We start from the raw sequence: 55266 nt of genomic DNA on the forward strand, positions 1-55266 counted from the left end.
TTGCGACCGGTCTTGCCCATGGTCTCCTCCTAATAAAGCTGACCATCAAGTCTCCCATACTCAGTCGACGCCTGGCACCCGGGACAGGAACCGCTCGCGATCGACCACGACGCGGCGCACCTGACCACTGGCGACCAGGACGCCGTTCTGGTCTCGGGCAGCCACTTCGAAGATCACCATGCGCCCGTCGCGGTGCGAGACCGAGGCGGTCGTCGTGATCGTGGCGCCGACTGCGCTGGCCACGAGGTGTTGCAGCTCGACGCGGGTGCCGACGCTGGTCTGGGTCTCCTCGAGGTCGAGGGCGGCACAGGTGGCCTCCTCGAGCCAGGCCAGGGCGACGGGGGTGCCGAGCACCTCCAGGTCGCCACTGCCCACGGCGCGCGCGGTGTGCTCCGGTCCGACGGTGTGGGTGATCTGGGCTTCGCTCATCGGACGACCCTATCGGCGTGACCGTCGTCGGTGGGCGCGAGACCGGCGACGCTCAGACGCCCATCGTGGTGCGCGGGTACAGCGCGTTGACGTCCGTCGCGACGTTGACGAGGTAGGGCACGCCCGAGGCGAAGGCACGGTCCAGGGCCGGTCCGATCTCCTTCGGGTCGGTCACGAACTCGCCGCCCGCGCCCAAGGCCTGGGCCACCTGGTCGTACCGCGTGTTGGGCGCCAGGTCCGCTGCCACGTCGTAGCCGTAGAGCATCTGCATCGGGGGCTTCTCCAGGCCCCATGCCGAGTTGTTGCCCACGACGATCACGACGGGCAGGTTGTGGCGGACCAGGGTGTCGATGTCGATGATCGACATGCCGGCGGCGCCGTCGCCCATCAACAGCACGATCTGGCTGGACGGGCGGGCGATGCGTGCGGCCATCGCGGCGCCGAGGCCGGCACCGAGGCAGCCGTACGGGCCGGGATCGAGCCAGCCGCCGGGCCGCTGGGGCTCGACGAACTTGCCCGCGAAGGAGACGAAGTCCCCACCGTCGCCGATGACGACCGCGTCGTCGGCCAGCCGCGGCAGCAGCTCGCCGTAGATGCGCGCCGGGTGGATCGGGTCGGCCTCGGCCGTCAGCAGGGCGGAGTCGCGCTCGATCGCGGCGGCCACGATGTCCTGCAGCTCGGCCAGCCACGGCGACCAGTCGGGCTTGGAGACGCCCGCCTGCAGGCCGGCCAGCAGGCCGTCGAACACCAGGCTGAGGTCTCCGGCGACCGAGGCGCCCAACGCCGCATGCGCCGAGACCTGGTCGGGGGAGTCGGCCACGTGAACCGTCACGGCCGGCGCGGCGCCGTCCTTGCCGCCGAAGCGGCCGAAGCCCAGGCGGAAGTCCAAGGGGGTTCCGACGACCACCACGAGGTCCGCCGTGCCGAGCGCCCGGGAGCGGGCCCGCGTCACGAGGTTGCCGTGCCCGCCGGGCACGATGCCGCGACCCATGCCGTTCGCGATGGCGGGGATGCCGGTCTCCTCGACAAAGCGCAGGGCGGCCTCCTCGGCGTGGTCGGACCACACGTCGGTACCCAGGATCACGACGGGGCGCTGGGCGCCGGCGAGCAGACCCACGACCTTCGAGATGGCCTCGGGGTCCGGCTCCAGTCGGGTGGTGCCGGGCCCGGCGGAGGTGTGCTGCACGGCCCCGGAGTTGAAGAACTCGTCCATGGGGATGTCCACGAACGTGGGGCCGCGGTGCGACGAGCCGGCCAGCGTGAACGCCTCGTCGACGACGGGCGCGATGTCGGCCAGCGTCGAGGCGGTCGTCGCGTACTTCGTGATCGTCTCGAAGATCGGCGGATGGTCCAGTTCCTGCAGGGTGCCGGTGCCCCAGGTCGATGCGGCCGCGCGGCCGCCGACCACGACGAGCGGGGACCCGGAGAAGAACGCCTGGGCCACCGGGCTGACGCCGTTGGTGACACCGGGACCGGCCGTCAGGACGGCGAGGCCGGGGGTGCGGGTCAGCTTGCCGATGGCCTCGGCCGCGAAGACGGCGGAGGGCTCGTGGCGGACGTCGATGATCGGCATCGGCTGCTCGGACTTCACCGCGGCGTCGTACATCGGGAAGATGTGGGCGCCCGAGAGGGTGAACATCGCCTCGGCGCCGTGAGCCCGCGCCACGTCGAGCGCGTGGTGGCCACCGTGGGGTCCGGTCGGCTCCGGGAAGGCGGCTTCTGGGGTGTGATCGTCGGTCATGTGACGCAGGTTACCCGCGAGTCGCTTCCGGGGGAGCCCGAGTCCCGGAACGGGCGCGCCCTAGGCTCGGGACGTGCCCTCCTTCGAAGACATCGCCGACGCGCAGACCGCGCTGACGAGCGCGCAGATCGACCGACTGCAGCTGCTCGTGACCGATTGGCAGATCGTCGCCGACCTGTCGTTCAGCGACCTCGTGCTCTGGGTCGACGACGCCGAGGCCAAGGGCATGTGGGCCGCGGCGCAGATCCGCCCCACGACGGGCCCGACGACCCTGTTGGAGGACGTCGTCGGCACGTTCCTGCCACGGGACGCCACCGAGCTGAAGGACGAGACGGCAGCCGACGGGACCGCGATCCGCCAGTCCGCCGTGCCGGTCATGTGGGCCGGCCGGCGCATCGGCGTGATCCAGAAGCGTCGCCCTGCCACCGACCAGCGGCCGGCGGGCGCCCTGGAGTCGGCGTACCGCCGCACCAGCGACGAGCTGTTCGAGATGATCCAGCGCGGCGAGTTCCCGCTGCCGGGGGTGCCGTCCGAACTGGCCGACTCCCTGCGCGTCGGCGACGGCTTCGTGCGGACGGACGTGGACGGCCGGGTCGCCTTCGCCAGCCCCAATGCGTTGTCGGCCTACCGGCGACTGGGCCACGTCGGCGACCTGCAGGGCGCCGACCTGATCGAGCTGAGCACCGCGCTGATCGGCGCGGACGCCGACCGCCCCTTCGCGGCCCTGTTCGGCTCCGGCGAGACCGAGGCCGAGATCGAGAGCGCGGGCGCCTCGATGCTGCTGCGGATCATGCCGCTGCGCAGCGGGGGGAAGGCGACCGGCTCACTGATCCTGCTGCGTGACGTGACCGAGCTGCGGCTGCGCGAGCGCGAGCTGGTCAGCAAGGACGCGACGATCCGCGAGATCCACCACCGCGTGAAGAACAACCTGCAGACGGTGGCGGCCCTGTTGCGGCTGCAGAGCCGGCGGATGGAGATCCCCGCGGCGCGCGAGGCGCTGCAGGAGGCCGAGCGCCGCGTCGGCTCCATCGCTCTCGTCCACGAGACGCTGAGCCAGTCGTTCGACGAGTCGGTCGAGTTCGACGCGATCGCGGACACCCTGCTGCGGACCGTGCTGGACGTCGGGGGAGGGGTGGTCAAGGCCGAGCGCGTCGGTTCCTTCGGCCTGGTGTCGGCCGAGATCGCGACGCCGTTGGCGATGGCGCTGACCGAGCTCGTGCAGAACGCCGCCGAGCATGCCTTCGGGCCCGAGGGTGGCCGGGTGACCTTGGCCGTGAACCGGATCCGGGGTCGGATCCGGATGCGGGTCAGCGACGACGGCCGAGGCCTGCCCGAGGACTTCGATCCGACACTGAGCCTGGGCCTGTCGATCGTGTCGACGTTGGTGCGGGGGGAGCTGAAGGGCGAGCTGGACTACGAGTCGTCGCCGACGGGCGGAACGACGGTGACGATCGCGATCGGGCTGTCGTGAATCAGGCCGTGCGGATGCGGGCGCGGGCGTTGCGACGCTTGAGCGCGCGGCGCTCGTCCTCGCTGAGTCCGCCCCAGACGCCGTGGTCCTGACCGGACTCGAGCGCCCACTGCAGGCACTGTTCGCGCACGTCACAACGACGGCACACCATCTTCGCTTCCTCCACCTGGAGGATCGCCGGGCCCGTGTTGCCGATCGGGAAGAACAGCTCGGGATCTTCGTCCAGGCAGGCCGAACGATGACGCCAATCCATACCGATGACTCCTTAGGGGCCGAGAAAGTGGGGGAACGTGCGCACTGCGGCGCACCACTCACTTCAGTCTCCCAAGGTTTCATTCACATAACAACACTTGGCCACAGGCGATTCTGTCGCAAATCTCACATGTGGCGATCGTTCGAAATGCTTGAAATCTCACCCCGGTAGCCTGAGTGCGTGCGCCTTTCTTCCCCGTACCCACTGGTCATCGCCGCGACCGTCGTCGGCCTCCAGGCCTGCGTCTTCATCGTTCTCGCCGTCCTGGACCTCGGTGGTCTGGTCGAAGGACGGGTCGGCGTGGGGATCGGCATCGGCGTGATGTTGCTGCTGGTGGGCGTGGGGTTGGCGGCGGCAGCCGTGGGGCTGTTGCGGAGCGCACCGGTCTCGCGGGGGCCGGTGGTCGTGGCCCAGTTGATCGGTCTGGGGCTGGCCTGGTCGTTGCGCAACCCGGACCCCAACACGGGGGACAACCGGGCGGTCGCGCTCGCCATCGCCGCCTCGGCCGTGGTGGTGCTCGGATGCCTCGCCACCGGGTCGGCCCGCAAGGCGCTGGGCGACGACCCGTCGCAGTGACCCGTGTGCGAGACTGGACGCTGGGGCACACCCCGTCCTCACCCGCGGCCTCAGACCGCACCACGGCAGCCGGATCGGCGCCGTCGGCACCCGTAGTCCACGCCGCGCGAGGAACCATGTCCACCCAACTCGATCCGATCGAATCCGACCTGCTCATGACGCTGACCGACCACGACGATCCTGTTTTCGCCCTGCACCGCGGCGGCAAGATGGAAGTCGCCTCGACGGTTCCCGTGGCCAATGCCGAGGACCTGTCGCTGGCGTACACGCCGGGCGTCGCCCGCGTGTGTGAGGCGATCGCCGCCGACAAGGAGGTCGCCCACCAGTACACGTGGGTCGGCAACACCGTCGCCGTGATCACCGACGGCACCGCCGTGCTCGGCCTGGGCGACATCGGCCCCGCGGCCGCCATGCCCGTCATGGAGGGCAAGGCCATCTTGTTCAAGCAGTTCGGTGGCGTCGACGCGATCCCGATCGCCCTCGACACCACGGACACCGATGAGATCGTCGAGACGATCGTGCGTCTCGCGCCGACGTTCGGCGGCGTCAACCTGGAGGACATCTCCAGCCCGCGCTGCTTCGAGATCGAGCGCCGACTGATCGAGCGGCTCGAGATCCCCGTCTTCCACGACGACCAGCACGGCACCGCCGTCGTCGTCCTGGCCGGCCTCTACAACGCCCTGCGCCTGACCGAGCGCGAGCCCGACGAGGTCAAGGTCGTCATCTCCGGCGCCGGCGCCGCGGGCGTCGCGATCACCAAGATCCTGCGCTCGGCCGGCGTCCGCAAGATCAGCGTCGTCGACCGCACGGGCGTCATCACCCCCGAGCGTGAGGACCTCAACGAGGTCAAGCAGTGGCTGGCCGAGGAGACTGCCGGCTGGGCGCGTCCCGGCTCGGTCTCCGATGCGCTGAACGGCGCCGACGTCTTCATCGGTGTCTCCGGCGGCACGATCCCGGAGGAGGCCGTCGCGGCCATGGCTCCGGACGCGATCATCTTCGCGCTGGCGAACCCGAACCCCGAGGTCCACCCCGACGTCGCGAACCGCCATGCCCGCATCGTGGCCACCGGCCGCTCGGACTTCCCGAACCAGCTCAACAACGTGCTGGTCTTCCCGGGCATCTTCCGCGGCGCGCTCGACGTCCGGGCGACGATGATCTCGGAGTCGATGAAGCTGGCCGCGGCCCGCGCGATCGCAGACCTGGTCGACGACGAGGAGCTGAGCGAGACGCACATCATCCCGTCGCCGTTCGATCCTCGCGTCTCGCAGGCGGTCGCTCGCGCGGTGACGGACACCGCGCGCCGCGACGGCCTCGCCCGTCGCCCTTACTGACGCTCGTCGCCCCTCCCGGGCGCGCAGCGGGCGACCCGGTTAGGGTCGCAGGCGTAGTTGCTCGTCACGACGTCACGACCCAGGAGATCGCCAGTGTTCGCTGTCTACGCCGCCTCGATGGACCCCAAGAACCCGATGGACGGACTCGTCGTCGGCGAACGGCCCGAACCCGAGGTGCCGGACGGCTGGACCACGGTGACGGTGAAGGCCGCCTCCATCAACCACCACGACGTCTGGAGCCTGCGCGGCGTCGGGCTGCGTGAGGAGTCGCTGCCGATGATCCTGGGCTGCGACGCGGCGGGATACGACGAGGACGGCAACGAGGTCCTCGTCCACGCCGTCATCAGCTCGCCCGACTGGGTCGGCGACGAGACGCTCGACCCCCGCCGCTCGCTGCTGTCGGAGCGTTTCCAGGGCACCTTCGCCGACAAGGTCGCCGTCCCGAAGCGCAACATCGTCGCCAAGCCCGAGCGGCTCTCGTTCGCCGAGGCCGCCTGCCTGCCCACGGCGTGGCTCACGGCCTACCGGATGCTGTTCACGCAGGCCGACCTGAACCCCGGCGACGCGGTGCTCGTCCAGGGCGCGGGCGGCGGCGTCGCCACCGCCGCGATCACCCTGGCGCGCGCCGCGGGCTTCCGCGTGTTCGCCACCAGCCGCGACGAGCAGAAGCGTCAGCGGGCCCTCGAGATCGGTGCGCACGAGGTCTTCGACTCCGGTGAGCGCCTGCCGGTCAAGGTCGACGCCGTCATCGAGACGGTCGGCGCGGCCACCTGGTCGCACTCCATCAAGTCGATGCGCCCCGGCGGCACGCTGGTCATCGCCGGCGCCACGTCCGGTGATGCGCCGTCGCACGCCGAGTTGACCCGGATCTTCTTCCAGCAGATGCGCGTCCACGGCTCGACGATGGGCACGCGCGACGAACTGCGCCGCCTGGCTGAGTTCATGGCCGTCACGGGCACCAAGCCCCTCATCGACGCCGAGATCCCCATGGAGCAGGCCGCCGACGGCCTGCAGCGCGTCCTCGACGGCGACGTCTTCGGCAAGATCGTCCTCACCCGCTGAGCTCAGTCGAGCAGGTGTCGCAGGAACCGGTCGGGTCGGTCGAGGAACGTGCGCCAGTGGTGCACGACCTCGAGATCCTCCCAGGCGGTCTCGCGCCAGCCCCACGCCCCGACCTCGAGGATGCGCGCGCCGGGCAGTGAGGCCAGGACGGGGGAGTGCGTCGCGCACAGGACCTGGGCCCGGTCGCGGGTGATCTGGTCGAGGGTCGCCATGAGGGCGAGCGTGTTGGAGAACGACAGGGCGGCCTCCGGCTCGTCCAGGCAGTAGAACCCTGCCGCGTCGAAGCGGTGCTGCAGCAGCGCCACGAAGGACTCGCCGTGGCTCATCGCGTGGAAGTCGGGCTCGTGGGGACTGCCGCCGGGATGGTCCGCGAGGTAGGAGTACCAGCCGTGCATCGTCTCGGCGCGCAGGAAGAACCCCCACCTGCCACTGCCGACCCCGCGTTGGATCGTCAGGTGCTGCCACAGGGACGACTCGGTCTCGCGGGTCTGGTGGCGACCGAAGGCCGAGCCGCCCTCGGGCGACAATCCGTAGGCGACGGCGATCGCCTCGACGAGCGTGGACTTGCCGGACCCGTTCTCGCCGACCAGGAACGTGACCCCGGGGCCGAGGTCGAGGCCGTCACGCACCAACTGGCGCACGGCGGGAATCGAGGCGGACCAGTCGTCCGGCTCGGTGCCGGTGACCCGCACGACGGGCGGCTGGTCGAAGTCCACGGCAGCACCGTAGCGGCCATGACCGACGTCGCGCCCGCAGGGACGACGAAGGCCGCGCCCCTCGCGGGGCGCGGCCTTCGAGCGTGTCTGGTGTCGACCTAGTCCTCGTCGTCGTCGAGGCGGGCCAGCCACGTGGCCAGCCGCTCGACGGGAACCTCGAACTCGGGGTTCAGGTCGACGAAGATCGAGAACTGCTCGGCCAGCCAGGAGAAGGAGACCTCCTCCTCACCCCGGCGGGCCGCCAGCTCCTCGATGCCTCGATCGGTGAAGTACACGGCTCAGGCGAACGCGCGGTTCATCAGGTCCTTGAACTCGGCGACGTGCACCGAGTGCGAGCCCACCGACGGCGCGCCGGACTCCGGACGGGTGACCCGCGACATCGGCAGACCCAGCTCGTCGCGCAGGTACAGCGCGACGTGCGGCCACGGGCCCTGGTTCTCGGGCTCGTCCTGGACCCAGATGATCTGCTTCGCGTTCGGGTACTTCGCGATCTCGGCCTTGAGCTCCTCCAGCGGACGCGGGTAGAGCTGCTCGAGTCGAGCGATCGCCGTGCGGGGGCTGTCGCCCTCGCGCTGCTTGCGCTCGGTCATCAGGTCCCAGGTGATCTTGCCCGAGCACAAGATGACGCGCTCGACCTTCTGGGGATCGACCTGGTCGTCACCGATCACCGGGCGGAACGTGCCCTGGGTGAAGTCCTCGGGCTGGCTGGCGGCCAGCTTGTTGCGCAGCATCGACTTCGGGGTGAAGACGATGAGCGGACGGTGCTGGGCCTGCAGGTTCTGACGACGCAGCAGGTGGAAGTACGACGCGGAGGTCGAGGGCTGCGCGATCGTCATCTCGTCGTTGGCGGCGAGCGTCAGGAAGCGCTCGATGCGGCCTGACGAGTGATCCGGCCCTTGGCCCTCGTAGCCGTGCGGCAGCAGCAGCACGACGCCGGACTTCTGACCCCACTTGGTCTCGCCCGAGCTGATGTACTCGTCGATGACCGACTGGGCGCCGTTGACGAAGTCGCCGAACTGGGCCTCCCACATCGTCAGCGCCTCGGGACGGGCCACGGAGTAGCCGTACTCGAAGCCGAGCGCGGCGTACTCGCTCAGCAGCGAGTCGTAGACGTAGAACGACGCCTGGTCCTCGCCCACGTGCTGCAGCGGGGTCCACTCGTCGCCGTTCTGGCGATCGATGATCGTCGCGAAGCGCGTCGTGAACGTGCCGCGGCGCGAGTCCTGACCGACGAGGCGGACGGGCCGGCCGTCGAGCAGCAACGAGCCCATCGCGATGATCTCGCCCGTGCCCCAGTCGATGGGGCCGGCCGTGATCGACGCGGCGCGACGCTGCAGCTGCGGCAGCACCTTCGGGTGCACCGTGAAGCCGTCGGGCACGTTCGTGTACGCGTCGGCGATCGCCTTGAGCGTGTCCGGCGTGACCGCGGTGACGAGGTCGTCGTCGTACGGCTTCTCCGGGTAGTCCGGCGTCCGCGTGTAACCCGAGTCGTCCTGGGCCTGCTTGACCTTGGCCAGGTTCTGCTCGAGGAGCTTCTGGTACTCCTTGAGCGCCTCCTCGGCCTCCTCGAGCGTGATGTCGCCACGACCGACGAGAGCCTCGGTGTACAGCTTGCGCACCGACTTCTTCTTCTCGATCGTGTCGTACATCAGCGGCTGCGTGAAGCTGGGGTCGTCGCCCTCGTTGTGACCGCGGCGGCGGTAGCAGACGAGGTCGATCACGACGTCCTTGTGGAACGTGCGGCGGTACTCGTAGGCCAGCTGGGCCGCGCGGATGCACGCCTCGGGGTCGTCGCCGTTGACGTGGAAGATCGGCGCCTGGATCATCCGGGCGACGTCGGTGCTGTACGTCGACGAGCGCGACGAGGACGGGCTGGTGGTGAAGCCGACCTGGTTGTTGACGATGACGTGGACCGTGCCGCCGGTGCGGTAGCCGCGCAGCTGGGACAGGTTCAGCGTCTCGGCGACGACACCCTGGCCGGCGAACGCCGCGTCACCGTGGACGAGCACCGGCAGGACCGGGAACTCCTCGCCACGGTTCAGCACGTCCTGCTTCGCACGGGCGATGCCCTCCAGGACCGGGTCGACGACCTCGAGGTGCGACGGGTTCGCCGCGACCGAGACCTTGACCTTGTCGCCGTGGACCGAGGTGTACTCGCCGTCGACGCCCAGGTGGTACTTGACGTCGCCGGAGCCCTGGACGGTGCGCGGGTCGATGTTGCCCTCGAACTCGCGGAACACCTGCGCGGGGTCCTTGCCGGCGATGTTGACCAGCACGTTGAGGCGGCCACGGTGGGCCATGCCGATGCAGACCTCTTCGAGGCCGTCGGCGGCCGCGCCCTCGCAGATCTCGTCGAGCAGCGGGATGACGGTCTCGCCACCCTCGAGGCTGAAGCGCTTCTGGCCGACGAACTTCGTCTGCAGGAACGTCTCGAAGGCCTCGGCCTGGTTGAGCTTCTGCAGGATGCGCAGCTGCTCCTCGCGGGGCTCCTTGACGTGCGGGCGCTCGAGGCGCTCCTGGAACCAGGCGCGCTCCTCGGGCTCCTGGATGTGCATGTACTCCACGGCCATCGTGCGCACGTACGAGTCACGCAGGATGCCCAGGATCTCGCGCAGCTTCATGAAGCGCTTGCCCGAGGCCTTGCCGAACGAGCCGACCGGGAACTCGCGGTCGAGGTCCCACAGCGTGAGGCCGTGCGACGCGATGTCGAGGTCGGGGTGCGTGCGCTGGCGGTACTCGAGCGGGTTGGTGTCGGCCATGAGGTGGCCGCGGACCCGGTACGCGTGGATCAGCTCGAGGACGCGCGCCTGGCGGTCGACGTCGTCGTCGTGGCGGACCGAGATGTCCTTGGCCCAGCGGATGGGCTCGTAGGGGATCCGCAGCGACCGGAAGATGTCGTCGTAGAAGCCCTCGGCGCCCAGCAGCAGCTGGTGGACGCGACGCAGGAACTCGCCCGACGTGGCGCCCTGGATGACTCGGTGGTCGTACGTCGAGGTGAGCGTCATCATCTTCGAGACGGCCATCTGCGCGATGGTGTCCTCGGAGGTGCCCTGGAACTCGGCGGGGTACTCCATGGAGCCGACGCCCACGATGAGGCCCTGACCGGCCATGAGGCGCGGCACCGAGTGGTTGGTGCCGATGCCACCGGGGTTGGTCAGGCTGACGGTCGTGCCCTGGAAGTCACTGACCTCGAGCTTGTTGTCGCGCGCCTTGCGCACGATCGTCTCGTAGCCGCGCCAGAACTGGGCGAAGTCCATCTGGTCGGCGCCCTTGATGTTGGGCACCATGAGCGAGCGCGAGCCGTCGGCCTTCTGCACGTCGACGGCCAGGCCGAAGTTGACCTGCTCGGGGTTGAGCTGGACCGGCTTGCCCTTCTCGTTGTACTCGAAGCCGGTGTTCATCTCGGGCATCGCCTTGAGCGCCTGGACGACCGCGAAGCCGATCAGGTGCGTGAACGAGACCTTGCCGCCGCGGGCGCGGGCGAGGTGGTTGTTGATGACGACGCGCTGGTCGAACAGCAGCTTCACCGGCACCGAGCGGACGCTGGTGGCCGTGGGCACCGTGAGGCTGGCGTCCATGTTGGTCGCCGTGCGGGCGGCCGCGCCCTTGAGCACGACCTTCTCGACCTCGCCGGGGCCCGAGGGCTGGGCGGGAGCCTGCTCCTTGGCCGCCGTCTTCTTCGGCTGCGACTTGGCGGCCGGCTTCGGCGTGGAGGGAGCCTCGGCAGGTGCCGGTGGGTTCTTGTCGTCGGCGGCGTGCTCGGCCGGCGAGGCCGCCGGGGTGGCCGGCTTCTCGGCCTGCTTGGCCGAGGGCTCGCGTGCCGGCTCGCCGGTCTTCGTCTCGGACGACTCGTTCGTGCCCTTCTGGGCGGACGAGGAGCCGTTCGACGAGCGGGCGCCGTTCGACTCGCCGTCGGAGCCGTATCCTCCCTTGCGGAAGAACTCGGCCCACTCATCGCCGACCGAGGACGGGTCTGCGGTGAACTGGTCGTACATCTCTTCGACGAGCCATTCATTGGCTCCGAAGTCGGGGTGCGGAGCGTCGGTCGTCGACGCGGGGGAGGACTCGGCCACGGCCTGAATCGCCTCTTCCGGGGAAAGTTGCTCGCGTGCTGGCGCACGGGTGGTGGACTCATCACAGGGTAACGCGCGCGCATAGTCGCACGCAGTCAGGTGGTGCAACCCGTCGATGAGCGGCTCGGGACGTCCGCCCGACGGTCTCAGACGGCCTCGAGAGTGGCGTCCAACGTCATCTCGTCGACGCCGTCGAGGGCCTTGCTGACGGGGCAGGTCTCCTTCGCTTCCTGGGCGACCTGCGCGAACTTCTCGGCGTCGATCCCCTCGGCCTCGGCGCGCACGGTCAGCGCGATGCGATTGATCCGGAACCCGCCGTCGGGGTCGGGCGCGAGCGACACGTCGGCCGACGTCTCGACGGAGCGGACGGTCGCGCCGGCCCGGCCCAGCAGGGCGGTCAGCTGCATGGTGAAGCAGGACGAGTGGGCCGCGGCGATGAGCTCCTCGGGGTTCGTCGCGCCGCCTCCGTCCTCGGAGGAGCGCTTGGGGAACGACATCTCGAACGTTCCGAGCCCCGACGAGGTCAGCTCGACCTGTCCGGAGCCGTCCTCGAATCCGCCGTCCCAGGCGGTGCGTGCGGTACGAGTGGGCATGAGACCTCCTGCGTTGATGGTGGTTCCCTCACGACGCTAACCACGAATCGCGACGTCCGCACGGCGCGTCCGTGGACAGCGCCGCGGTCCGCTCCTAGGTTCGAGCCGTGGAGGTCACTGAGGTCGCCGACGGGATCTGGTTCGCCCGCACCGAGGTCGTCAACTGGGTGGTGCTCGTCGAGGGGGACCGCGCGGCGTTGATCGACTGCGGCTACCCGGGCCAGGCGGCTCTCGTGGAGGAGTCCGTCCGGCGGGCCGGCTCGACCATGGACCGGGTCGAGGCGCTCGTCCTGACCCACAACCACGTCGACCACACCGGCTCGATGCCCGCCCTCGCCGCGCGAGGCGTGCGGGTCCTGGCCGGCGCCGACGAGCTGCCCATGTTGCGCGGCGAGCGCATCGAGAGCGCCACGACGCGCGACGTGCTGGTGCGGGCCTGGCGCCCGCGGGTCCTGCGCTGGGCGCTCACCATCGCGCGGCTGGGCGGCTCACAGCATCCGCGGATCGACCGCCCCGAGGCGGTGCGCCCGGGGGAGCCGCTCCACGTCGCCCGCTCGCCGGTCCCGATCTCCCTGCCGGGTCACACCTCGGGACACACGGCGTTCCACTTCCCGGCCCAGAGCGTGGTCGTGACCGGCGATGCCCTGGTCACGGGTCACTCGCTCAGCTCAGTCGAGGGACCGCAGGCCATCGACGGGTTCTTCCATCACGACACCGCGCAACTGCGTGCCACGCTCCCGGAGCTGGCCCGTCTCGACGCCGACGTGGTCCTGCCCGGGCACGGACCGGTCGCGCACCTGCCCATCGCTCGTGCGGTCGCCGAGGCGCTGGACGCCTGATGGAGACGATCGACGAGTACGTCGTCCGGACACTCCCCGCGCTCGAGCCGCGGCCCGGGGCGGAGCGGGCGAGGGACCCGCAGACGCTGCAGGACCTGTTCGCCGCGCAGGTGCAGAGCCGTCACCTCGACTTCGCGGCCCGCTGGTTGCAGGCCCGGGGTGCGGGGTTCTACACGATCGGCTCGGCCGGCCACGAGAGCAACGCGGCCCTGGGGCTGCTGTCGGAGGTCACCGATCCCGCGCTGCTGCACTACCGCTCGGGCGGTCTGTACGCGGCGCGGTCGGCCAGGGCGGGGCGCGAGGACGGGATCCGCGCGATCTTGCTGAGCCTGGTCAGCGCCCGCAGCGATCCCATGTCCGGTGGCCGGCACAAGGTGTTCGGTCATCCCGGGCTCAGCATCATCCCGCAGACGTCGACGATCGCCTCGCACCTGCCGCGCTCGGTCGGGCTCGGGCTGGGGCTGGGCTTCGCGCCCGCCCTGGGGCGGCACACCGCCTGGCCCGAGGACGCGATCGTGCTGTGCAGCTTCGGCGACGCCTCGGCGAACCACTCCACCGCGGTGGGTGCCCTCAACGCCGCGGCCTACCTCGCCCACCGAGGGTTGCAGTGTCCGGTGCTGTTCGTGTGCGAGGACAACCGCATCGGCATCAGCACGGCATCCCCGCGCGGCTGGCCCGGAGCGATGCTGGACCGGCTGCCGGGGATCGAGTACCGGACGGCCGACGGAGACGATCCGATCGGCCTGCTGGAGCACACGCGCCAGGCCCTGGACGCCGTGCGGTCGAGCCGCCGGCCGGGCGTCCTGCACCTGAGCACCGTGCGGTTCTCGGGGCACGCGGGCTCCGACGCCGAGATCTCCTACCGCACCCGTCGCCAGATCGAGGCCGACTACGCCCAGGACCCGCTCGTCGCGACCGCGCAGGTGCTGGTCGACGCGGGGGCGTTGACCGGTGCCGAGGCACTCGCGACGTACGAGGCGATGCGTGACCGGGTGATGGAGCAGGCCGAGGAGGTGCTCGGGGAGGCGCACCTGGAGTCCGGCTCGGCGGTGATGGTGCCCCTGGCGACGCCGGCCGTGGCGCCGGTGCCGGGGCGCGAGACCGAGGGCCCCCGGCGCACCCTGGCGCAAGCCATCAACGCGACGCTGGCCGAGCTGCTGGAGGAGCACTCCGACACGCTCGTCTTCGGGGAGGACGTGGCGGTCAAGGGTGGCGTGTACGGCGTGACGCGCGGGCTGCGCAAGCGCTACGGCGGCCAGCGCGTGTTCGACACCCTGCTGGACGAGCAGACGATCCTGGGCACCGCGCTCGGCACCGCGCTGGCCGGCTTCCTGCCGATCCCCGAGATCCAGTACCTGGCGTACCTGCACAACGCCGAGGACCAGTTGCGCGGCGAGGCGGCGTCGCTGGCGTTCTTCTCGGCCGGGCAGTACCGCAACGGGATGGTCGTCCGCATCGCCGGACTGGCCTACCAGCGCGGCTTCGGCGGCCACTTCCACAACGACAACTCGGTCGCCGTGCTGCGCGACGTCCCCGGGCTCGTGCTGGCCGTCCCCAGCCACCCCTCGGACGCGCCGGGCCTGCTGCGGGCCTGTCACGAGCTGGCGCGCCAGGGGACGGTGTGCGTGTTCCTCGAGCCGATCGCGCGGTACCACTCGCGCGACCTGCACGAGGACGGCGACGGCCTGTGGACCGCCGCACCCGAGACGGACGCCGTGATCCCGCCGGGGCAGGTCGGCGTCTACGGCGACGGCCGCGACGCTGTCCTCGTGACCTTCGGCAACGGCACTTGGCTGAGCCTGCGCGCGGCCGATCAGCTGCGCGCCCGGGGCGTCGCCGTCACGGTCGTCGACCTGCGGTGGTTGGCCCCCTTGCCGGTCGAGGCCCTCGTGGACGTGTGTCGCGGGTTCGACCGCGTGCTCGTGGTGGACGAGACCCGGCGTTCCGCGGGGGTGGGGGAGGGTGTCGTCAGCGCGCTCGTCGACGCCCGGCAGCCCGGGCGGATCGCGCGGGTCGCCAGTGCCGACAGCTTCATCCCGCTCGGGCCCGCAGCCGAGACGGTGCTGCTCGGCGAGGAGGAGATCGTCGAGGCGGCTCTGGACCTCGTGCGGTCGCCGCTGCGCTGACGCGCTCGGCGTCAGGCGGGCTTGGTCGCGCGGACGATCGCCCCGTGCATGCCCGGGACGGCCTCGTGGGTGAACTCGACCTCGGCGTCCACGAAGCCGGCCGCCGTCAGGGCCTCCAGGTACTCCGAGCGCGAGAGGGCACCGGCGATGCAGCCGACGTGCGAGCCACGCTCGGCGCGCTCGGCAACGCTGAGGTGGTCCTCGGCGACGACGTCGGACACGCCGACGCGGCCGCCGGGGGTCAGCACGCGGAACATCTCGGCCATGACCTGCGGCTTGTCGACCGACAGGTTGATCACGCAGTTGGAGATGACGACGTCGACCGAGCCGTCCGGCAGCGGGACGTCCTCGATCGTGCCGCGCAGGAACTCGACGTTGCGCGCCCCGGCCTTCTCGGCGTTCGCCCGCGCCAGGTCGAGCATCTCGTCGGTCATGTCGACGCCGTACGCGAAGCCGGTCTCGCCGACGCGCCGGGCCGAGAGCAGGACGTCGATCCCGCCGCCGGAGCCGAGGTCGAGGACCCGCTCGCCGGGGTGCAGGGCGGCCACGGCGGTGGGATTGCCGCAGCCCAGGCTCGCGGCGAGCGCCTCGGCCGGCACGTCGCCGGCGGCCTGCGGGTCGTACAGATCGGCACCGAAGCGGGCGTCGCCGACGGTCGGGGCGCTGCTGTCGCCGGAGCAACAGTCGCCCGCCCCGGCGTCGGCGAGGTCCAGGATCGACGCGTTGGTCGCGCCGGAGCCGGCGCTGACCGCCGCTGCGGCGTAGCGCTGCCGGACCTGCTCGACCAGTTCCTCGTTCGTGCTCATCGTTCCTCCATATTGACGTTCGTCGATGGGTCGACTCTGACGCATGCATCGATCGATGTCAATGTGTGTGGCAGGCTGGGGCCATGGCCTCCCCGCTGCCGATCGTCGACACCTGCTGCTCACCGCTGACCGGCGGTGCCCTCGACGACGAGGCCGCCTCGGCCCTGGCCGCGAAGTTCAAGGCCCTCGGGGATCCCACGCGGGTGCGTCTGCTGTCGATGATCGCGGCCGCCGAGGGCGCCGAGGCGTGCATCTGCGATCTCACCGAGCCCATCGGCCTGAGCCAGCCGACGGTGTCGCACCACATGAAGCTCCTGGTCGAGGCGGGCCTCGTGACCCGCGAGCAGCGCGGCCGCTGGGCGTACTACCGCGTGGTGGAGGCGGAGCTGACCTCCCTGGCCGACGCGCTGCGGCCCGGCGACCGAGGCGCGGTGTGACCGTCTACCTCGCCTGGACCGCCGAGGAGCCCGAGGGCCTGGACGGCCCGTGGCAGGAGGCCCGGGCGATCGCGCCGGGGCTCTTCCTGTTCGAGAGCTCCGAGACGCTCTCGGTCGTCTATCACGCCTTGAAGTGGTCGCTGCCGGACGAGGCGGCCCTCATCGTCAGTCCGGTCGACTCCACCCCGAAGTCACGGGGCATGGCTCCGGGCACGACGACGTGGCTGCGTGAGCGCACCGACCCGGCCGGCGTCAGGTCGTGAGGTCGAGGTCCTTGAACCAGGACTCCGTCACGTACTCGGTCTCCCACCCCAGCGACCGGTAGAGCTCGTCGGCCTTGGTCGGCGAGTCGGCGTCGACCTCGAGGTCGACACGGTCCCGGCCGTGGTGCGCGGCGTCGGCGATCACCGTGGCCAGCAGCGACTTCGCCACGCCGCGCCCGCGCGCGGCCCGGTTGACCCCGATGTACTCGACGTACGTGCCCTGGGTGCCGCCCTCGGGTGCCGCCTTGGACGAGCACACGACGGTGCCGGCCGGGACGTGCGCGCCCTCGTCGGTCTCGACGTAGGCCAGCCACCAGTGGTCCCAGCTGTGGCCCGGGTCCTCGCGCAGCCGCTGGACGAACTCCGAGAAGCTCTCGCGGTAGGAGTTGAAGTGGTCCTGGAACGAGGTCTCGAGCATCTGGTGCACGATCTGCAGGTCGGACGCGACCGGCATGCCGTTCTCGTGGCGCTCGACCGGCCGGACCGTGACGCCCGCGCGAGGGGTCAGTGAGGCCTCGTCCGCGGTGACCGGGCGGGTCATGTGCAGCCAGGTCCGCCGCTTGGCGTAGCCGGCCTGCGTGAGCCAGCCGGCCTGCCGCGCGTCGTCGGCGAACGGACTCTCGTCCAGCCGGGTCGCGTCGACGCCGCGGAACCGGGCCATGCCCACGGCGGCGGACTCGGCCCAGGCGTAGAACGCGGCGGCGATCGCGTCGATCTCCGGGACGTCACGGTCGAAGTAGCCCCAGATCAGCGCGCGGCCGGCGGCACGGTCGTGCACCGTGATCCAGGCCCGGGGGACGTCGTCCGGACCCACGGCGACGAGCTGGCGCCGGGTCCACGACGCCTGGCCGGCGACCTCCGACTCGATCCCCGCCGGGTCGACGTGGGCCTCGCCCGTGCCTTGCAGCTCATCGAGTCGTCTGAGCTCCACGAGCGCGTCGATGTCGGCATAACCGGGGACGCGGGCACGCCACGGGGTCGGCAGTTCGGGAAGGTCCAGGGTGCTGTCGTTCGTGTCGGGCATCGGAACCATTGTGGTGGACGGGACGCCGAGTGGCGCGCCCATGGGTCGATCGCACCTCCGCGGCTCCGGTTCGCGGTCGCGCTGAGCCGTGGCAGCCGGCCGTGTCCTGCTGTTAACTGGCGGCATGCGCATGCGGCCCGTCGCATGTCTCGCCCTCGGGACGGCGGCGGCACTGCTGTACTCCAACTTCCTGATCGACTGGGTCCTGCGCGGATTCACCGGCATGGACATCGTCGTGAGCTATCTCGAGACCCCCGGTGAGCCCTTCTCGACGCTGCTGCGGGTGACGAGCGTGCTGTGCGGCGTGCTCGTCCTGCTGCTCCTGCCCGCGGTGCGCCGGGCCTTCCCGCCGGGGCGGCCGAACCAGGTGCTCGTGGTCTCGTGCGCCGTGTTCGCCGCCGGTGCCGCACTGGCCGCCGCCATCCCGATGCCGTGCGGGCTGGGCGAGGGGTGTCTGACGGATCTGGATCGGCTGGAGGCGGACCTCCACGATGCGGCCAGCACGCTGTCCGAGACCGCGCTCTTCATCGGCGTGGCCGCAGTCTGGTGGCAGACACGCACGACCGGTCCGGCCTGGTTGGCCCGCGTCGCGTGGTGGCTCTTCTGGATCGCCGGCGTGCTCGCGACGGCGGTCTTCGGGTACTTCGGCCTGCTCACCGACGAGCAGGCGCTGACGGCGTACGTCCAGCGCGTCCACATTCTCGGTGTCAGTATCTGGTTAGTGACCCTGGGGGTCGTGGCGGCACGCTCCGCGGCGTCGATCGGGAGGGGACCCGGCGATGAGTGAACACGACGAGGAGGCGCCTGACGAGCTCGTCGAGCGCCGGACGCCCTCGCAGGACCGGTGGCCCGACGTCTTCGCCGCGGCGGGATTCGCCTTCGCGAGCTTCGTGCTCGTCATCACGGTGGTTCCGCCGTGGTACCGCCACTTCGCCCGCAGCAATGACGTCGTCTCGCTCCTCGTGGCCCCCGTCGTCCCGGGCCTGGTCTACACGGCACTGCTCTTCGTCATCGCCGTGGCGCTGCGGCGGCGGCTCCGCGCGGCCCTCGTGGTCGTCGTGCTGTGGTGGTTCGTCGTGCCGTCGATCGGGCGGCTCTGGGCCGTGGCGAACGGGGAGCATCGCGTCCTGAACCTCCTCGGGCTGCTGGTGAGCGCCGTCCTGGTGACGCTGGCCTGGCGCGTCCGCGACCAGTTCGTCGCGCGGTGGGTGCCCGCCAACGTGGTCCGCGCGGTGCTGGTCTTCTTCGGCGGGGGGCTGGTGATGATGCTCGTCTGCTCGGGCCTGGTGCGGGTGTACGGCACCGCCGACGAGCTCGCCGAGGCCGCGGCCTTCGTCCAGGCGTCGATGTTCGCCGACCTCGGCCGGACGGGGATCGACCTGGCGACCGGGGTGAGGGCGCCGGCCTGGGTGCGGCTGGTCATCGGCCTGCTCGGCGCGCTCACGGTGCTGGGGGCGGCGCACATGCTCTTCCGCCCGCCCGGGGAGGGCCGGCGGCTCTCGGCCCGCGACGAGGCCGTGGTGCGGGGCATGCTGCGCGACCACGGCCAGGAGGACTCGCTCGGCTACTTCGCGACGCGGCGCGACAAGGCGGTCGTGTGGGACACCGGCGATCCGGCCACGGCGCGGGCCGGGGTGTCCTTCCGCGCGGTCGGCTCGGTGTCCCTGGCCAGCGGCAACCCGGTGGGGGATCCCGAGCGCTGGGCCGAGGCGATCGACGCGTGGCGGACGTGGTCGCGTGGCGAAGGGCTCTCGCTCGCGGTCATGGGCGCGGGCCGGCGAGGCGCCGAGGCCTACGCCGACGCGGGACTGACCATGCTCGACATCGGCGACGAGGCCGTCGTCGACATGGCCGAGTTCTCGCTCAACGCGCCCGGGATGAAGGACGTCCGTCGATCGGTCCACCGGCTGCAGCGCCGGGGGTACACCGCCGAGGTCCTCCGTCACTCGGCGCTCGATCAGGAGGACTTCGCCGCGCTGGCCGACGCGGCCGAGCACTGGAGGGGCGACGGGGGCGACGAACGGGGGTTCTCCATGGCGCTGGGCCGGCTGGGCGATCCGCTCGACGGCGACTGCGTCCTGGTCCGCGCCTGCGACGAGACCGGTCGGCTGCGCGGGTTCCTGAGCTTCGTCCCCTGGGGCAGGACCGGACTGTCCCTCGACCTGATGCGACGCGACCCGGCGGCTGCCAACGGTCTCGTGGAGTTCCTGGTCGCCTCGCTCGCGGCCCAGGCTCCGCGCCTGGGGGTCGGCCCGGTCTCGCTGAACTTCGCCATGTTCCGCGAGGCGTTCGAGCGAGGGGCGGAGGTCGGCGCCGGCCCGGTGGCCCGGGTGTGGCGCCAAGGGCTGCTGCTCGCCAGCAGGACGTGGCAGCTCGAGTCGCTCTACCGCTCGAACGCGAAGTACCTGCCCCGCTGGCAATCGCGGTACATGGGGTACGAGTACACCTCCGACCTGCCGCGCGTCGGGATGGCCGCGGGCAGCGCGGAGGGGTTCTTGACGGTGCCGTCGATCAGCCTCCTGCGCCGGCGGGGTCGGTACGAGGAGGGCCTGTCCACGGGGCAGGACGACTACGCGGCGCAGGTCCTGGCCCTGGTGCCGCCCGCCCCCGACCCCGTCGCCGAGGCGCTGGCCATCGACCGGCTGCCCGAGCAGATGCGCGTGCGGCGGCTCAAGCTCGACCGGTTGCGCGCGGCGGGGATCGATCCCTACCCGGTCACGGCTCCACGGACCCACACGCTCGCCGACGTCCGCGCCGAGGCGGGGGAGCCGGCACCGGACACCGAGACCGGAACGGTCGTGTCCGTGGTGGGCCGGGTGGTCCTGAAACGCGACATGGGCGGCCTGGCGTTCGCGACGCTGCGCGACGGCAGCGGCGACTTGCAGGTGATGGTCGACGTGCAGCACCTCGGGGAGGACGGCGTCCGCTTCTGGGAGCACGAGGTGGACCTGGGCGACCAGGTCGGCGTGACCGGAGAGGTCGTCACGACGCGCAAGGGCGAGCTCAGTGTCCGGGCGACCTCGGTCATGATGACCAGCAAGTCGCTGCGCCCACTGCCCGACAAGCACCTCGGCCTGACCGATCCGGAGGCCCGGGTCCGGCGTCGGTACGTCGACCTGATCGTCCGGCCGGACGCCCGCACGGTGGCCTACCAGCGGGCGACGGTGGTGCGCAGCATCCGCGACTCCTTGCACGCGCGCGGGTTCACCGAGGTCGAGACGCCGATCCTGCAGACCGTCCACGGCGGGGCGAACGCCCGCCCGTTCGAGACGCACATCAACGCCTACGACCTCGACCTCTACCTGCGGATCGCGACCGAGCTGCACCTCAAGCGACTGCTCGTCGGCGGGATGGAGCAGGTCTTCGAGGTGGGTCGTCAGTTCCGCAACGAGGGCGCGGACCACAAGCACAACCCGGAGTTCACGTCGCTCGAGGTCTACGCGACCTACGGTGACTACGAGAGCATGCGGCTGCTGACGCAGGCCTTGGTCCAGGAGGCGGCCACGGCCGTCCACGGCGCCCCCGTCGCCCGTCGTCGCGACCGCGACGGCACGGTCGTCGAGTACGACCTGTCGGGGGACTGGCCCGTCAAGACGATGTGCGAGGCGGTCTCGGAGGCGCTCGGCGAGGAGATCACGGCGGACACGCCGCTCGCCGATCTCCTGCGCCACGCCGAGAAGATCGGCGCCGAGCTGGGTGAGAGTCCCAGTTGGGGAGCCGCGCTCGAGGGCATCTACGAGCCGATGTGCGAGGAGCGGACGACGACGCCGGTGTTCTACACCGACTTCCCCAAGGACAACGCTCCGCTCACCCGCGCCCACCGGAGGGACCCGCGGCTCGCCGAGAAGTGGGACCTGGTGATCTTCGGGGCCGAGCAGGGGACCGCCTACTCGGAGCTGACCGACCCGGTGGACCAACGCGAGCGGCTGGTCGCCCAATCCCTGCTCGCCGCGGCCGGGGACGCCGAGGCGATGCAGGTGGACGAGGACTTCCTGGCGGCCCTGGAGTACGGCATGCCGCCGGCGGGCGGCATGGGCCTGGGGATCGACCGTCTCGTCATGAACCTGACGGGACTGAGCATCCGCGACACGATCCTGTTTCCGCTCGTGAAGCCCGAGCGCGGGCCGTGACGCGGCCCCCGTTCGCTCAGGCGGGGATGGTCTCGCGACGTGCAGCGCGTCGCGTCCCCATGGCGTGCAGGACGCCGCCGGCGACGATCCACCCCGTGAGGGTGAGCGTCGCGCCGAGGCTGCCGGCTCCGTCGAAGTAGGCGGTCGAGCGGACCAGCGCTCCGGCCGCGCCGGGCGGCAGCAGCTGGCCCAGGTCGCCCAGTCCCGAGGGGAGCCAGGCACCCGTGGTCGCGATGCCCGCGAGGGGGTTGCCGAGGAACATCATCGAGGCCGCGCCGATCGTGAAGCCCTTGGCGCCCAGCGCCTGCTGGAGTCCCGCGAGCGGGATGGCGAGGGCGGCGATGCCCAGGGCCATGGAGCCGGCCACGGGCCAGAAGGAGTCGGTGATGCTGCCGAACCAGAAGCGCAGGACGGCGGCCACGATGACCCCGCCGATCACCGCGAACGACGTGAGTCCGGCGAGCTTCCAGCGGTCGCTGTTCTTGAAGATGCTGCGGAACGCGACCACCGGGACGATGCCGCCGAAGACCAGCGGGAAGGCGAGACCGCCGATGCCGATCCCGGTCGGGTCGTCCTCGGGCAGGGGAACGACGTCGGAGACGCTGACGGGCAGGGCCATGGCCCGGCCGACGCCCTGGGCGGTCGCGGTCAGCGAGCCGGAGATGGCGGTCGAGCCCGCGCTCGCGACGTGGACCTCGAGTCCCTGCGGGCCGGCCACGAGGCCGCCGTGGACCGTCCGGTCCGCTATCGCGCCGTCGAGGTCGTCGGCCGAGGAGAAGAGCTCGACGGCGTAGGCGCCGGGCGCTGCGGACTCCAGTGCCGCCTTCGCCTGGGTGACCGCGGCAGGGTCGCCCGCGATGCCGAGCGGGAGGTCATGGGCCCCACTCTTGAGGGAGGGCAGGATGAACAGCGCCAGCAGGGCGATCAGGATCGCGCCCAGGGCGGCGGTCAGGCCGGCGAGCTGGGCCAGTGGCGGGATGCTCCGGCGGACGCTGCTCTCGGTGGCGCGCGGCTCGGTGGCGGTGGGGGATGACATGCGGGGGACCTCATCTTTCAAGCGGATGAAGTTCCTCCGCTTATTCGGAAGATATTCCTCCGGTTAGGATGGGAAGTCAAATCGACCCAGCACGCAGGAGCAGCCGATGAGGGCAGATGCCGCCAGGCGCCGCGAGACGATCGTCCATGCGGCGCGATCGCTGGTCGCCGCGCGGGGCAGCGACGTGGCCCTCGACGCGGTCGCCGAGGCCGCCGGGGTCGGGATCGGCACGCTGTACCGGAACTTCGACTCCCGAGCCGCCCTGCTGGACGAGGTCGCGCTGTCGATCCTGTCCGACGTGCGCGCCGCGACGCGCGATGCCGCGGACCGGCTGGGGGAGGAGCCCGGCGGAGCCTGGGACGACTTCGTGGAGCGGCTCGTCGGACTCGAGCTCGGCGCGCTGACGGCGGCGCTGGCCGAGCACGCCGGCGAAGCCCTGTCGCCCGAGGTCCGTGCGGCCCAGGACGAGGCGCTGGCCGGCGTGGACCAACTGCTGGAGACCGCGCAGGGCGAAGGTCTGGTGCGCACGGACCTGACGGCGATGGAGCTCGTCACCACCGTGGGGATGATCACGCGGCCGGTGCCCGAGTCGGTGCGGCGTGCGGCACCGGACCTGAGGACGCGGCTGGTGTCGATCCTCGCGAGGGGCCTGCGCCCCGAGGAGCCGTGATCGGTCGCGCTACATGAACGGTGCCCCCGGCAGGATTCGAACCTGCGCTCCCGCCTCCGGAGGGCGGTGCTCTATCCCCTGAGCTACGGGGGCCGTTCACGGCGGTGCCGCGGGAACCTACGGTAGCGCACCGGTACCGTGGGGGCCGTGCCCCCCACCGTGCTGGTCGTCGACGACACGGCGTCGATCCGTTTCCTGATTCGCACGAACCTCGAGCTGGCCGGATTCGACGTGATCGAGGCCGAGGACGGTCAGGACTGCCTCGACGTCCTGGCCGGCCTCGAGACACTGCCCGACGTCATCACGATGGACATGATGATGCCGCGCATGGACGGCGTCACCGCCATCACCCGCGTGCGGGCGAACCCACGCTTCGCCCGGGTGGGACTCGTGATGGTCTCGACCCAGAGCCAGCAGATCGATCTCAACCGTGCGGCGGCCGCCGGCGTGGACGAGTACGTGACCAAGCCGTTCGACCCGGACACGCTCGTCGCGACCGTGCGCCGGGTCCTCGAATCTCGCCGCTAGCGCACGCCGATAGGCTGGGCCGGTGACCCCCGAGCAGCTTTCCGACGCCATCGTCGCGGCCCTGACGTCCCTCGTGGACGCCGGCCGCGTGACCCTTTCCGACCCGGTTCCCAGCCAGGTGCGCGTCGAGCGACCGAAGGTCAAGGAGCACGGCGACTACGCGACGAACATCGCGATGCAGCTGGGCAAGAAGGCCGGCATGAACCCGCGCGAGTTCGCCGAGCTGCTCGCCACGGAGCTGGCCGGTGCCGACGGCATCTCGGCCGCCGAGGTCGCCGGTCCCGGCTTCCTGAACATCCGGGTCGCCGCGGGCGCGCAGGGCGAGATCGCGCGTCACGTCCTCGAGGCCGGTGCCACGTACGGCCACGGCGCGCCGACCGGCCGCAAGGTCGACCTCGAGTTCATCAGCGCCAACCCGACCGGCCCGTTGCACCTGGGCCACACCCGCTGGGCCGCCGTCGGCGACGCGATCGCGCGCGTCATGGCCGCGGCCGGTGACGACGTCACCCGCGAGTTCTACATCAACGACCGCGGCAACCAGATGGACAAGTTCGGCGCCTCGCTGATGGCGCGGGCGCACGGCGAGGAGCCGCCCGAGGACGGGTACCACGGCGCGTACGTCGCCGACCTGGCCGCGCGGATCGTCGAGGCCGACCCGGGCATCACCTCCTTGCCGCGCGACGAGCAGGCGGTCGCCTTCCGCGAGGCCGGGTACGCCCTGCAGCTGCACGAGCACCAGTCCGAGCTGGCGGAGCTCAACACGCACTTCGACGTGTGGTTCTCCGAGCGGTCGCTGCACGAGTCCGACGCGGTCGACCGCAGCCTCGCGCGCCTGCGCGAACAGGGCCGGCTGTTCGAGGCCGACGGCGCGACGTGGATGCGCACCACCGACTTCGGTGACGACAAGGACCGCGTCCTGCTGCGCGGCAACGGCGAGCTGACCTACTTCGCGTCCGACACGGCCTACTACGTCGACAAGCGCGACCGCGGCTTCGACACCTGCATCTACCTGCTGGGCGCCGACCACCACGGCTACGTCGGGCGCCTCAACGCCATGGCGGCCTGCGTCGGCGACACCCCCGGTGAGCAGATCCAGGTGCTCATCGGCCAGCTGGTCAAGATCCTGCAGAACGGTCAGGAGCTCAAGCTCAGCAAGCGGGCCGGCACGATCGTGTCGCTGCGCGAGCTGATCGACCTCATCGGCGTCGATCCGCTGCGGTACACGCTCATCCGGTACCCGGCCGACTCGCCGCTGACCCTCGATGTCGCCGAGATGACCCGCAAGAGCAACGACAACCCGGTCTACTACGTCCAGTACGCCCACGCCCGGCTCTCGTCGATCGTGCGCAACGGCGCCGACCTCGGTCTGGCCGCCGACCTCGAGACGTTCGACCCGTCGCAGCTGGTGGAGGAGCGGGCGGGTGCGCTGTTGCGCGCCCTCGCCGAGTTCCCCCGCGTCGTCGCCCGCGCCGCCGAGCTGCGCGAGCCGCACCGCATCGCGCGGTACCTCGAGGAGACCGCGTCGACCTTCCACAAGTTCTACGACGAGTGCCGCGTCCTCCCGCAGGGCGACGAGGAGCCGACCGACACGCACCGTGCGCGCCTCGTGCTGGTCGCCGCGACGCGTCAGGTCCTGGCCAACGGGCTCGACCTGCTCGGCGTCTCCGCGCCGGATCGGATGTGACCATGCGTTCCCACGAGGCGGGTGCCCTGCACGGTCAGGCCGGCAGCCGGGGCCCGGAGGGGCTCCGCGAGCCCGACGACGCCAACCAGCTCGTGCCGCACCTGTGGGCGGCCAACGTCAGCAAGGTCGACGGGGTCCTGACGGTCGCCGGCCAGTCGGCCCCCGAGCTGGCCCAGGAGTTCGGCACGCCGCTCTACGTCGTCGACGAGGACGACTTCCGGTCCCGGGCCCGCGCCTTCCGCGACGCGTTCCCGACCGCCGACGTCTACTACGCCGGCAAGGCGTTCCTGTGCGTCGCCACGGCCCGCTGGATCGCCGAGGAGGGCCTCAACCTCGACGTGTGCACCGGCGGCGAGCTGGCCGTCGCGCTGCGGGCGGGGTTCCCGACCGAGCGCATCGGCCACCACGGCAACAACAAGTCGGTGGCCGAGCTGCGCCGGTGCCTCGAGGTCGGTGTCGGCCGCATCGTCATCGACTCCTTCGAGGAGATCGAGCGCCTCGGCGCCCTCACCGCCGAGCTGGGTGTCCGGGCGCCGGTCATGGTGCGCGTCACCGCCGGCGTCGAGGCGCACACCCACGAGTACATCTCGACCTCGCACGAGGACCAGAAGTTCGGCTTCTCGATCTCCGACGGCGCAGCGCTCGAGGCCGTGCGGCGCGTGCTGGCCACCGACGGACTGGACTTCCTCGGTCTGCACTCGCACATCGGCTCGCAGATCTTCGTCACCGACGGCTTCGAGGTGGCCGCCCGCCGGGTTCTGCGTCTGCATGCGCAGATCGCCCGCGAGCTGGGCGTCACGGCGCCCGAGCTCGACCTCGGCGGTGGCTTCGGCATCGCCTACACGACCCAGGACGATCCCCGGGCCCCCGAGGACCTGGGCAGCGAGATCGTCAAGATCGTCACCGACGAGTGCGCCGCGCTCGGGATGGACGTGCCGCAGCTGTCGATCGAGCCCGGCCGCGCCATCGCCGGACCGTCCACGTTCACGCTGTACGAGGTCGGCACGACCAAGGCGGTCGGTCTCGACAACGGCGGCTCGCGCCTCTACGTCTCGGTCGACGGCGGGATGAGCGACAACATCCGGCCCGCGCTCTACGGCGCCGACTACTCGTGCACGCTCGCCTCCCGCGAGTCGCACGCCCGGCCGGTCCTGGCGCGCGTCGTGGGCAAGCACTGCGAGTCCGGCGACATCGTCGTCAAGTCCGAGTTCCTGCCGTCGGACGTGGCCGCCGGCGACCTGCTCGCCGTCCCGGGCACGGGCGCCTACTGCCGCTCGCTGGCCAACAACTACAACCACGTGCCGCGTGCGGCCGTGGTGGCGGTCCGAGACGGTGAGGCGCGGTTGATCCTGCGTCGCGAGACCGAGGACGACCTGCTCGCGCTCGACGTCGAGTGAGCGCGCGGCGGGGCCGCCGGAACCGGCCTACGCTGCGAGAGTGAACCGGGGAGCCAGCCATCTGCTGTTGATGGTCGTCACCGGGGTCCCGGCCGGGATCCTGGCGGCGGTGCTCTCGGCCGGACCGGTCGCCCCCGTCATCGGCTGGGGAACGGCCTGTGCCGCGTACGTCCTGCACATCTACCTGACGACCCGGCGCCTGGACGCGACCGGCACGCGGGCGCACGCGCTGGAGGCCGACCCGTCGCGACACTTCACGGAGGCCGCGATGGTGCTGGCGACGGTCGCCAGCTTCGGCGCCGTCGGCTACATGCTCGTGGCCCAGGCCGACACCCACACGGCCGAGCGGGTCCGTGCGCTGCTGGCGGTGGGCAGTGTGGCGTGCTCGTGGATCATGATCCACACGCTCTACACGCTGCGCTACGCCGGCGCCTACTACAGCGGGCCGGCGGGCGGGGTCGACTTCAACACCGAGGACCCGCCGCGCTACGGCGACTTCGCCTACATGGCCTTCACCGTGGGGATGACCTACCAGATCGCCGACACCAACCTGCAGAGCAGCCGACTGCGGTCGCTCACCCTGCGCCACGGATTGCTCTCGTACCTGTTCGGCACGGTCATCCTCGTCACCGCGATCAACCTCGGGGCGAACTTCGTCCGGTGACGACGGCTACAGCACGACCAACAGCTGGGCGAGGATGATCTTGACGACCATGGCCGCCGGATAGACCAGCGCGTACCCGAGAGCGACCCGCGGGTCGTGGCCCGTGCGCGCGTTGGCGAACGCCAGCAGCGCCGGCTGGGTGTGGCTGCCCGCGACGATGCCCGCGAGTCGGATGCGTCCGACCTTGAAGCCCCACCGCATGACCGTGTAGACGCCGATGCCGACCGTGGTCGTCACGACGGCGCCGGTCACGAGCAGGTTCAGGACCTCGCCGTCCGTGAACGCGGTGATGATCTGCGATCCGGCGCGGGTGCCGGCGTACGCCAGGAACACCAGCAGGCCGAGCTCGACCATGACCGAGGCGGCGGTGTGGGGCAACGTGGTGGCGACCCGCCCCACGCGTCCGAGGCGGCCCATCACGAGTCCCACGAGGAGCGTGCCGGCGGCAGCGCCCACCATCACCGAGCCGAACCCGGGCACCGGCACGGCGACCTGGCCCAGTCCCAGCCCGAGGGCGAAGCCGACCCCGAGGGCCACCGGGTTGACGTCGGTCAGTCCGCGCGACGAATCGCCGAGCACCCGGCTGACCTCGCCGATGGTCTCCGGCGGGGCGACGACGCGCACCCGGTCGCCCAGCTGCAGCATGAGGTCCGGCGTGGCCACGAAGTCGACGTCCCCGCGCCGGACCCGGGTGATCCCCGCGTCGAAGCGGCGCCCGAGGTCGCGGTCCAGGTCACCGACCCGGCGTCCGGCCAGACGAGGGTCGGAGATCGTGATCCGGCGGAAGTCCAGGGAGGACCGGTCCCGGGTCAGGTCGTGCGAGGAGGCGTGCCCGAGCTCCCGGCAGCATGCCTCGACCTCCTCGCGTGGTCCGACCACCGTCACGAGATCGCCCGGGCCGACGCGGGTGTCCTCGAGCACCGGCTCGGGAGGAGTGTGGGCGTTGGGAGCGACCCGGGAGAACGTCAGCCGGTCGCCGTAGCGGTGACGCAGGTCGGCGACCGCGACGCTGCTGTCGCCCTCGACCCGCACCGTCAGGTCCGTGATCTCGGCGGGGGTGTCGCGGTCGCGCTCGCCGCGGCTCACCGCCAGCCCGGTGACGAACAGCATCGCGACCACGCCGTAGAGGTAGGCCGTCGCGTATCCGACCGTCGCCTGCGGGGTGCCGCCCGCAGCGGCCAGGGCCGGGGTGTTGTTGACGGCGCCGGCGAATGCGCCCGCGATCGCCTCGGAGTTCAGCCCCAGTGAGCGGCCCACGACCGCTCCGGCGCCGGCCGCCAGGATGAGGATTCCCGCGACGGCCAGGACCACCTGCCAGGCCGATCTCAAGGTCGTGAAGAAGCTGGGTCCGGCCAGGATGCCGGTGGCGAACGCGAACAGGGCCAGGCCCATGCTGCCCAGCAACTCGGGCACCTCCAGCGTGACGTCGTAGGTGGTGCCCAGGGCCGTGAGGGCGATGGCGACGAAGAGCACGGCGACCGGTCCCAGCGAGACGCCGCCGATGCCGAGACGTCCGGCCGCCGAGCCCAGGGCGATCAGCAGTCCGAGCAGGATCAGGGGCTGGTCGCCGAGGAACTCGAGTACACCCACCATGGGACCACCCCCAGCTCCGATGTCGATTCTGCCACCGCTGGAGCCGCCGTGTACTGGACGCGACCGCGAGCGACGCCGCACCGCCGATAGGCTGACCCGGTGACCATGCCCCCGCTGGAGGCTCCCGACGGAGCCCGCCCGATCCGCATCGCGATGCTCGGCTGCGGTGTCGTCGGCACCGAGGTCGCCCGTTTCCTGGTGCGTGACGCCGAGGAACTGGGTCGACGTGTCGGCGCTCCGATCGAGTTGGTCGGCATCGCCGTCCGGCGCATCGACCGCACCCGCGACCTGGACCTGCCCGCCGAACTCTTCACGACCGACGCCCGGGGGCTGGTGACCCGGGGCGACCTCGACGTCGTGATCGAGGTCATCGGCGGCATCGAGCCGGCCCGCGAGCTGATCCTCGCCGCCCTCGAGAGCGGGGCGTCCGTCGTGACGGCCAACAAGGCGCTGCTGGCCGAGGACGGGGACACCCTCTACGAGGCGGCCGTCAAGGCCGAGCGCGACCTCTACTACGAGGCCGCCGTCGCCGGCGCCATCCCGATCGTCCGCCCGTTGCGCGAGTCCCTCGCCGGCGACCGGGTCGAGCGGGTCCTGGGCATCGTCAACGGCACCACCAACTTCATCCTCGACGCCATGACCTCGACGGGCGCCAGCTTCGACGAGGCACTCGACGAGGCGCAGCGCCTCGGGTTCGCCGAGGCCGACCCGACGGCCGACGTCGAGGGCTTCGACGCTGCTGCCAAGGCGGCGATCCTGGCGGGCCTGGCCTTCCACACCCGCGTGACGATCGCCGACGTCCACCGCGAGGGCATCACCGAGGTCACCGCGGCCGACGTCCGGTCCGCCGACGAGATGGGCTGCGTCGTCAAGCTGCTGGCCATCTGCGAGATCGATGCCGAGGGCACGGCCGTCTCGGCGCGCGTCCACCCGGCGATGATCCCGAAGACCCACCCGCTCGCCAGCGTGCGCGGCGCCTACAACGCCGTGTTCGTCGAGAGCGAGGCCGCCGGCCAGCTCATGTTCTACGGCCCCGGTGCCGGGGGCGCCCCCACGGCCAGCGCCGTCCTCGGCGACGTCGTCACGGTGGCGCGTCACCGCGTCGAGGGAGTCTTCGGGCCGGGCGAGACCGCGCACGCGCAGGTCGAGGTCCTCGACATCGGTCGTGCCCGCACGAGGTACCACGTGTCGATCGACGTCGACGACCGTCCGGGTGTCCTCTCCGCGGTCGCCCACGCCTTCGCGGACCACGACGTGTCGATCAGGACGGTCCGCCAGGAGGGCCGCGGCGACGACGCCCAGCTCGTCGTCGTCACCCACGAAGCCGACGACGCCGCGCTCGCGGCGACGGTGGGGAAGATCCGCGAACTGGAGATGGTGCGCGGGGTCTCGTCGGTCATGCGAGTCGAAGGAGTGTCGTGATGGCCAGCCCGTGGCGTGGAGTCATCCAGGAGTACCGGGACCGCATCCCGCTCGACCCGGGAGCGACCATCGTGTCGTTGGGGGAGGGCGGCACCCCGCTGATCCACTCGGCGTGGCTGTCCGGCCTCGTCCGCGGTGACGTGTTCGTCAAGGTCGAGGGCGACAACCCGACCGGCTCGTTCAAGGACCGCGGGATGACCACCGCGATCTCCGCAGCCGTGGCCGAGGGTGCCAAGGCGGTCGTCTGCGCCTCGACGGGCAACACCTCCGCGTCGATGACGGCCTACGCCGCCCGCGCGGGGCTGACCCCCATCGTGCTCGTGCCCCAGGGCAAGATCGCCGCCGGCAAGATGGCGCAGGCGGTCATGCACGGCGGCGACATCATCCAGGTGCGCGGCAACTTCGACGACTGCCTGAACATGTCGCGCGGCCTCGCCAAGGAGTACCCGGTCGCGCTGGTCAACTCGGTCAACCCGATGCGGCTCGAGGGTCAGAAGACCGCCGCCTTCGAGATCGTCGACGTCCTGGGCCGCGCTCCCGACCTGCACGTGCTGCCGGTGGGCAACGCGGGCAACATCAGCGCGTACTGGAAGGGCTTCGTCGAGTACCACGAGTCCGGCGACGCCTCCTCGCGTCCGCAGATGTGGGGCTTCCAGGCCGCCGGGGCCGCGCCGCTCGTGCGTGGCGAGGTCGTCCCCGACCCCGAGACCATCGCCACGGCGATCCGGATCGGCAACCCTGCGTCCTGGACGCTCGCCGAGAACGCCCGCGACGAGTCCGGTGGCCGCATCGACGCCGTCACCGACGAGCAGATCCTGCACGCCCAGCGCGAGCTCGGCCGCCACGAGGGCATCTTCGTCGAGCCCGCTTCTGCGGCAGGTGTCGCCGGGCTGCTCGCCGCCGTGGCTGCCGGCGAGGTGCCGACGGGCCTGACGATCACGATCACGGTGACCGGGCACGGCCTCAAGGACATCGACACGCCGCTCGCGCAGATCGACTCGGTCGTCGACACGGTGGTGGACGCCGACGTGCACGCGGCCGCCGAAGCGGCCGGGCTCGCATGACCTTCGTCGATCGGCCGGTCACCGTCCGGGTGCCGGCCACGAGTGCGAACCTCGGGCCGGGCTTCGACTCCCTGGGACTGGCGCTGAGCTGGTACGACGAGGTCACGGCCGAGGTCACCGAGTCCGGCCTGACGTTCGACATCCGGGGCGAGGGCGCCGACGAGGTGCCGCGCGACGAGACCCACCTGCTCTACCGGGCGATGGACGCCGCGTTCGACCTGCTCGGCGAGCACCCGTCCGGCGTCCACCTGACCTGCCGCAACACGATCCCGCACGGGCGCGGCCTGGGCTCGTCGGCGGCCGCGATCGTCGCGGGCGTCGTGCTGGCCCGCGCCCTGGTGGTCGGGGGAGCGGACCGGCTGGACGACCGCACCCTGTTCGGCCTCGCGACCGATCTCGAGGGTCACCCCGACAACGTGGCCCCGGCCCTGTTCGGCGGGTTCACGATCTCGTGGGTCGACGGTGCCGCGGCCGAGACGCTGCGGCTCGACGTCGACGTCGATGTCACCGTGTTCGTCCCACCGGAGGCGGTGGCCACCTCGGTGGCGCGCGGCCTGCTGCCGGCCGAGGTGCCGCACGCGGACGCCTCGTTCAACGCGGGGCGTGCTGCGCTGCTGGTCGCGGCGCTGACGGGCGCCCCCGAGCGGTTGATCTCCGCGACGGAGGACCGCCTCCACCAGACCTATCGCGCCGACGCCATGCCGGAGTCCTACAAACTGCTGCGGCGACTGCGGGTCGAGGGTGTCCCGGCCGTGGTCTCCGGAGCCGGTCCGACGGTGCTGGCGTTCGCCCACGGGGTGCAGGAATGGAACCCGCCAGGATGGGCCGAACGCGAACTTCGCGTGTCGTCTCAGGGTGCTGCCCTCGTGCCTTGAGCCGTGCTAGTGTGGAGACGTCGGAGTCGAGTTTCTCTCCCCGGCACCCTGCCACTTTCGAGCCCGTCGGATACGGGCGATCCTGAACGCGACGTCGGTCCCACCGACAGGCGCCGGAACCAGGAGACGTGGCCTCCCGATAAAGGACAACGTGTGACGGAATCAACCACGGTCGATCCCACTCCCGCGGATGGCGCCGACAAGGCGCCCGCGAAGGCCCCCCGCAAGTCCGGGGGTGCGCTCGGCGGAAAGGTGATCGCCGAGCTCCAGGAGATCGCCGCCGGCCTCGGCATCGAAGGCGCTGCCAAGATGCGCAAGGGCCAGCTGATCGATGCCATCAAGACCGCGCGTGGCGAGTCCAAGCCCGCCGAGGCGCCCCGCGCCACCCAGGACGCACTCGTCGACGTCCCCGCCGCCGAGACCAAGCCGGCCCGCCGCCGCGCGACGCGCGCCCAGAAGCCCGCGAAGACCGAGCAGGTCGACCAGCCTCAGGCCGAGAAGAGCGAGCCGCGCGAGAGCGATCGCTCCGAGCAGCCGGCGACCCCCGAGAAGTCGGACCGCGCCGAGAGCCAGCCCGAGCGTGGCGACAAGACCCAGAACGACAAGACCCAGAACGACAAGGGTCAGAACGACAAGGGTCAGAACGACAAGGGTCAGAACGACACCAAGACCCAGAGCGACAAGGGCCAGAACGATCGTCGTGACGGCGACAAGGCCCAGCACGACCGTCGTGACGGCGACGACCGTCGTGACGGCGACAAGAGCCAGAGCGACCGCCGCGAGAACGATCGCCGCGACCGCGACTCCGGTGATCGCGAGGGTCGCCAGCAGAACCGGAACCAGGGCAACCAGAACCGCAACCAGGACCGGGACCGCACCCAGGACCGCGAGCGCACCCAGGACCGGGACCGCACCCAGGACCGCGAGCGCACCCAGGACCGCGAGCGCACCCAGGACCGGGACCGCAACCAGGGTGGCCAGGGCGACGACGGCGGTCGCCGTCGCAACCGCCGCGGTCGCAACCGCGGTGCCACGGGCACCCGGGGCCTCGAGGTCGAGCCGACCTTCACCGAGGACGACGTGCTCGTCCCCGCGGCCGGCATCCTCGACATCCACGACAACTACGCGTTCGTGCGCACCACCGGCTACCTGCCCAGCGAGAACGACGTGTACGTGTCGATGTCGCTCGTGCGCAAGCTGGGCCTGCGTCGCGGCGACGCGATCACCGGTCAGGTGCGTCAGCCCCGTGAGGGCGAGCGCAAGGAGAAGTTCAACCCGATGGTCAAGGTCGAGACGGTCAACGGGTCGGACGCCGATGAGGCGAAGCGCCGCGTCGACTTCTCGAAGCTGACGCCGCTGTACCCCTCGGAGCGTCTGCGCCTCGAGGGCCAGGCCGGCGGCCTGACCGGTCGGGTCATCGACCTCGTCTCGCCGATCGGCAAGGGCCAGCGCGGCCTCATCGTCTCGCCGCCCAAGGCCGGCAAGACGATGGTCATGCAGCAGATCGCGAACGCGATCACCGAGAACAACCCCGAGTGCCACCTGATGATCGTCCTGGTGGACGAGCGTCCCGAGGAGGTCACCGACTTCCAGCGCACCGTCAAGGGCGAGGTCATCGCCTCGACCTTCGACCGCCCGGCGTCCGACCACACGACCGTGGCCGAGCTGGCGATCGAGCGGGCGAAGCGCCTGGTCGAGCTGGGTCACGACGTCGTCGTGCTCCTGGACGGCATCACGCGTCTGGGTCGTGCCTACAACATCGCCGCTCCGGCGTCCGGCCGGATCATGTCCGGCGGTGTCGACTCCTCGGCGCTGTACCCGCCGAAGAAGTTCTTCGGTGCGGCGCGCAACATCGAGGACGGCGGCTCGCTGACCATCTTGGCCACGGCGCTGATCGAGACCGGTTCGCGCATGGACGAGGTCATCTTCGAGGAGTTCAAGGGCACCGGTAACTGGGAGCTGCGTCTGCGCCGCGAGTTCGCGGACAAGCGCATCTTCCCGGCCATCGACGTCGACGCCTCCAGCACGCGCCGCGAGGAGCTGCTGATGGCCCGCGACGAGCTGGCGATCGTGTGGAAGCTGCGTCGCCTGCTCTCGGGCCTGGACGGCCAGCAGGGCCTCGAGTTGATCTTGGGCAAGCTCAAGAAGACGCAGAACAACGTCGAGTTCCTCATGGAGATCAACAAGACGATGCCCGGCGGCGCCAGCAACGGCGACGACTGAGCTCTCAGCGACTCCATCGACCGGCCCGGCCCCCGCGAGGGGACCGGGCCGGTCGCGTTCGTGGGGTGGGTGCGCGGGCTATTCTCGCGACATGACGACCGCCTGGGACTTCAGCGCCACGACCATCGACGGCATCGACCGGCAGCTGGCCGACTACCGGGGCAAGGTCGCCCTGGTCGTCAACACGGCCTCGCAGTGCGGCTTCACGCCCCAGTACGGGCCGTTGCAGGAGCTCTACGACACGTACGCCGACCGTGGCTTCGTGGTCCTGGGCTTCCCGTGTGACCAGTTCGGGCACCAGGAGCCCGGCGCCGAGGAGGAGATCGCCACGTTCTGCGAGTCGCAGTTCGGCGTCCAGTTCCCGATGTTCGCCAAGGTCGACGTCAACGGCGACGGCGCGCACCCGCTGTTCCGTTGGCTCAAGGGCGAGAAGAAGGGCATCCTCGGCGGCGCCATCAAGTGGAACTTCACCAAGTTCCTCGTCGACCCGCAGGGCAACGTGGTCAAGCGCTACGGCTCGACGACCAGCCCCCAGGACATCGCGGCAGACATCGAGGCCCTGTTGCCGAGCTGAGGCCGACGGGTGTCAGGCGTCGGGGTCCTTCCGGCGGCGACCGACGCGCTTGGCCGGGTCCTCACTCGAGATGATGGGCGCGCGTCGCGGCACGGGACGCTGCTCGTTGCGCAGCGTCGAGTCGTCCTCGGCCCCCGTCCGGGTCCGGCGGGCGCTCGTCGCCACGAGGATGCCGATGACGGTCAGGATCAGCCAGACCAGCGCCGCGATGAGCGCGACCGCCACGAGCACGGTGATGGCCCGGTTGGTGCCGTACTCGGTCGAGAGGTAGACCGCGGCAGCGCCCATCACGACGAGCATCACCAGACTGATGACGATGGTCTTGATTCTCCCGCGCGTGTCGGCCATGGCGTCATAGTAGGCGCTCAAGGGTCTGGAGGGGAGTCGGGAACAGATGGGGCCCGATTTGGGTTATGCAACTACAGACTGGCACAATCGATCCTTGGTTCCGGTTCACGGTGCGCGCCCGCGGCCGACCCGGCGACCTCACGAGAGGACATCATGAAGAAGGACATCCACCCCGCGTACGTCGAGACCCAGGTGACCTGCACCTGCGGCAACTCGTTCACGACCCGCAGCACGGCCACCGAGGGTTCCCTCCGCGCCGATGTCTGCTCGGCCTGCCACCCGTTCTACACGGGCAAGCAGAAGATCCTCGACACCGGCGGCCGCGTCGCCCGCTTCGAGAAGCGCTACGGCAAGAAGTAAGTCGTCGTCGGCGCCGGTCGCTCCCTTGCTGAGCGGCCGGCGCCGTTGTCGTGTCCGGGCATCCGAGCGCAGGAGTTGAGGTCATGTTCGAAGCCGTCGAATCGATGATCGACGAGCACGCCGAGTTGGAGGGGCAGTTGGCCGACCCGGCCGTGCACGCCGATCCGCGGCGCGCCCGCGACCTGGGCCGGCGGTACGCCGAGCTGACGGCGATCATCCGCACCTATCGCGACTGGCAGCACGCCCGCGAGGATCTCGTGGCCGCCCAGGAGCTGCACATGGACGACGAGGCCGCCGACCTCGAGCGTCGCGTGCCGGTGCTGGCCGAGCGTCTCGAGCGCATGCTCGTGCCGCGCGACCCCGCCGACGGCAAGGACGTCATCCTCGAGATCAAGGGCGGCGAGGGCGGCGACGAGTCCGCCCTGTTCGCCGCCGACCTGCTGCGCATGTACTCGCGGTTCGCCGAGCAGCACGGCTGGAAGGTCGAGGTGCTCGACGCCACCGAGACGGCCTTGGGCGGCTACAAGTCGGTCACCGCGGCGGTCAAGGCCAAGGGCACGCCCGAACCCGGTCAGGCGCCGTACGCCCTGCTCAAGTTCGAGGGCGGCGTGCACCGCGTCCAGCGCGTCCCCGTGACCGAGTCCCAGGGGCGGATCCACACGTCCGCCGCCGGCGTCCTGGTGCTGCCGGAGGCCGAGGACGTCGACGTCCAGATCAACGACAACGACCTGCGGATCGACGTGTTCCGGTCCTCCGGTCCCGGCGGCCAGAGCGTCAACACGACCGACTCCGCGGTGCGGATCACGCACCTGCCCACCGGCATCGTCGTCAGCTGCCAGAACGAGAAGTCCCAGCTGCAGAACAAGGAGCAGGCGATGCGCATCCTGCGGTCGCGGATGCTCGACGCGGCGCAGGCCGAGGCCGACGCCGAGGCGTCGGACGCCCGCCGCTCGCAGGTCCGCACGGTCGATCGCTCCGAGCGCGTCCGCACGTACAACTTCCCCGAGAACCGGATCTCGGACCACCGCACGGGGTTCAAGGCCTACAACCTCGACCAGGTGATCGACGGTGCGCTCGACGACGTGATCGGCTCGCTCGTCGAGGCGGACCTGGCCGAGCGCCTCGCTGCCCTGGAGGACCGCCGATGAGCACCCGGCGGCTGCTGGAGGAGGCGTCGGCGCGGCTCGAGCAGGGAGGTGTCGCCTCGCCCCGGCACGACGCCGAGGTGCTGCTCAGCCACGTCACGGGCACGCCGCGTGCGTTGCTCACCCTCACGGCGCGCGTGGACGACGTCCAGCGTCGGACCTACCTGGAGATGATCGACGCCCGGGCCCGGCGGGTGCCGCTGCAGCACATCACCGGGACGGCCGCGTTCCGCTACGTCGACGTCGAGGTCGGACCCGGCGTCTTCGTGCCGCGGCCCGAGACCGAGCTGCTCGCCGGCTGGGCCATCGACGCGGCGCGTCTCGTGGCGGGGGAGGGGCGCGCGCCGGTCGTCGTCGAGCTGTGCGCCGGATCCGGGGCGATCTCGTTGTCGATGGTCCACGAGGTCCCGGAGTCGCGCGTCCACGCGGTCGAGCTCGACGAGTCCGCGTACGCCTGGGCCCTGCGCAACCTCGACGGCACGGGAGTCGACCTGCGCCGCGGGGACATGGCCGACGCCTTCCCCGAGCTCGACGGGACGGTCGACGTCGTCGTCGTGAATCCGCCGTACATCCCGCTCGACGCGTGGGAGTCCGTGGCTCCCGAGGCCCGCGACCACGACCCCCAGCTCGCGCTGTGGTCGGGCGACGACGGGCTCGACGCGATGCGCGTCGTCGAGCAGGTCGCCTGGCGACTGCTGCGACCCGGCGGCGTCGTCGGGGCCGAGCACGCCGACGCCCAGGGCGAGAGCGCACCGGCGGTCTTCACCGCGCGCTGGGCCGAGGTCCGCGACCACCGCGACCTCGCCGACCGTCCGCGGTTCGTCACCGCTCGTCGCCCCTGAGCGGGCGCCCGGTCGTCAGTCGGTGGTGACGACGGTGGCGCGGCTGCCCGCGTCGGCGATGCGGTAGAGGCCCCAGGCGATGCCCACCAGGCCGATGGCCTGGATCGCGAGCGCGCCGGGCGTGGTCGGCAACGACTCGTCGAACAGCAGGGAGCCCAGCAGGATCGACAGCAGCACCGATGTGACGTTCAGGACCGGCATCGAGTGTGAGAGCCGCGAGAGCTGGTAGGCGCGCTGGTTCAGCGACATCGCCAGCAGGGCGCAGGCCAGCAGCACCCAGGGCGACCAGGTGCCCAGGAAGCCGGGGAACCCGTGGTCGCTCATGGCGGTGCCGACCACCTTCATCAGGCAGGCGGTGATGCCGAACAGCATCCCGGCGGTCATGCCCAGGACGAACGCGGCCATCCCGCGGCGCGGCAGCTGGTTCGACAGTCGCGTGACGGCGAGGGCGATCACGACGCCCGTCGCGGCCACGGCCAGCATCGCCACCGTCGGAGCGTCCCGTCCCTGGTGGCTCGTGTCGGCGACCGAGACGACGGCCATCAGGGAGACGATCGTGACGACGACCCCCGCGAGCTCGGTGAGCTGGGGCAGGCGGCGCTCCAGCGAGGACCGGACCACGACCGCGAGGACGACGCCGAGCAGGATGATCGGCTGGACCAGCGACAGCGTGCCGAGATTCAGGGCGACCGCGTGCAGGAGCCAGGCAGCCAGCCCGATCGTGCTCCCCGCCAGCCACCGGGGACTGCGCAGCAGCTGCAGCAGCACCAACAGGGGATGGGTGACCGTCAGTTGCACGCGGCCCGCGGCCAGGTGCTGGAACGACGTCGAGAACGCGAAGCCGAGCGCCGAGCACAGGGCGAGGACGGCCGCGAGGGTCGGGGAGGGAGTCATGACGCGGCGACCGCCGGGCGGTCGACCGCAGCCGCGGGCGAGTGGGGCATCTGCACGATCCTACCGATCGATTCATCGGTGGCCGCACGCGTGGGTGCCGCCGCCGACCCCTAACCTTGGAAGTATGAGGTTCGACTGCGCGACCGAGCTCGACGCCGGCGTCGAGGCCGCGGTGGCGGCCCTGCGCGACGGTGCGCTCGTGGTCCTGCCGACCGACACCGTCTACGGGATCGCCGCCGACGCGTTCGACGCGACCGCCGTCGCCGGTCTGCTCCGGGCGAAGGGCCGGGGCCGGGACATGCCGCCTCCGGTCCTGATCGCCGAGCCGGCCACGCTCGACGCGCTCGTCGCCGAGCGGCCGCCGCTCTGGCTGCAGACGATGCTCGACGACCTGTGGCCCGGTCCGCTCACGGTGGTCTTCCGTGCGCAGCCGTCGCTCACCTGGGACCTGGGGGAGACCCACGGGACGGTCGCCGTGCGCGTCCCCGACGACGACCGCACGCGAGCCGTGCTGCGCCAGGCGGGGCCGAGCGCCGTCAGCAGCGCCAACCTCAGCGGTCAGCCGGCGGCGACGTCGGTCGACGAGGCGGAGACGATGCTCGGCGAGAGCGTCCGGGTCTACCTCGACGGCGGGCCCACCGCCGGCGCCACGCCCTCCACGATCCTCGACGTGACGGGTCCGGTGCCGCGGGTGCTGCGCCAGGGCGCGATCGACCTGGCCACGCTGCACGCCTACAACAACACGATCGAGCCCGCCGGCGGTGGAGCCGGTGCGTGAGTACCTCGTCGTCTTCGGTGTGGCGATCGGCGTGGCGTACCTGCTGTCGTCGATCGCGCGTCAGACCGCCCAGCACTTCGGGGCCGTCGCGAAGGTTCGTGACCGTGACGTGCATGCCATCCCGACGCCGTACTTCGGCGGACCGGCGATGCTCGGTGGTCTGTTCGCGGCCTACCTGACCGCGACGCACCTGCCGTTCCTGTCCGGCGGCGACGAATCGCTGTTCACCGACCTGCGCGCGGTGTTGGTGGGCGGCTTCGTGATCTGCCTGGTCGGCGTGATCGACGACCTCTTCGAGCTCGATGCGCTCAGCAAGTTCGCCGGACAGGTGCTGGCGGGCGTCATCACCGTGGCGATGGGTCTGAACTTCGTCTACCTGCCACTGCCGAACACGTACCTGGGACTCGACCAGGCCCAGGCGATGATCCTGACGGTCTTCCTGATCGTGGCGACGGCCAACGCGATGAACTTCGTCGACGGTCTCGACGGCCTGGCCGCCGGCATGGCGGCCATCGGCTCGATCGCCTTCTTCCTCTACGCCTTCGTCCTGGCGGTCGAGAACGGCGAGACCCGCGCGGTCGCGGCAGCGATCCTGACCATCAGCCTGGCCGGCGCCTGCCTGGGGATCCTGCCGCACAACTTCTTCCCGGCCCGGATGTTCATCGGTGACTCCGGCTCGATGCTGCTGGGCTTCGTCCTGGCCTGCTCCTCGATCAGTCTCACGGGCCAGTTCCCGGCCACGAGCCTGTCGGAGGGGATCGGCGGAGCCGACTCGAGTCTGCTCCCGGCGGCGATACTGCCGCTCGTCCTGCCCTTCGCGATCCTGACCGTCCCGTTCCTGGACATGGGCCTGGCCGTGCTGCGCCGGACCCGTGCGGGGCGGTCGCCGTTCAGTCCCGACAAGATGCACATCCACCACCGCCTGCTCGAGATCGGCCACTCGCACCGTCGTGCCGTGCTGCTGATGTACGCGGCGGCGGCCCTCGTGGCCTTCGGCGTCGTGGCGGTCGGCCTGTTCAGCGGCTGGCAGCTCTTCGTCGCCATCGCCGTGCTGACCGCCCTCGTCGCGGCGGCGATCTTCCTCCTCCCGAAGCTGGAGTCGCGACTGTGGACGTGAAGCGCAGGAGCGGGCTCGTGGCGGTGGGGCTGACGGTCGCCGCCTGGGCGGGTGTCGCCGGACTGCTCGGTGGTCGGGCCGCGGCCCTCGCCGCCGCGTTGGCCGCCGTCATCGTCGTGGTCTTCTTCGGCTCGACCAAGGTCGTCCTGGGCCCGATCGCGCAGTACCTGCCCGGGGCGTCCCTGGCGGCCGCGCTGCTGTTCTACGGCACGAAGGTGCTCGCCCTGGGTGTCGTCGTGCTGGTGCTGCTGGACCCGCAGGGCCCCGGCCGCCATCTCGACGACCGGTGGTTCACGGCGACGCTCATCGGCGGTTCACTGTTCGCCGTGACGTGGCTCGTGGTCTCCGATCTGCGGGCTCGGCACGTCATCTACGACCTCGATGACCGGGGTCGACACGACGCCTGATAATCTCGTACTCGCTGCGTGAGTCTCGTGCCTCGCAGCCCGCGCACACACTGCGCACCAACGACGTCGACCGAAGCGGTACAGCGCCTGCGCTGCCGGCCGCGCCAGAATGTAAAGGGTGGTCTGTGACCAACACCGCGCTCCTCAACGCCGGGTCCCAGTTCCGCGCTTCGGGTGATGGCCCGTACATCCCCGGACCGTCGAGTTTCGAGCTTCCTGCCGTCTTCGAGGTCGCTGGCCTGGGCGTCACGAAGCCCATGCTGCTGCTGGCCCTCTCGGTCGTGCTGATCGCCGGCTTCTTCGCCGCCTCCGCTCGCCCCGCTGCAGTCGTCCCCGGCCGGCTGCAGTTCGCCGGCGAGTACGTCTACGGCTTCGTCCGTGGCCTCGCCCGGGACAACATCGGGTCGGATCAGTTCAAGCCGTACATGCCGATCCTGTTCTCCTTCTTCACCTTCATCCTGGCGAACAACTACTACGGCCTGGTCCCGGTGCTGCAGTTCCCGTCGGCGGCGCGCATCGGCTTCCCGGTCGCGCTCGCGCTGTGCGCCTGGCTCCTCTACAACGGCGCCGGCATCCGCAAGCACGGCTTCTTCGGCTACCTCAAGCTCCAGACGGTGCCGTCGGGCATCAAGGGTCCGGTGCTCGCGCTGTTGATCCCGCTGGAGTTCGTCTCCAACATCCTGGTCCGCCCGCTCACGCTGGCCCTGCGTCTGTTCGCCACGATGTTCGCCGGCCACCTGCTCCTGATCCTGTTCTCGATGGGCTCGCACTACCTGATGTTCGACAGAGGCGGTCTGCACATCCTGTCCGGCCTCGGCTCGGGCGTGATGTTCCTGCTCATCAGCGTGCTGGAAGTGTTGATCATGTTCCTGCAGGCCTACGTCTTCACCCTGTTGACCGCGATCTACGTGGGCGGGGCGATCGCGGACGAGCACTGAGTCCGCGAACTGACAACTTCATAGCCTCACGAGTTACCACCACCGACGCCGATGCGCGTCACAATGAAAGGACAAGCCGTGGAAGGCTCCCTCAACATGCTCGGCTACGGTCTCGCCACCGTGGGCCCCGGTATTGCCGTCGGTCTGATCTTCGCCGCGTACATCAACGGCGTCGCCCGTCAGCCCGAGGTCCAGGGTCGTCTCCAGACCATCGCCATTCTGGGCTTTGCTCTGGCTGAGGCTCTCGCGATCATCGGCATCGCGCTCGCGTTCGCCATCTGATGAAGGCCATCCTCCTGGCGGCAGCGGCGGAGGGCGAAGAGCCCAACCCGCTGATCCCGCACCTCCCCGAGATCATCTGGGGACTGATCTTCTTCGTGGCGCTCGTCGCGCTCATGACGAAGTACGTGGTGCCCAACTTCGAGAAGGCGTACGCCGCGCGTACCGCCGAGATCGAGGGTGGCATCGAGGAGGCGCAGGCGGCCCAGAACGAGGCGCAGGCAGCGCTGGAGAAGTACACGGCGCAGCTGGCCGAGGCGCGGCACGAAGCCGCCGCCATCCGCGAGGAGGCGCGCGAGCAGGGTGCCCAGATCGTCGTCGAGATGCGCGAGCAGGCCCAGGCAGAGTCCCAGCGGATTCTGTCGGCTGCTCAGGCGCAGATCGCCGCCGAACGCCAGCAGGCGATCGCGCAGCTCAAGTCCGAGGTCGGCGGCATGGCCACCGAGCTCGCGGCTCGGATCGTCGGTGAGACCCTCGCCGACACCGATGCGCAGCGTCGCTCCGTTCAGCGCTTCATGGACGAGCTCGAGGGGTCGGCGAACTGATGCGTGGATCGTCTGCCAAGTCGCTCGACGCGACCCTGTCCGCGGTCTCCGCGGTGCCGGGTTCGTCGGCGGCGCAGGTCGGCGCCGAGCTGTTCGGCGTCGTCGCGGCCCTCGATGGTGCCATCGCGGCACGTCGCCTCCTGAGTGATCCGTCGATCGAGACCGAGGGCAAGCGTTCGCTCGTCGCCGGGATCTTCGGCGGCAAGGTCGGCGCGGACACCGTCTCGGTGCTCGAGGCGGCCGTCGCCGGTCGCTGGGCCGCAGGACGTGACCTGACCGACGGTCTCGAGATCGCCGGGGTCGCGGCGTACACGCGGTCCGCGGATGCGGCCGGTCAGGGCGACGTGCTCGAGAACGAGCTCTTCGAGGCCGGCCAGGTCATCCACGGCTCGGCCGAGCTGCGTCAGGTCATCTCGGACCGGTCCGTTCCGGTCGGGGCCAAGACCACGCTGTTGCGCGACGTCTTCGGTGGCAAGGTCTCCAGCGCTACGCTGGCCCTGCTGACGCAGGCGGCGGTGGCACGGACCGGCTCCTTCGAGCGGGTCCTCGACATCTTCAGCCGGCAGGTCGCGGCGCGCGAGGATCGTCTCGTCGCCGTGGCGCGTGTCGCGTACGAGCTCGATGACGCCGAGCGCGACCGGCTCACCGCGGCACTGTCGCGGCGGTACGGCCGATCGATCCAACTCAACACCGTGGTCGATCCGTCCGTCATCGGCGGCATCGCCGTCTCCGTGGGCGACGAGGTCGTCGACGCCACCATGTCCACCCGCCTCGAGGCCGCCCGCCGGCGCATCGCAGGCTGACCAGAACGCACCGTTCGCACAAGAAGGCAGGCACACAGCATGACTGAACTCTCGATTCGTCCGGAGGAGATCCGCGACGCGTTGCAGAAGTTCGTGTCGGACTACACCCCGACGCAGGGCGAGGCCGAAGAAGTCGGCGTCGTCGCGTCGGCGGCCGACGGCATCGCGCAGGTCGAGGGACTTCCCTCGGCGATGGCCAACGAACTGCTCGAGTTCGACGACGGCACCCTGGGTCTCGCGTTGAACCTCGACGTCCGCCAGATCGGCGTCGTCATCCTCGGTGACTTCGAGGGCATCGAAGAGGGCCAGAAGGTCAAGCGCACGGGCGAGGTCCTCTCGGTCCCCGTCGGCGAGGGCTACCTCGGCCGCGTGGTCGACCCGCTGGGCAACCCGATCGACGGCCTCGGCGAGATCACCGGCCTCGAGGGTCGTCGTGCGCTCGAGCTCCAGGCGCCGAACGTCATGCAGCGCAAGAGCGTGCACGAGCCGCTGATGACCGGCCTCAAGGCGATCGACTCGCTGACCCCGGTCGGCCGTGGCCAGCGTCAGCTGATCATCGGTGACCGTCAGACCGGCAAGACCGCCATCGCGATCGACACGATCATCAACCAGAAGGAATTCTGGGAGTCGGGCGATCCGACGAAGCAGGTCCGCTGCATCTACGTGGGCATCGGCCAGAAGGGCTCGACCATCGCGTCGGTCCGTGGCGCCCTCGAGGAGGCCGGCGCGCTGGAGTACACGACCATCGTCGCAGCTCCCGCCTCGGACTCGGCCGGCTTCAAGTACCTCGCCCCGTACACCGGCTCGGCCATCGGCCAGCACTGGATGTACTCGGGCAAGCACGTCCTGATCATCTTCGACGACCTGTCGAAGCAGGCCGAGGCCTACCGTGCCGTGTCGCTGCTGCTGCGCCGTCCGCCGGGCCGCGAGGCCTACCCGGGCGACGTCTTCTACCTGCACTCGCGGCTGCTCGAGCGTTGCGCCAAGCTCAGCGACGAGCTGGGTGCCGGCTCGATGACCGGCCTGCCGATCATCGAGACGAAGGCCAACGACGTCTCGGCGTACATCCCGACGAACGTCATCTCGATCACCGACGGCCAGATCTTCTTGCAGTCGGACCTGTTCAACGCCAACCAGCGTCCCGCGGTCGACGTCGGCATCTCGGTGTCGCGCGTCGGTGGCTCGGCGATGACCAAGGCGATGAAGGCCGTCACCGGCTCGCTCAAGGTCGAGCTCGCCCAGTACCGCGCCATGGAGGCGTTCGCGATGTTTGCGTCCGACCTCGATGCGGCGTCGAAGGCTCAGCTCGCCCGTGGTCAGCGCCTCATGGAGCTGTTCAAGCAGGCCCAGTACAACCCGTTCCCGATGGAGCAGCAGGTCGTCTCGATCTGGGCCGCCACGACGGGCAAGCTGGACGCGGTGCCGGTCTCGGACGTCCACCGCTTCGAGGCGGAGTTCCTGGACTACGTCAAGCGCTCGCACTCCGGTGTCCTGGACGCGATCCGCGAGAGCGGCAAGTTCGAGGACTCCAGCGCCGAGGCTCTCGACGGTGCCTACGACTCGTTCCTGGACCAGTTCCAGACGAGCGAGGGTGCGTCGATCAAGCCCGGGCACGAGGAGTTCGACGCGCTGGCCGACGAAGAGGTCGAGCAGGAGCAGATCGTCCGGCAGAAGCGAGGCTGACGATGGCTGTCTCACTCCGCGAGTACCGCGCGAAGATCAGGTCGACGCAGTCGACCAAGAAGATCACGCGTGCGATGGAGTTGATCGCCGCGTCGCGGATCATCAAGGCTCAGCAGCACGCGGCCGCGGCCGCACCGTACGCGCGTGAACTCACGCGTGCGGTGTCGGCCCTGGCCACGTTCTCCAACATCGAGCACGTGCTGACCACCGAGAACCCGAACGCCGAACGCGCCGCGATCCTCGTGATCGCCAGCGATCGCGGTCTGGCCGGTGCGTACGCGTCGAGCGTGCTCAAGGAGACCGAGCAGCTGGCCGAGCGTCTGCGCGGCGAGGGCAAGCAGGTCTCGTACTTCCTGGCCGGTCGCAAGGCGGAGCAGTACTTCAACTTCCGCCAGCGCGAGTTCGAGACGTCCTGGACGGGCTTCTCGGACAAGCCGACGTACGACGACGCGCGCGCCATCGGCGACGAGCTGATCTCCCGTGGCGCCCAGCACGAGAGTGCTGAGGAGTCGGTCGACCCGGTCGCCGCCGTCGACGAGCTCTACGTCGTCTACACGCGCTTCAAGTCGATGCTGGTGCAGGAGCCGACGGTCATCCGCCTGTTCCCGCTCGAGATCGTCGAGGGCGAGGAGGCGCCGGACGAGGCCGAGGCCCTGCCTCTGTACGAGTTCGAGCCGAGCGCTGCCGAGGTCCTCGAGGCGGTTCTGCCCAAGTACCTCTACAGCCGCATCTACTCCTGCCTGCTGCAGGCGGCCGCCTCCGAGCTGGCCGCACGTCAGAAGGCCATGAAGTCCGCGACCGACAACGCGCAGGACCTGATCGAGAAGTACACCCGACTGGCGAACCAGGCTCGCCAGGCCGGCATCACCCAAGAAATCAGCGAGATCGTGGGTGGCGCGAACGCGCTCGCCGAGGCCTCCGCGTCCGATTGAGGAAGACACCATGACTGCAACCGTCGAAGAGACCACCACCGACAAGGCCGCTGTCACCGGCCGGGTCGCCCGCGTCATCGGCCCGGTGCTCGACATCGAGTTCCCGGCCGACCAGATGCCCGAGATCTACAACGCCCTGCTGGTCGACACGGAGGTCGCCGGCACCAAGGAGACGCTGACCCTCGAGGTCGCGCAGCACATCGGTGACGGCATGGTCCGCGCCATCAGCCTGCGTCCCACCGACGGTGTCGTCCGCGGCACCCCGGTCACCAACACGGGGGAGCCGATCTCGGTCCCCGTCGGCGACCAGACCCTGGGCAAGGTCTTCAACACCACCGGTCAGGTCATGAACCTGGCCGAGGGTGAGACCTGGGAGGTCAAGGAGCGCTGGGGCATCCACCGCAAGGCTCCGGCCTTCGACCAGCTCGAGTCCAAGACCGAGATGTTCCAGACCGGCATCAAGGTCATCGACCTGCTGACGCCGTACGTGCTCGGCGGCAAGATCGGCCTGTTCGGTGGCGCCGGCGTCGGCAAGACCGTGCTGATCCAGGAGATGATCGCCCGCGTCGCCAAGGACCACGACGGCGTGTCGGTGTTCGCCGGTGTCGGCGAGCGCACCCGCGAGGGCAACGACCTCATCGTCGAGATGGAGGAGTCCGGCGTCCTGGACAAGGTCGCGCTGGTCTTCGGCCAGATGGACGAGCCGCCGGGAGCGCGTCTGCGCGTGGCGCTGTCCGCACTGACGATGGCGGAGTACTTCCGCGACGTGCAGGGCCAGGACGTGCTGCTGTTCATCGACAACATCTTCCGCTTCACGCAGGCCGGCTCCGAGGTCTCGACCCTGCTGGGTCGCGTTCCCTCGGCCGTGGGCTACCAGCCCACCCTGGCCGACGAGATGGGCGTGCTGCAGGAGCGCATCACCTCGACGCGTGGTCACTCGATCACGTCGATGCAGGCGATCTACGTTCCCGCCGACGACTACACCGACCCGGCCCCGGCCACGACGTTCGCGCACCTGGACGCCACGACCGAGCTGAGCCGCGAGATCGCGTCGCTGGGCATCTACCCGGCCGTGGACCCGCTGACCTCGACGTCGCGCATCCTCGATCCCCGCTACATCGCGGCGGATCACTACGCGACGGCGAACCGGGTCAAGGGCATCCTGCAGCGCAACCAGGAGCTCCAGGACATCATCGCGATCCTCGGTGTCGACGAGCTCAGCGAAGAGGACAAGACGATCGTGTCGCGCGCGCGTCGCATCCAGCGGTTCCTCTCGCAGAACACCTACGTGGCCAAGCAGTTCACCGGTATCGAGGGTTCGACCGTCCCGCTCGACGAGACGATCGACGCCTTCACCAAGATCTGTGACGGCGACTACGACCACGTGGCCGAGCAGGCGTTCTTCATGTGCGGCGGTCTGGACGACGTCGACAAGAAGTGGGCCGACATCCAGAAGAACCTCTGAGGCCCGCTGACATGACACTGCAGATCGAGCTCGTCGCCGCCGACCGCATCGTGTGGTCGGGCGAGGCCCGTGAGGTCATCGCCCGCACCGCCGAGGGCGACATCGGCGTGCTCTCCGGCCACGCGCCGCTGCTGTCGCTGTTGGTGCCCGGTGTCGTCGAGATTCATCCCGTCGACGGTGAGGTCGTCCGCGCGGCCGTCAGCGAGGGCTTCGTGTCCGTCGCTGCCGACCGGGTGTCGATCCTGTCCGAGGACATCTTCCTGGCCGACGAGGTCGACGAGTCGGCGGTCACCGCCGAGCTCGACGAGGCTCGTTCGTCGGAGGACGGACTCGGGGTCCGCCGCGCCGAGGCGAAGCTGCGCCTGGTCGGCAAGGCGTCCTGATGGTGATCGCGAGGAAGTGAGTCATGCCGCTGTGGATGTGGCTGGTCGACTCCCTCGCGATCATCGTCGTGCTGGGCGTGCTCCTGGTGGGCGCGATCATCGCGAGGCGGCGGTGGATCGCCCGTAAGGGTGTCACGTTCGAGTTGAGCGTCAATCGAGGCGCCGAGCATTCAGCCGCAGGCTGGATGCTCGGCGTCGCGGTCTATGGCGATGACCGCATCGACTGGTACCGCACGTTCTCCTTCTCGCCCAAGCCCCGCTACCGCTTCGTCCGCGGCCAGGTCCTGATCGAGGGCCGCCGGGATCCGGAGGGGGCCGAGGAGTACGCGTTGCACGACGGTCACATCGTCGTCTGCACCGAGAACGCCGAGGGCATCGCGCAGTTCGCGCTGAGCCCCAATTCCCTGACCGGGCTGCTGTCGTGGCTCGAGTCCTCGCCGCCGGGACGCGGCGTCAACAACGTCCTGTGACTCGGGTGTCCGGATCTGTGCATTTCGGTTGCCGCTGCCCCCGCGAGCGTCCACACTTGGACACATGAAGAAGATCATTGCTGCCACGCTGCTCGCCCTGACCGTCGCTGCCGGCGTCGCCGCCTCGCCCGCGCAGGCTGCCGACGACACGTCCTCGTTCAAGGTTCGCACCCTCGGTATCGACTGGATGTGACCGACGGGGCACCTCGCCCCTAGGGTGAGCCCATGGTTCACCTGACGAAGATCTACACCCGCACCGGCGACGACGGAACGACGAATCTCGTCGATTTCTCGCGCACGTCCAAGAACGACCTCCGTCTGGTGGTCTACGCGGACGTCGACGAGGCGAACAGCCAGATCGGCGTGGCCCTGGCCACGGGCGAGCTCGATGCGGATGTCACGGCGGTGTTGACCCACGTCCAGAACGACCTGTTCGACCTCGGGTCGGACGTGGGCAACCCCGTCGTGGCCGAACCGAAGTACGAGCCGCTGCGCGTCGAGCCCGACTACGTCGAGCGGCTCGAGCAGTGGTGCGACCGGTTCAACGCCGATGTCCCCAAGCTCGACTCCTTCATCCTTCCCGGCGGCACGATGGCCGCCTCGCAGCTGCATGTCGCGCGCACCGTGGTCCGCCGCGCCGAGCGCGCCGCCTGGGCCGCCATCGAGCAGCACGGCGAGACCGTGAACGTGCTCGTGGCGAAGTACCTCAACCGCCTCAGCGACCTGCTGTTCATCCTGGGCCGCTACGCCAACCGCGAGCACGGCGACGTGCTCTGGGTGCCCGGCGGAGACCGCGCCGGCGCCTGATCCCGCACGGCCCGTCCGACGTGAGGTGGCCCACGTTCGGGCGGTGCTACCGGGCGGTACCCTAGGCCCATGTCAGTGCAGCCTGATCGCCCGTGGGTGATGCGAACCTACGCCGGCCACAGCTCCGCCGCCGAGTCCAACGCGCTCTACCGGCGCAATCTCGCGAAGGGTCAGACCGGTCTGTCGGTCGCGTTCGACCTGCCGACCCAGACGGGGTACGACCCCGACCACGTGCTCTCGCGCGGCGAGGTGGGCAAGGTCGGCGTGCCGATCCCGCACCTGGGGGCGATGCGTCGTCTGTTCGAGGACATCCCGCTGTCGGAGATGAACACCTCGATGACGATCAACGCGACCGCGATGTGGCTGCTGGCCATGTACCAGGTCGCCGCCGAGGAGCAGGGCGTCGAGCCCGCCGCGCTGGCCGGTACGACGCAGAACGACATCATCAAGGAGTACCTCTCGCGGGGCACCTACGTGTTCCCGCCCGAGGCGTCGCTGCGGCTGACGACCGACATGATCGCCTACACGGTGTCGACGATCCCGAAGTGGAATCCGCTCAACATCTGCAGCTACCACCTGCAGGAGGCCGGCGCGACGCCCGTGCAGGAGCTCGCGTTCGCGATGAGCACCGCCATCGCGGTGCTGGACGCGGTCAAGGACTCCGGCCAGGTGCCGGACGACCAGTTCGAGCAGGTCGTCGGGCGCATCTCGTTCTTCGTCAACGCCGGCGTGCGGTTCGTCGAGGAGATGTGCAAGATGCGCGCCTTCGGCCGGCTGTGGGAGGAGATCACCCGCGACCGCTACGGCGTCACCGACCCGAAGATGCGCCGGTTCCGCTACGGCGTGCAGGTGAACTCGCTGGGACTGACCGAGGCGCAGCCCGAGAACAACGTGCAGCGCATCGTCCTGGAGATGCTCGGCGTCACGCTGAGCAAGGACGCTCGCGCCCGTGCGGTCCAGCTGCCCGCGTGGAACGAGGCGCTGGGTCTGCCGCGTCCGTGGGACCAGCAGTGGTCGCTGCGGCTGCAGCAGGTGTTGGCCTTCGAGTCCGACCTGCTCGAGTACGGCGACATCTTCGACGGCTCGCACGTCATCGAGGCCAAGGTCGACGAGCTCGTCGAGGGCGCGAAGGCCGAGATCGACCGCGTCCAGGCCATGGGCGGCGCGGTCGCGGCCGTCGTCTCGGGCTACATGAAGCAGGAGCTCGTCACCTCGCACGCCGAGCGGCGCGCTCGCATCGAGTCCGGCGAGATGAAGGTCGTCGGCCTGAACTGCTACACCGAGACCGAGCCGTCCCCGCTGACGGCCGATCTCGACGCGGCGATCATGGTCGCCGATCCGCAGGCCGAGGCCAACGCCATCGCCGACGTGCAGCAGTGGCGCGACCAGCGCGACCAGCAGGCCGTCGACGCGGCGCTGGAGGCGCTGCAGCAGCAGGCCAAGACCGATCAGAACCTCATGGCCGCGACGCTGGACGCCGTGCGCGCCGGCGCGACGGTGGGGGAGTGGGCCGGGGCCCTGCGCGAGGTCTTCGGCGAGTACCGAGCGCCCACGGGCGTGTCAGGAGTCAGTGGCGTGGCCGAGGCCGGAACCGAGTTGACCGCCGTCCGCGAGAAGGTGCGCCAGACCGGCGAGGAGCTGGGCGGTCGCCTGCGCTTCCTGGTCGGCAAGCCGGGTCTGGACGGGCACTCCAACGGCGCCGAGCAGGTCGCCGTGCGCGCCCGTGACGCCGGGTTCGAGGTGATCTACCAGGGCATCCGTCTGACGCCCGAGCAGATCGTCGCGGCCGCCGTCGCCGAGGACGTCCACGTCGTGGGCCTGTCGATCCTGTCCGGGTCGCACATGGAGCTGGTGCCCGATGTCCAAAAGGGTCTGGCCGACGCCGGTCTGACGAACGTGCCGGTCATCGTCGGCGGGATCATCCCGGACTCCGACGGCCGCAAGCTGGAGGCCGCCGGCATCGCCGCGGTCTTCACGCCCAAGGACTTCGGCATGACCGACATCATGAGCCGCGTCGTCGACGAGATCCGCAAGGCCAACGACCTGCCCGTCTGAGTCGAGACACGGCGGGAAGGCACGCCTGTCCTTCGTGGCACGGGGGCCCTCGGGCCCCTAGGCTCGACCGTGATCGAAGCAGTCGAAGAGGTCAGGCCGCCAACGGCTTGGTCTTGGTCTTGGACTTGGAGGACTTCTTGTTCTTCTTCTTGTCCCCGACCTTGACCAGCTTGCGCTTCTTGACGGTGTAGCCGTCCGGGAGGGTGCCGTCGGCCATCATGCGGATGGGGCAGCGCTTGCAGCGAGGCTTGCTGACGCAGCACTTCTTCTTCGGCGGCTTCGGCACGACAACCACGGTACAGCGCGAGGTTAGGCTGTCCTAGCCGAAGGAGTGAACATGGCTTCCGAGCAGTTCGTCAGGGCCCTGCAGGACCAGATCGGGCACGAGTTCAGTGCGCACCAGCAGTACGTGGGCATCGCGACCTACTACGACGCGCTGACGATGCCGCAGATGGCCGCGCTGTTCTACGCCCAGGCCGTCGAGGAGCGCGATCACGCGATGATGATGATCCAGTACCTGCTCGATCAGGACCAGCCGATCGTCATTCCCGCGCTCGCCGCCCCGCGGATGGACTTCGCGGACGTCGTCGAGCCGGTCCAGGTCGCCCTGGACCAGGAGAAGCGCGTCACGAGCCAGATCAACGAGCTCACGCGGATCGCCCGGGACGACAACGACTTCGCCTCCGACCAGTTCATGCAGTGGTTCATCAAGGAGCAGGTCGAGGAGGTCGCCAAGATGAGCGACCTGCTGGCCGTGGTCACCCGTTCCAAGCACGACTACGAGCGCATCGAGGACTGGATCGCGCGCGAGGAGACCGGTGAGGCCTCCGACCCCACCGCGCCGCCGATCGCAGGCGCCTGACGCGTGAGGGTCGTCCGGCTGCTCCTGGCCGTCGTCGCGGTGGCCCTGCTGGTCCTCGCTGCGACGCCGTGGGTGGATCGGGTCGAGCCGTCCTGGCTCCCCGCCGTCCAAGCGCTCGGCAAGGTCTGGATCGCGGCTGCGGTCGTGGGGATCGTCGCGAGCCTCGTGACGCGGGCATGGTTCGCCTGCGGCACGAACCTCGTGGCGATCGCGGTCGCCCTCGTGACCATCGTCAACGTCAGCAACCGCCCGGACTGCGATGCCGGTGACGGCCGACTGGCCGTGATGGCCCTCAACGCGCACTACGGCGACGCGGACGTCGCCCAGCTCGCCGCCGCCGTGCAGCGGCACGACATCGACGTCCTGGTCGTTCCGGAGGCCACCGAGCCGATGATCGCGAAGCTGTCGGCGACCGAGCCGGGCCGGCGCTTCACGCACCGAAGCGGCCAGACGCCCGAGAACCGCGACACCGAGGGCACCGTGATCCTCTCCCGGTACCCCGCGACCCGCGTCGAGGTGCCTGCCGGCGAGGCCGAGATCTTCCAGCAGCCCGCGATGTCGGTCGACGTCGCCGGGACCCAGGTGCTCGTGCGGGGCGTCCACCCGAAGCCGCCGGTCGATGACTGGCTGCAGGACTGGCGCACGGGCCTGATGGAGCTGGGGCAGTGGCAGCGGGCCAACCGGGGCCGCCCGCTCGTCATGGCGGGGGACTTCAACGCCTCGTCCGCCCATGCGCCGTTCCGCGACGCCAAGCGCGGGATGTACGACACGGCCGGCTGGTGGCCCACGTCGACCTGGCCACTGGATCGTGCCTATCCGCCGTTCGCCGACATCGACCACGTGCTGGTGCGCGGGCTCAGCGTGAAGGGCTCGGGCTCCGAGGACATCGACGGCACCGACCATCGCGCGGTCTGGGCCGACCTGCGGATCTGCAGCCGCTGAGCGACCGCGGGGTCAGAACAGGCGCAGGCTCGGGTCGTCGAGGCCGCGCAACTCGTCGTAGTCGACGATGACGCAGTCGATGCCGCGGTCCTTGGCCAGCGTGCGGGCCTGGGGCTTGATCTCCTGCGCGGCGAAGATGCCGCGGACCGGCCGCAGCTTGGGGTCGCGGTTCATCAGCTCGAGGTAGCGGGTCAGCTGCTCGACGCCGTCGATGTCGCCACGGCGCTTGATCTCGACCGCCACCGAGCCGCCGGCCGCGTCGCGGCACAGCAGGTCGACCGGCCCGATGGCGGTCATGTACTCGCGGCGCACCAGCGACATGCCCTCCTCGAGGGCGGCGGTGTGCTCGGCCAGGAGCTCCTGCAGGTGCTTCTCGACGCCGTCCTTCTGCAGGCCCGGATCGATCCCGAGCTCGTGCTCGGAGTCGTGCAGGACCTCCTCGAGACGGATCCGCAGGGTGTCGTCGGTCTTCTTGGCCGTGACGGTCCACTCGGGGACGCCGTCCTCGGAGATGCCCTCACGCAGCGTGCACGGCGGGCTCATCCAGTTGAGCGGCTTGTACGAGCCGCCGTCGGCGTGGATCAGCACCGAGCCGTCGGACTTGACCATGATGACGCGCAGGGCCAGCGGCAGGTGGGCCGTCAGTCGGCCGGCGTAGTCGACCTGGCAGCGGGCGACGACGATCCTCACAGGCGCTCGAGCATCCCGAGCTTGAAGTTGATGGTGTCGCCCGCGATCTCGCCCTCGGTCGTCTCGCCGTCGTCGCCCTCGAGGAAGACCAGATCGTCCTCGACGCGGTACTTCCCGCGGCGGAAGTCGACGTTGCCCTCGAAGTCCTCGCTGAACGTGCCGTCCTCGGCGAAGTGCACCGTCCAGTTGGCCTCGTCGGCACGCCACGATCCCACGAGATCCATCCGCGGATCGTTCGAGGGAACGGTCGCGCTGGGCGTCTGGGTGGTCGGCGCGGCAGGCGTGGCGGGCTCGTCCTTGGCGCATCCGGCCAGGGCCGCGAGGAGGGCTGTCGCGGCGACAGTCGCAACGAGACGTGAGGACATGGGACTCCCATCAGAACATCGGTCGTGTCACGCTACCCTGTCACGAACGCTCGCCGGGAAGCAGCACCGGGGAGCCAAGCCTCCAAGGAGATTCTGATGGCAGAGATCGTCGATCGCATCAACGCCGATGACGAGGGTGGCCGGATCGCTCGCACCCTGCTCTTCCCGTACCTCAACCACGCAGCGACCATGTTCGGCGACGGTTACGCGACCGCTGCCGACATCGACGCCGGCATGCGTTTCGGCTGCGGCTACCCGATCGGTCCCTTGGCCCTGATCGATGCTCTCGGCGCCAAGACGGTCGTCGAGGGCCTGTCCGAGCAGTTCGGCCGCACCGGCGATCCGCTGCACCAGCCCGCTCCGGCCTTGGTCGAGGTCGCGGACCAGGGGACCGCGTTCACCGGCGAGGGCGCGGACGGCACCGCCGTCCCGCAGGTCAAGCGCCCGGTCGCCTCGGTCGGTGTCGTCGGCACCGGCACGATGGCCTCGGGCATCGCCCAGGTCTTCGCCCAGGCCGGCTACGACGTCGTCTACGTCGGCCGCTCGCAGGAGAAGC

The 55266-nt window shown here is 70.4% G+C and carries 58 protein-coding genes and 1 tRNA gene (2 of these 59 only partly in view); 41 read left to right on the forward strand and 18 right to left on the reverse strand.

Annotated elements, in window-relative coordinates; translation table 11 throughout:
- The 3 genes in view from GL325_RS16110 to GL325_RS09965 are tightly spaced (at most 52 nt apart) and all read right to left on the reverse strand, a layout consistent with a single transcriptional unit that may run on beyond the window.
- Positions 1 to 20 carry the start of a 50S ribosomal protein bL37 gene (locus tag GL325_RS16110; protein WP_369797015.1) on the reverse strand. It extends 55 nt beyond the left edge of the window, so 20 of the gene's 75 nt are visible here — the first part of the coding sequence; the start codon lies at positions 18 to 20; its stop codon lies beyond the left edge, outside the window.
- A gap of 40 nt (positions 21 to 60) precedes the next feature.
- Positions 61 to 429 (reverse strand): thioesterase family protein, encoded by a 369-nt coding sequence (locus GL325_RS09960; protein WP_154596920.1) that lies wholly within the window; start codon positions 427 to 429, stop codon positions 61 to 63.
- Between the two features lie 52 nt (positions 430 to 481).
- Positions 482 to 2170 carry an acetolactate synthase gene (locus GL325_RS09965; protein ID WP_187769439.1) on the reverse strand — a complete coding sequence of 563 codons (1689 nt, stop codon included), beginning with the start codon at positions 2168 to 2170 and terminating at the stop codon, positions 482 to 484.
- 73 nt (positions 2171 to 2243) lie between these two features.
- On the opposite strand from GL325_RS09965, the gene GL325_RS09970 reads away from it, so the two are divergent.
- Positions 2244 to 3641 carry a sensor histidine kinase gene (locus GL325_RS09970; RefSeq protein WP_187769440.1) on the forward strand — a complete coding sequence of 466 codons (1398 nt, stop codon included), beginning with the start codon at positions 2244 to 2246 and terminating at the stop codon, positions 3639 to 3641.
- A gap of 1 nt (position 3642) precedes the next feature.
- On the opposite strand, the gene GL325_RS09975 is transcribed toward GL325_RS09970, so the two are convergent.
- On the reverse strand, positions 3643 to 3894 hold the full coding sequence (locus GL325_RS09975) for a WhiB family transcriptional regulator (RefSeq protein ID WP_154596922.1): 252 nt from the start codon (positions 3892 to 3894) through the stop codon (positions 3643 to 3645).
- A gap of 180 nt (positions 3895 to 4074) precedes the next feature.
- On the opposite strand from GL325_RS09975, the gene GL325_RS09980 reads away from it, so the two are divergent.
- The 3 genes from GL325_RS09980 (at position 4075) to GL325_RS09990 (ending at position 6863) form a co-directional block, all read left to right on the forward strand.
- A complete protein-coding gene (locus GL325_RS09980) occupies positions 4075 to 4470 on the forward strand; it encodes a hypothetical protein (protein WP_187769441.1) in 396 nt (131 codons plus the stop codon).
- Positions 4471 to 4586: 116 nt separating this feature from the next.
- A complete protein-coding gene (locus GL325_RS09985) occupies positions 4587 to 5801 on the forward strand; it encodes an NADP-dependent malic enzyme (protein ID WP_154596924.1) in 1215 nt (404 codons plus the stop codon).
- Between the two features lie 93 nt (positions 5802 to 5894).
- Entirely contained in the window at positions 5895 to 6863 is a 969-nt protein-coding gene (locus GL325_RS09990) for a zinc-binding dehydrogenase (RefSeq protein WP_187411445.1), read from the forward strand.
- Between the two features lie 2 nt (positions 6864 to 6865).
- On the opposite strand, the gene GL325_RS09995 is transcribed toward GL325_RS09990, so the two are convergent.
- From GL325_RS09995 to GL325_RS10010, 4 genes are all read right to left on the reverse strand, one after another.
- Entirely contained in the window at positions 6866 to 7579 is a 714-nt protein-coding gene (locus GL325_RS09995; RefSeq protein ID WP_187769442.1) for an AAA family ATPase, read from the reverse strand.
- 98 nt (positions 7580 to 7677) lie between these two features.
- A complete protein-coding gene (locus tag GL325_RS10000; RefSeq protein ID WP_187769443.1) occupies positions 7678 to 7854 on the reverse strand; it encodes a DUF6104 family protein in 177 nt (58 codons plus the stop codon).
- 3 nt (positions 7855 to 7857) lie between these two features.
- Positions 7858 to 11652: a multifunctional oxoglutarate decarboxylase/oxoglutarate dehydrogenase thiamine pyrophosphate-binding subunit/dihydrolipoyllysine-residue succinyltransferase subunit gene (locus GL325_RS10005; RefSeq protein ID WP_187769444.1), complete on the reverse strand. Its 3795-nt coding sequence runs from the start codon at positions 11650 to 11652 to the stop codon at positions 7858 to 7860.
- Positions 11653 to 11798: 146 nt separating this feature from the next.
- The gene (locus GL325_RS10010; RefSeq protein WP_154596927.1) at positions 11799 to 12245 is read right to left on the reverse strand and encodes an OsmC family peroxiredoxin; all 447 of its coding nucleotides are present in this window, start codon (positions 12243 to 12245) and stop codon (positions 11799 to 11801) included.
- A gap of 107 nt (positions 12246 to 12352) precedes the next feature.
- Between GL325_RS10010 and GL325_RS10015 the strand changes: the two genes are divergently transcribed.
- Together GL325_RS10015 and GL325_RS10020 are read left to right on the forward strand one after the other, a co-directional pair.
- Positions 12353 to 13084, forward strand: a complete 732-nt coding sequence (locus tag GL325_RS10015; RefSeq protein WP_187769445.1) for an MBL fold metallo-hydrolase — start codon at positions 12353 to 12355, stop codon at positions 13082 to 13084.
- The gene (locus tag GL325_RS10020; protein WP_187769446.1) at positions 13084 to 15210 is read left to right on the forward strand and encodes a thiamine pyrophosphate-dependent enzyme; all 2127 of its coding nucleotides are present in this window, start codon (positions 13084 to 13086) and stop codon (positions 15208 to 15210) included. Before GL325_RS10015 ends, GL325_RS10020 begins: the two co-directional genes overlap by 1 nt.
- Before the next feature lie 11 nt (positions 15211 to 15221).
- Here the strand turns inward: GL325_RS10020 and arsM are convergent, their stop codons facing one another.
- A complete protein-coding gene (gene arsM / locus GL325_RS10025; protein WP_187769447.1) occupies positions 15222 to 16016 on the reverse strand; it encodes an arsenite methyltransferase in 795 nt (264 codons plus the stop codon).
- Positions 16017 to 16099: 83 nt separating this feature from the next.
- Between arsM and GL325_RS10030 the strand changes: the two genes are divergently transcribed.
- Both GL325_RS10030 and GL325_RS10035 read left to right on the forward strand, forming a co-directional pair.
- Entirely contained in the window at positions 16100 to 16453 is a 354-nt protein-coding gene (locus GL325_RS10030) for a metalloregulator ArsR/SmtB family transcription factor (protein WP_154596931.1), read from the forward strand.
- Positions 16450 to 16716: a hypothetical protein gene (locus tag GL325_RS10035; RefSeq protein ID WP_187769448.1), complete on the forward strand. Its 267-nt coding sequence runs from the start codon at positions 16450 to 16452 to the stop codon at positions 16714 to 16716. Before GL325_RS10030 ends, GL325_RS10035 begins: the two co-directional genes overlap by 4 nt.
- On the opposite strand, the gene GL325_RS10040 is transcribed toward GL325_RS10035, so the two are convergent.
- Positions 16706 to 17740, reverse strand: coding sequence for a GNAT family N-acetyltransferase (locus GL325_RS10040; RefSeq protein WP_255499457.1), 1035 nt, complete (start codon positions 17738 to 17740; stop codon positions 16706 to 16708). The genes GL325_RS10035 and GL325_RS10040 overlap by 11 nt on opposite strands.
- Positions 17741 to 17828: 88 nt before the next feature.
- On the opposite strand from GL325_RS10040, the gene GL325_RS10045 reads away from it, so the two are divergent.
- Positions 17829 to 18527 (forward strand): DUF998 domain-containing protein, encoded by a 699-nt coding sequence (locus GL325_RS10045; protein WP_187769449.1) that lies wholly within the window; start codon positions 17829 to 17831, stop codon positions 18525 to 18527.
- A complete protein-coding gene (gene lysX / locus GL325_RS10050) occupies positions 18520 to 21870 on the forward strand; it encodes a bifunctional lysylphosphatidylglycerol synthetase/lysine--tRNA ligase LysX (protein WP_187769450.1) in 3351 nt (1116 codons plus the stop codon). The genes GL325_RS10045 and lysX overlap by 8 nt, the downstream gene beginning before the upstream one ends.
- A gap of 16 nt (positions 21871 to 21886) precedes the next feature.
- Here the strand turns inward: lysX and GL325_RS10055 are convergent, their stop codons facing one another.
- Positions 21887 to 22906, reverse strand: a complete 1020-nt coding sequence (locus GL325_RS10055; RefSeq protein ID WP_187769451.1) for an ABC transporter permease — start codon at positions 22904 to 22906, stop codon at positions 21887 to 21889.
- Between the two features lie 106 nt (positions 22907 to 23012).
- Here GL325_RS10055 and GL325_RS10060 point away from each other — a divergent pair, with 106 nt between their 5' ends.
- Positions 23013 to 23576 carry a TetR/AcrR family transcriptional regulator gene (locus tag GL325_RS10060; RefSeq protein ID WP_187769452.1) on the forward strand — a complete coding sequence of 188 codons (564 nt, stop codon included), beginning with the start codon at positions 23013 to 23015 and terminating at the stop codon, positions 23574 to 23576.
- 21 nt (positions 23577 to 23597) lie between these two features.
- On the opposite strand, the gene GL325_RS10065 is transcribed toward GL325_RS10060, so the two are convergent.
- Positions 23598 to 23669: transfer RNA gene (locus GL325_RS10065), tRNA-Arg, on the reverse strand.
- A gap of 54 nt (positions 23670 to 23723) precedes the next feature.
- Between GL325_RS10065 and GL325_RS10070 the strand changes: the two genes are divergently transcribed.
- The 4 genes from GL325_RS10070 to GL325_RS10085 are packed head-to-tail and all read left to right on the forward strand — an operon-like array spanning position 23724 to position 27849.
- Positions 23724 to 24104 (forward strand): response regulator, encoded by a 381-nt coding sequence (locus GL325_RS10070; protein WP_255467035.1) that lies wholly within the window; start codon positions 23724 to 23726, stop codon positions 24102 to 24104.
- A 22-nt stretch (positions 24105 to 24126) separates the two neighbouring features.
- Positions 24127 to 25788, forward strand: a complete 1662-nt coding sequence (gene argS, locus GL325_RS10075) for an arginine--tRNA ligase (protein ID WP_187411441.1) — start codon at positions 24127 to 24129, stop codon at positions 25786 to 25788.
- A 2-nt stretch (positions 25789 to 25790) separates the two neighbouring features.
- Complete coding sequence (gene lysA / locus GL325_RS10080; RefSeq protein ID WP_187769453.1) at positions 25791 to 27185, forward strand: diaminopimelate decarboxylase; 1395 nt, start codon at positions 25791 to 25793, stop codon at positions 27183 to 27185.
- 40 nt (positions 27186 to 27225) lie between these two features.
- A complete protein-coding gene (locus GL325_RS10085; RefSeq protein ID WP_222865765.1) occupies positions 27226 to 27849 on the forward strand; it encodes a DUF1345 domain-containing protein in 624 nt (207 codons plus the stop codon).
- A 6-nt stretch (positions 27850 to 27855) separates the two neighbouring features.
- Here the strand turns inward: GL325_RS10085 and GL325_RS10090 are convergent, their stop codons facing one another.
- Complete coding sequence (locus GL325_RS10090) at positions 27856 to 29442, reverse strand: aspartate:alanine exchanger family transporter (protein WP_187769454.1); 1587 nt, start codon at positions 29440 to 29442, stop codon at positions 27856 to 27858.
- A 105-nt stretch (positions 29443 to 29547) separates the two neighbouring features.
- On the opposite strand from GL325_RS10090, the gene GL325_RS10095 reads away from it, so the two are divergent.
- The 5 genes from GL325_RS10095 to GL325_RS10115 all read left to right on the forward strand — a co-directional run bounded on the left by GL325_RS10095 (position 29548) and on the right by GL325_RS10115 (position 35600).
- Positions 29548 to 30864 carry a homoserine dehydrogenase gene (locus GL325_RS10095; RefSeq protein WP_187769564.1) on the forward strand — a complete coding sequence of 439 codons (1317 nt, stop codon included), beginning with the start codon at positions 29548 to 29550 and terminating at the stop codon, positions 30862 to 30864.
- The gene (gene thrC, locus GL325_RS10100) at positions 30864 to 31928 is read left to right on the forward strand and encodes a threonine synthase (protein WP_154596939.1); all 1065 of its coding nucleotides are present in this window, start codon (positions 30864 to 30866) and stop codon (positions 31926 to 31928) included. The genes GL325_RS10095 and thrC overlap by 1 nt, the downstream gene beginning before the upstream one ends.
- Complete coding sequence (gene thrB / locus GL325_RS10105) at positions 31925 to 32803, forward strand: homoserine kinase (RefSeq protein ID WP_187769455.1); 879 nt, start codon at positions 31925 to 31927, stop codon at positions 32801 to 32803. The genes thrC and thrB overlap by 4 nt, the downstream gene beginning before the upstream one ends.
- 153 nt (positions 32804 to 32956) lie before the next feature.
- Positions 32957 to 35026: a transcription termination factor Rho gene (gene rho, locus GL325_RS10110; RefSeq protein WP_187769456.1), complete on the forward strand. Its 2070-nt coding sequence runs from the start codon at positions 32957 to 32959 to the stop codon at positions 35024 to 35026.
- 91 nt (positions 35027 to 35117) lie between these two features.
- Positions 35118 to 35600: a glutathione peroxidase gene (locus GL325_RS10115; RefSeq protein WP_154596941.1), complete on the forward strand. Its 483-nt coding sequence runs from the start codon at positions 35118 to 35120 to the stop codon at positions 35598 to 35600.
- Between the two features lie 12 nt (positions 35601 to 35612).
- Here the strand turns inward: GL325_RS10115 and GL325_RS10120 are convergent, their stop codons facing one another.
- Positions 35613 to 35948: a CvpA family protein gene (locus GL325_RS10120; RefSeq protein WP_154596942.1), complete on the reverse strand. Its 336-nt coding sequence runs from the start codon at positions 35946 to 35948 to the stop codon at positions 35613 to 35615.
- Between the two features lie 153 nt (positions 35949 to 36101).
- Between GL325_RS10120 and rpmE the strand changes: the two genes are divergently transcribed.
- From rpmE to prmC, 3 genes are all read left to right on the forward strand, one after another.
- Positions 36102 to 36308 (forward strand): 50S ribosomal protein L31, encoded by a 207-nt coding sequence (gene rpmE, locus GL325_RS10125; protein ID WP_078700513.1) that lies wholly within the window; start codon positions 36102 to 36104, stop codon positions 36306 to 36308.
- 83 nt (positions 36309 to 36391) lie between these two features.
- The gene (gene prfA, locus GL325_RS10130) at positions 36392 to 37456 is read left to right on the forward strand and encodes a peptide chain release factor 1 (RefSeq protein WP_154596943.1); all 1065 of its coding nucleotides are present in this window, start codon (positions 36392 to 36394) and stop codon (positions 37454 to 37456) included.
- Positions 37453 to 38295: a peptide chain release factor N(5)-glutamine methyltransferase gene (prmC, locus tag GL325_RS10135; protein ID WP_154596944.1), complete on the forward strand. Its 843-nt coding sequence runs from the start codon at positions 37453 to 37455 to the stop codon at positions 38293 to 38295. Before prfA ends, prmC begins: the two co-directional genes overlap by 4 nt.
- A 15-nt stretch (positions 38296 to 38310) precedes the next feature.
- Here the strand turns inward: prmC and GL325_RS10140 are convergent, their stop codons facing one another.
- Complete coding sequence (locus tag GL325_RS10140) at positions 38311 to 39189, reverse strand: DMT family transporter (RefSeq protein ID WP_154596945.1); 879 nt, start codon at positions 39187 to 39189, stop codon at positions 38311 to 38313.
- A 124-nt stretch (positions 39190 to 39313) separates the two neighbouring features.
- Between GL325_RS10140 and GL325_RS10145 the strand changes: the two genes are divergently transcribed.
- The 15 genes from GL325_RS10145 (at position 39314) to GL325_RS10215 (ending at position 51851) form a co-directional block, all read left to right on the forward strand.
- The gene (locus GL325_RS10145; RefSeq protein WP_187769457.1) at positions 39314 to 39967 is read left to right on the forward strand and encodes an L-threonylcarbamoyladenylate synthase; all 654 of its coding nucleotides are present in this window, start codon (positions 39314 to 39316) and stop codon (positions 39965 to 39967) included.
- On the forward strand, positions 39960 to 41084 hold the full coding sequence (locus GL325_RS10150) for an MraY family glycosyltransferase (RefSeq protein ID WP_187411439.1): 1125 nt from the start codon (positions 39960 to 39962) through the stop codon (positions 41082 to 41084). The genes GL325_RS10145 and GL325_RS10150 overlap by 8 nt, the downstream gene beginning before the upstream one ends.
- Positions 41081 to 41491 carry a hypothetical protein gene (locus GL325_RS10155; protein WP_187769458.1) on the forward strand — a complete coding sequence of 137 codons (411 nt, stop codon included), beginning with the start codon at positions 41081 to 41083 and terminating at the stop codon, positions 41489 to 41491. Before GL325_RS10150 ends, GL325_RS10155 begins: the two co-directional genes overlap by 4 nt.
- Before the next feature lie 125 nt (positions 41492 to 41616).
- The gene (gene atpB / locus GL325_RS10160) at positions 41617 to 42429 is read left to right on the forward strand and encodes a F0F1 ATP synthase subunit A (protein WP_187769459.1); all 813 of its coding nucleotides are present in this window, start codon (positions 41617 to 41619) and stop codon (positions 42427 to 42429) included.
- Positions 42430 to 42492: 63 nt separating this feature from the next.
- The gene (locus GL325_RS10165) at positions 42493 to 42711 is read left to right on the forward strand and encodes a F0F1 ATP synthase subunit C (RefSeq protein ID WP_154597178.1); all 219 of its coding nucleotides are present in this window, start codon (positions 42493 to 42495) and stop codon (positions 42709 to 42711) included.
- Positions 42711 to 43253, forward strand: coding sequence for a F0F1 ATP synthase subunit B (locus GL325_RS10170; RefSeq protein ID WP_154596949.1), 543 nt, complete (start codon positions 42711 to 42713; stop codon positions 43251 to 43253). The genes GL325_RS10165 and GL325_RS10170 overlap by 1 nt, the downstream gene beginning before the upstream one ends.
- Entirely contained in the window at positions 43253 to 44056 is an 804-nt protein-coding gene (locus GL325_RS10175) for a F0F1 ATP synthase subunit delta (protein ID WP_154596950.1), read from the forward strand. Before GL325_RS10170 ends, GL325_RS10175 begins: the two co-directional genes overlap by 1 nt.
- Before the next feature lie 39 nt (positions 44057 to 44095).
- A complete protein-coding gene (atpA, locus tag GL325_RS10180) occupies positions 44096 to 45739 on the forward strand; it encodes a F0F1 ATP synthase subunit alpha (RefSeq protein ID WP_154596951.1) in 1644 nt (547 codons plus the stop codon).
- Positions 45740 to 45741: 2 nt separating this feature from the next.
- On the forward strand, positions 45742 to 46671 hold the full coding sequence (locus GL325_RS10185; protein ID WP_187769460.1) for a F0F1 ATP synthase subunit gamma: 930 nt from the start codon (positions 45742 to 45744) through the stop codon (positions 46669 to 46671).
- A complete protein-coding gene (gene atpD, locus GL325_RS10190; RefSeq protein WP_249379433.1) occupies positions 46667 to 48136 on the forward strand; it encodes a F0F1 ATP synthase subunit beta in 1470 nt (489 codons plus the stop codon). The genes GL325_RS10185 and atpD overlap by 5 nt, the downstream gene beginning before the upstream one ends.
- 11 nt (positions 48137 to 48147) lie before the next feature.
- Positions 48148 to 48519, forward strand: coding sequence for a F0F1 ATP synthase subunit epsilon (locus GL325_RS10195; protein ID WP_154596954.1), 372 nt, complete (start codon positions 48148 to 48150; stop codon positions 48517 to 48519).
- Between the two features lie 23 nt (positions 48520 to 48542).
- Positions 48543 to 48989: a DUF2550 domain-containing protein gene (locus GL325_RS10200; RefSeq protein WP_187769461.1), complete on the forward strand. Its 447-nt coding sequence runs from the start codon at positions 48543 to 48545 to the stop codon at positions 48987 to 48989.
- A gap of 64 nt (positions 48990 to 49053) precedes the next feature.
- Positions 49054 to 49182: a hypothetical protein gene (locus GL325_RS10205; RefSeq protein WP_255467034.1), complete on the forward strand. Its 129-nt coding sequence runs from the start codon at positions 49054 to 49056 to the stop codon at positions 49180 to 49182.
- Positions 49183 to 49214: 32 nt separating this feature from the next.
- Positions 49215 to 49796 (forward strand): cob(I)yrinic acid a,c-diamide adenosyltransferase, encoded by a 582-nt coding sequence (locus tag GL325_RS10210; protein WP_187769462.1) that lies wholly within the window; start codon positions 49215 to 49217, stop codon positions 49794 to 49796.
- Positions 49797 to 49865: 69 nt separating this feature from the next.
- Positions 49866 to 51851, forward strand: a complete 1986-nt coding sequence (locus tag GL325_RS10215) for a protein meaA (RefSeq protein ID WP_154596957.1) — start codon at positions 49866 to 49868, stop codon at positions 51849 to 51851.
- 91 nt (positions 51852 to 51942) lie between these two features.
- Here the strand turns inward: GL325_RS10215 and GL325_RS10220 are convergent, their stop codons facing one another.
- On the reverse strand, positions 51943 to 52137 hold the full coding sequence (locus GL325_RS10220; protein WP_187411437.1) for a hypothetical protein: 195 nt from the start codon (positions 52135 to 52137) through the stop codon (positions 51943 to 51945).
- A 51-nt stretch (positions 52138 to 52188) separates the two neighbouring features.
- On the opposite strand from GL325_RS10220, the gene GL325_RS10225 reads away from it, so the two are divergent.
- Entirely contained in the window at positions 52189 to 52713 is a 525-nt protein-coding gene (locus GL325_RS10225) for a ferritin (RefSeq protein ID WP_154596958.1), read from the forward strand.
- Positions 52714 to 52716: 3 nt separating this feature from the next.
- Positions 52717 to 53655 carry an endonuclease/exonuclease/phosphatase family protein gene (locus GL325_RS10230; RefSeq protein ID WP_187769463.1) on the forward strand — a complete coding sequence of 313 codons (939 nt, stop codon included), beginning with the start codon at positions 52717 to 52719 and terminating at the stop codon, positions 53653 to 53655.
- Positions 53656 to 53667: 12 nt separating this feature from the next.
- Here GL325_RS10230 and nucS read toward each other — a convergent pair whose 3' ends face one another.
- Together nucS and GL325_RS10240 are read right to left on the reverse strand one after the other, a co-directional pair.
- Positions 53668 to 54345: an endonuclease NucS gene (gene nucS, locus GL325_RS10235; RefSeq protein WP_187769464.1), complete on the reverse strand. Its 678-nt coding sequence runs from the start codon at positions 54343 to 54345 to the stop codon at positions 53668 to 53670.
- Positions 54342 to 54710 carry a hypothetical protein gene (locus GL325_RS10240; protein ID WP_187769465.1) on the reverse strand — a complete coding sequence of 123 codons (369 nt, stop codon included), beginning with the start codon at positions 54708 to 54710 and terminating at the stop codon, positions 54342 to 54344. The genes nucS and GL325_RS10240 overlap by 4 nt, the downstream gene beginning before the upstream one ends.
- A 96-nt stretch (positions 54711 to 54806) precedes the next feature.
- Here GL325_RS10240 and GL325_RS10245 point away from each other — a divergent pair, with 96 nt between their 5' ends.
- Positions 54807 to 55266, forward strand: the 5' portion of a protein-coding gene (locus GL325_RS10245; protein WP_187769466.1) for a 3-hydroxyacyl-CoA dehydrogenase family protein. Its footprint extends 731 nt past the window's final position; 460 of the gene's 1191 nt are visible here — the first part of the coding sequence; the start codon lies at positions 54807 to 54809; its stop codon lies off the right edge, out of view.

This window comes from Aeromicrobium sp. 636 (genome assembly GCF_024433585.1).
Classification (GTDB): Bacteria; Actinomycetota; Actinomycetes; order Propionibacteriales; family Nocardioidaceae; genus Aeromicrobium; species Aeromicrobium senzhongii.

What these genes read in the sequence shown, in the direction of transcription:
- GL325_RS09960 (WP_154596920.1), bottom strand. Translation starts at nt 429, where the DNA reads ATGAGCGAAGCCCAGATCACCCACACCGTCGGACCGGAGCACACCGCG.
- GL325_RS09965 (WP_187769439.1), bottom strand. Translation starts at nt 2,170, where the DNA reads ATGACCGACGATCACACCCCAGAAGCCGCCTTCCCGGAGCCGACCGGA.
- GL325_RS09975 (WP_154596922.1), bottom strand. Translation starts at nt 3,894, where the DNA reads ATGGATTGGCGTCATCGTTCGGCCTGCCTGGACGAAGATCCCGAGCTG.
- GL325_RS09985 (WP_154596924.1), top strand. Translation starts at nt 4,587, where the DNA reads ATGTCCACCCAACTCGATCCGATCGAATCCGACCTGCTCATGACGCTG.
- GL325_RS10010 (WP_154596927.1), bottom strand. Translation starts at nt 12,245, where the DNA reads ATGCCCACTCGTACCGCACGCACCGCCTGGGACGGCGGATTCGAGGAC.
- GL325_RS10020 (WP_187769446.1), top strand. Translation starts at nt 13,084, where the DNA reads ATGGAGACGATCGACGAGTACGTCGTCCGGACACTCCCCGCGCTCGAG.
- arsM (WP_187769447.1), bottom strand. Translation starts at nt 16,016, where the DNA reads ATGAGCACGAACGAGGAACTGGTCGAGCAGGTCCGGCAGCGCTACGCC.
- GL325_RS10030 (WP_154596931.1), top strand. Translation starts at nt 16,100, where the DNA reads ATGGCCTCCCCGCTGCCGATCGTCGACACCTGCTGCTCACCGCTGACC.
- GL325_RS10040 (WP_255499457.1), bottom strand. Translation starts at nt 17,740, where the DNA reads ATGCCCGACACGAACGACAGCACCCTGGACCTTCCCGAACTGCCGACC.
- lysX (WP_187769450.1), top strand. Translation starts at nt 18,520, where the DNA reads ATGAGTGAACACGACGAGGAGGCGCCTGACGAGCTCGTCGAGCGCCGG.
- GL325_RS10055 (WP_187769451.1), bottom strand. Translation starts at nt 22,906, where the DNA reads ATGTCATCCCCCACCGCCACCGAGCCGCGCGCCACCGAGAGCAGCGTC.
- GL325_RS10060 (WP_187769452.1), top strand. Translation starts at nt 23,013, where the DNA reads ATGAGGGCAGATGCCGCCAGGCGCCGCGAGACGATCGTCCATGCGGCG.
- lysA (WP_187769453.1), top strand. Translation starts at nt 25,791, where the DNA reads ATGCGTTCCCACGAGGCGGGTGCCCTGCACGGTCAGGCCGGCAGCCGG.
- GL325_RS10090 (WP_187769454.1), bottom strand. Translation starts at nt 29,442, where the DNA reads ATGGTGGGTGTACTCGAGTTCCTCGGCGACCAGCCCCTGATCCTGCTC.
- GL325_RS10095 (WP_187769564.1), top strand. Translation starts at nt 29,548, where the DNA reads ATGCCCCCGCTGGAGGCTCCCGACGGAGCCCGCCCGATCCGCATCGCG.
- thrC (WP_154596939.1), top strand. Translation starts at nt 30,864, where the DNA reads ATGGCCAGCCCGTGGCGTGGAGTCATCCAGGAGTACCGGGACCGCATC.
- thrB (WP_187769455.1), top strand. Translation starts at nt 31,925, where the DNA reads ATGACCTTCGTCGATCGGCCGGTCACCGTCCGGGTGCCGGCCACGAGT.
- GL325_RS10115 (WP_154596941.1), top strand. Translation starts at nt 35,118, where the DNA reads ATGACGACCGCCTGGGACTTCAGCGCCACGACCATCGACGGCATCGAC.
- GL325_RS10120 (WP_154596942.1), bottom strand. Translation starts at nt 35,948, where the DNA reads ATGGCCGACACGCGCGGGAGAATCAAGACCATCGTCATCAGTCTGGTG.
- rpmE (WP_078700513.1), top strand. Translation starts at nt 36,102, where the DNA reads ATGAAGAAGGACATCCACCCCGCGTACGTCGAGACCCAGGTGACCTGC.
- prfA (WP_154596943.1), top strand. Translation starts at nt 36,392, where the DNA reads ATGTTCGAAGCCGTCGAATCGATGATCGACGAGCACGCCGAGTTGGAG.
- prmC (WP_154596944.1), top strand. Translation starts at nt 37,453, where the DNA reads ATGAGCACCCGGCGGCTGCTGGAGGAGGCGTCGGCGCGGCTCGAGCAG.
- GL325_RS10140 (WP_154596945.1), bottom strand. Translation starts at nt 39,189, where the DNA reads ATGACTCCCTCCCCGACCCTCGCGGCCGTCCTCGCCCTGTGCTCGGCG.
- GL325_RS10145 (WP_187769457.1), top strand. Translation starts at nt 39,314, where the DNA reads ATGAGGTTCGACTGCGCGACCGAGCTCGACGCCGGCGTCGAGGCCGCG.
- GL325_RS10165 (WP_154597178.1), top strand. Translation starts at nt 42,493, where the DNA reads ATGAAAGGACAAGCCGTGGAAGGCTCCCTCAACATGCTCGGCTACGGT.
- GL325_RS10170 (WP_154596949.1), top strand. Translation starts at nt 42,711, where the DNA reads ATGAAGGCCATCCTCCTGGCGGCAGCGGCGGAGGGCGAAGAGCCCAAC.
- GL325_RS10175 (WP_154596950.1), top strand. Translation starts at nt 43,253, where the DNA reads ATGCGTGGATCGTCTGCCAAGTCGCTCGACGCGACCCTGTCCGCGGTC.
- atpA (WP_154596951.1), top strand. Translation starts at nt 44,096, where the DNA reads ATGACTGAACTCTCGATTCGTCCGGAGGAGATCCGCGACGCGTTGCAG.
- GL325_RS10185 (WP_187769460.1), top strand. Translation starts at nt 45,742, where the DNA reads ATGGCTGTCTCACTCCGCGAGTACCGCGCGAAGATCAGGTCGACGCAG.
- GL325_RS10195 (WP_154596954.1), top strand. Translation starts at nt 48,148, where the DNA reads ATGACACTGCAGATCGAGCTCGTCGCCGCCGACCGCATCGTGTGGTCG.
- GL325_RS10200 (WP_187769461.1), top strand. Translation starts at nt 48,543, where the DNA reads ATGCCGCTGTGGATGTGGCTGGTCGACTCCCTCGCGATCATCGTCGTG.
- GL325_RS10205 (WP_255467034.1), top strand. Translation starts at nt 49,054, where the DNA reads ATGAAGAAGATCATTGCTGCCACGCTGCTCGCCCTGACCGTCGCTGCC.
- GL325_RS10210 (WP_187769462.1), top strand. Translation starts at nt 49,215, where the DNA reads ATGGTTCACCTGACGAAGATCTACACCCGCACCGGCGACGACGGAACG.
- GL325_RS10215 (WP_154596957.1), top strand. Translation starts at nt 49,866, where the DNA reads ATGTCAGTGCAGCCTGATCGCCCGTGGGTGATGCGAACCTACGCCGGC.
- GL325_RS10225 (WP_154596958.1), top strand. Translation starts at nt 52,189, where the DNA reads ATGGCTTCCGAGCAGTTCGTCAGGGCCCTGCAGGACCAGATCGGGCAC.
- GL325_RS10240 (WP_187769465.1), bottom strand. Translation starts at nt 54,710, where the DNA reads ATGTCCTCACGTCTCGTTGCGACTGTCGCCGCGACAGCCCTCCTCGCG.